Annotated in this window: 47 protein-coding genes and 1 tRNA gene (2 of these 48 running past the window's edge); 41 read left to right on the top strand and 7 right to left on the bottom strand. The window is 71.4% G+C overall.

The features are described from left to right. From ACF07V_RS20705 to ACF07V_RS20590, 24 genes are all read left to right on the top strand, one after another. Positions 1–463, top strand: the end of a protein-coding gene (locus ACF07V_RS20705; RefSeq protein ID WP_392156048.1) for an MBL fold metallo-hydrolase. Its footprint begins 743 nt before the window's first position; the window shows 463 of its 1,206 coding nt (coding positions 744–1,206); its start codon lies off the left edge, out of view; the stop codon is at positions 461–463. Between the two features lie 1,309 nt (positions 464–1,772). After that, on the top strand, positions 1,773–3,218 hold the full coding sequence (locus tag ACF07V_RS20700; RefSeq protein WP_392156047.1) for an ABC transporter substrate-binding protein: 1,446 nt from the start codon (positions 1,773–1,775) through the stop codon (positions 3,216–3,218). A 30-nt stretch (positions 3,219–3,248) separates the two neighbouring features. After that, on the top strand, positions 3,249–3,974 hold the full coding sequence (locus tag ACF07V_RS20695) for a 2OG-Fe(II) oxygenase family protein (protein WP_392156045.1): 726 nt from the start codon (positions 3,249–3,251) through the stop codon (positions 3,972–3,974). 1 nt (position 3,975) lies between these two features. Continuing rightward, on the top strand, positions 3,976–5,901 hold the full coding sequence (locus ACF07V_RS20690; protein ID WP_392156044.1) for a B12-binding domain-containing radical SAM protein: 1,926 nt from the start codon (positions 3,976–3,978) through the stop codon (positions 5,899–5,901). Continuing rightward, positions 5,894–6,961: a HesA/MoeB/ThiF family protein gene (locus tag ACF07V_RS20685; protein WP_392156042.1), complete on the top strand. Its 1,068-nt coding sequence runs from the start codon at positions 5,894–5,896 to the stop codon at positions 6,959–6,961. Before ACF07V_RS20690 ends, ACF07V_RS20685 begins: the two co-directional genes overlap by 8 nt. 43 nt (positions 6,962–7,004) lie before the next feature. After that, complete coding sequence (locus ACF07V_RS20680; protein WP_392156040.1) at positions 7,005–8,315, top strand: MFS transporter; 1,311 nt, start codon at positions 7,005–7,007, stop codon at positions 8,313–8,315. A 16-nt stretch (positions 8,316–8,331) separates the two neighbouring features. Continuing rightward, positions 8,332–9,096 carry a class I SAM-dependent methyltransferase gene (locus tag ACF07V_RS20675; protein ID WP_392156039.1) on the top strand — a complete coding sequence of 255 codons (765 nt, stop codon included), beginning with the start codon at positions 8,332–8,334 and terminating at the stop codon, positions 9,094–9,096. 96 nt (positions 9,097–9,192) lie between these two features. After that, positions 9,193–9,933, top strand: a complete 741-nt coding sequence (locus ACF07V_RS20670; RefSeq protein ID WP_392156037.1) for a 2OG-Fe(II) oxygenase — start codon at positions 9,193–9,195, stop codon at positions 9,931–9,933. Next, entirely contained in the window at positions 9,933–11,846 is a 1,914-nt protein-coding gene (locus ACF07V_RS20665) for a RiPP maturation radical SAM C-methyltransferase (protein ID WP_392156035.1), read from the top strand. Before ACF07V_RS20670 ends, ACF07V_RS20665 begins: the two co-directional genes overlap by 1 nt. Then, positions 11,843–12,457: a DUF5825 family protein gene (locus tag ACF07V_RS20660; protein WP_392156034.1), complete on the top strand. Its 615-nt coding sequence runs from the start codon at positions 11,843–11,845 to the stop codon at positions 12,455–12,457. Before ACF07V_RS20665 ends, ACF07V_RS20660 begins: the two co-directional genes overlap by 4 nt. Before the next feature lie 81 nt (positions 12,458–12,538). Next, complete coding sequence (locus tag ACF07V_RS20655; protein ID WP_392156032.1) at positions 12,539–13,222, top strand: 2OG-Fe(II) oxygenase; 684 nt, start codon at positions 12,539–12,541, stop codon at positions 13,220–13,222. A 60-nt stretch (positions 13,223–13,282) separates the two neighbouring features. Further along, positions 13,283–14,659, top strand: a complete 1,377-nt coding sequence (locus tag ACF07V_RS20650; RefSeq protein ID WP_392156030.1) for a hypothetical protein — start codon at positions 13,283–13,285, stop codon at positions 14,657–14,659. Positions 14,660–14,701: 42 nt separating this feature from the next. After that, on the top strand, positions 14,702–16,321 hold the full coding sequence (locus ACF07V_RS20645; protein WP_392156028.1) for an ABC-F family ATP-binding cassette domain-containing protein: 1,620 nt from the start codon (positions 14,702–14,704) through the stop codon (positions 16,319–16,321). A 146-nt stretch (positions 16,322–16,467) separates the two neighbouring features. Beyond that, complete coding sequence (locus ACF07V_RS20640) at positions 16,468–17,004, top strand: hypothetical protein (protein ID WP_392156027.1); 537 nt, start codon at positions 16,468–16,470, stop codon at positions 17,002–17,004. A 202-nt stretch (positions 17,005–17,206) separates the two neighbouring features. Then, positions 17,207–17,863: a DUF5701 family protein gene (locus ACF07V_RS20635; RefSeq protein WP_392156026.1), complete on the top strand. Its 657-nt coding sequence runs from the start codon at positions 17,207–17,209 to the stop codon at positions 17,861–17,863. A 142-nt stretch (positions 17,864–18,005) separates the two neighbouring features. After that, positions 18,006–18,668, top strand: coding sequence for a hydrolase (locus tag ACF07V_RS20630; RefSeq protein ID WP_392156024.1), 663 nt, complete (start codon positions 18,006–18,008; stop codon positions 18,666–18,668). Positions 18,669–18,672: 4 nt separating this feature from the next. After that, the gene (locus ACF07V_RS20625; RefSeq protein WP_392156022.1) at positions 18,673–19,194 is read left to right on the top strand and encodes a DoxX family protein; all 522 of its coding nucleotides are present in this window, start codon (positions 18,673–18,675) and stop codon (positions 19,192–19,194) included. Between the two features lie 88 nt (positions 19,195–19,282). Next, positions 19,283–19,864: a Dps family protein gene (locus ACF07V_RS20620; RefSeq protein ID WP_392156020.1), complete on the top strand. Its 582-nt coding sequence runs from the start codon at positions 19,283–19,285 to the stop codon at positions 19,862–19,864. After that, entirely contained in the window at positions 19,864–21,303 is a 1,440-nt protein-coding gene (locus tag ACF07V_RS20615) for a dihydrolipoyl dehydrogenase family protein (protein WP_392156019.1), read from the top strand. The genes ACF07V_RS20620 and ACF07V_RS20615 overlap by 1 nt, the downstream gene beginning before the upstream one ends. Before the next feature lie 287 nt (positions 21,304–21,590). Beyond that, positions 21,591–22,544, top strand: a complete 954-nt coding sequence (locus ACF07V_RS20610; protein ID WP_392156018.1) for an alpha/beta hydrolase — start codon at positions 21,591–21,593, stop codon at positions 22,542–22,544. Continuing rightward, entirely contained in the window at positions 22,541–24,427 is a 1,887-nt protein-coding gene (locus tag ACF07V_RS20605) for an amidohydrolase (protein WP_392156016.1), read from the top strand. The genes ACF07V_RS20610 and ACF07V_RS20605 overlap by 4 nt, the downstream gene beginning before the upstream one ends. Positions 24,428–24,443: 16 nt before the next feature. After that, positions 24,444–25,160, top strand: a complete 717-nt coding sequence (locus tag ACF07V_RS20600; protein WP_392156015.1) for a GPR1/FUN34/YaaH family transporter — start codon at positions 24,444–24,446, stop codon at positions 25,158–25,160. A gap of 48 nt (positions 25,161–25,208) precedes the next feature. After that, on the top strand, positions 25,209–25,523 hold the full coding sequence (locus ACF07V_RS20595) for a GNAT family N-acetyltransferase (RefSeq protein ID WP_392156013.1): 315 nt from the start codon (positions 25,209–25,211) through the stop codon (positions 25,521–25,523). Positions 25,524–25,670: 147 nt separating this feature from the next. Continuing rightward, entirely contained in the window at positions 25,671–27,929 is a 2,259-nt protein-coding gene (locus tag ACF07V_RS20590; RefSeq protein ID WP_392156011.1) for a helix-turn-helix domain-containing protein, read from the top strand. 20 nt (positions 27,930–27,949) lie between these two features. Here the strand turns inward: ACF07V_RS20590 and ACF07V_RS20585 are convergent, their stop codons facing one another. Further along, complete coding sequence (locus ACF07V_RS20585) at positions 27,950–28,945, bottom strand: alpha/beta hydrolase (RefSeq protein ID WP_392156009.1); 996 nt, start codon at positions 28,943–28,945, stop codon at positions 27,950–27,952. Next, positions 28,942–29,928: a helix-turn-helix domain-containing protein gene (locus ACF07V_RS20580; RefSeq protein ID WP_392156415.1), complete on the bottom strand. Its 987-nt coding sequence runs from the start codon at positions 29,926–29,928 to the stop codon at positions 28,942–28,944. Before ACF07V_RS20580 ends, ACF07V_RS20585 begins: the two co-directional genes overlap by 4 nt. A gap of 332 nt (positions 29,929–30,260) precedes the next feature. Between ACF07V_RS20580 and ACF07V_RS20575 the strand changes: the two genes are divergently transcribed. From ACF07V_RS20575 to ACF07V_RS20540, 8 genes are all read left to right on the top strand, one after another. Next, entirely contained in the window at positions 30,261–31,097 is an 837-nt protein-coding gene (locus ACF07V_RS20575) for an alpha/beta fold hydrolase (protein ID WP_392156007.1), read from the top strand. A gap of 225 nt (positions 31,098–31,322) precedes the next feature. Next, positions 31,323–32,150, top strand: a complete 828-nt coding sequence (locus tag ACF07V_RS20570) for a glycoside hydrolase domain-containing protein (RefSeq protein ID WP_392156006.1) — start codon at positions 31,323–31,325, stop codon at positions 32,148–32,150. Positions 32,151–32,409: 259 nt separating this feature from the next. Next, positions 32,410–34,107, top strand: a complete 1,698-nt coding sequence (locus ACF07V_RS20565; RefSeq protein ID WP_392156413.1) for a protein kinase — start codon at positions 32,410–32,412, stop codon at positions 34,105–34,107. Between the two features lie 575 nt (positions 34,108–34,682). Next, positions 34,683–36,659 carry an ATP-binding protein gene (locus ACF07V_RS20560; RefSeq protein ID WP_392156004.1) on the top strand — a complete coding sequence of 659 codons (1,977 nt, stop codon included), beginning with the start codon at positions 34,683–34,685 and terminating at the stop codon, positions 36,657–36,659. 6 nt (positions 36,660–36,665) lie between these two features. Continuing rightward, on the top strand, positions 36,666–37,100 hold the full coding sequence (locus tag ACF07V_RS20555; RefSeq protein ID WP_041132185.1) for a roadblock/LC7 domain-containing protein: 435 nt from the start codon (positions 36,666–36,668) through the stop codon (positions 37,098–37,100). A gap of 2 nt (positions 37,101–37,102) precedes the next feature. Further along, complete coding sequence (locus ACF07V_RS20550; RefSeq protein WP_382869327.1) at positions 37,103–37,474, top strand: DUF742 domain-containing protein; 372 nt, start codon at positions 37,103–37,105, stop codon at positions 37,472–37,474. After that, entirely contained in the window at positions 37,452–38,075 is a 624-nt protein-coding gene (locus ACF07V_RS20545; protein ID WP_392156002.1) for an ATP/GTP-binding protein, read from the top strand. The genes ACF07V_RS20550 and ACF07V_RS20545 overlap by 23 nt, the downstream gene beginning before the upstream one ends. After that, positions 38,072–38,644, top strand: coding sequence for a GAF domain-containing protein (locus tag ACF07V_RS20540; protein ID WP_351186414.1), 573 nt, complete (start codon positions 38,072–38,074; stop codon positions 38,642–38,644). Before ACF07V_RS20545 ends, ACF07V_RS20540 begins: the two co-directional genes overlap by 4 nt. A gap of 81 nt (positions 38,645–38,725) precedes the next feature. Here ACF07V_RS20540 and ACF07V_RS20535 read toward each other — a convergent pair whose 3' ends face one another. Beyond that, complete coding sequence (locus ACF07V_RS20535; RefSeq protein ID WP_392156000.1) at positions 38,726–39,934, bottom strand: acyl-CoA dehydrogenase family protein; 1,209 nt, start codon at positions 39,932–39,934, stop codon at positions 38,726–38,728. A 583-nt stretch (positions 39,935–40,517) separates the two neighbouring features. Between ACF07V_RS20535 and ACF07V_RS20530 the strand changes: the two genes are divergently transcribed. Further along, positions 40,518–40,591: transfer RNA gene (locus ACF07V_RS20530), tRNA-Pro, on the top strand. Positions 40,592–40,800: 209 nt separating this feature from the next. Here the strand turns inward: ACF07V_RS20530 and ACF07V_RS20525 are convergent. Then, a complete protein-coding gene (locus ACF07V_RS20525) occupies positions 40,801–41,751 on the bottom strand; it encodes a glycoside hydrolase family 16 protein (protein WP_392155998.1) in 951 nt (316 codons plus the stop codon). Positions 41,752–42,102: 351 nt separating this feature from the next. Here ACF07V_RS20525 and ACF07V_RS20520 point away from each other — a divergent pair, with 351 nt between their 5' ends. The 6 genes from ACF07V_RS20520 to pntB all read left to right on the top strand — a co-directional run bounded on the left by ACF07V_RS20520 (position 42,103) and on the right by pntB (position 51,881). After that, a complete protein-coding gene (locus tag ACF07V_RS20520) occupies positions 42,103–42,339 on the top strand; it encodes a hypothetical protein (protein ID WP_392155996.1) in 237 nt (78 codons plus the stop codon). Between the two features lie 233 nt (positions 42,340–42,572). Next, positions 42,573–44,648, top strand: coding sequence for a bifunctional polysaccharide deacetylase/glycosyltransferase family 2 protein (locus ACF07V_RS20515; RefSeq protein ID WP_392156412.1), 2,076 nt, complete (start codon positions 42,573–42,575; stop codon positions 44,646–44,648). Positions 44,649–44,650: 2 nt separating this feature from the next. Continuing rightward, on the top strand, positions 44,651–45,916 hold the full coding sequence (locus ACF07V_RS20510; RefSeq protein ID WP_392155994.1) for an acyltransferase: 1,266 nt from the start codon (positions 44,651–44,653) through the stop codon (positions 45,914–45,916). A gap of 150 nt (positions 45,917–46,066) precedes the next feature. Next, positions 46,067–48,619: a discoidin domain-containing protein gene (locus ACF07V_RS20505; RefSeq protein WP_392155993.1), complete on the top strand. Its 2,553-nt coding sequence runs from the start codon at positions 46,067–46,069 to the stop codon at positions 48,617–48,619. Between the two features lie 315 nt (positions 48,620–48,934). Then, positions 48,935–50,461, top strand: a complete 1,527-nt coding sequence (locus tag ACF07V_RS20500) for a Re/Si-specific NAD(P)(+) transhydrogenase subunit alpha (RefSeq protein ID WP_392155991.1) — start codon at positions 48,935–48,937, stop codon at positions 50,459–50,461. Position 50,462: 1 nt separating this feature from the next. Then, positions 50,463–51,881, top strand: a complete 1,419-nt coding sequence (gene pntB / locus ACF07V_RS20495) for a Re/Si-specific NAD(P)(+) transhydrogenase subunit beta (protein ID WP_392155990.1) — start codon at positions 50,463–50,465, stop codon at positions 51,879–51,881. Between the two features lie 99 nt (positions 51,882–51,980). Here pntB and ACF07V_RS20490 read toward each other — a convergent pair whose 3' ends face one another. Continuing rightward, a complete protein-coding gene (locus ACF07V_RS20490) occupies positions 51,981–54,260 on the bottom strand; it encodes an ADP-ribosyltransferase domain-containing protein (protein ID WP_392155988.1) in 2,280 nt (759 codons plus the stop codon). A gap of 132 nt (positions 54,261–54,392) precedes the next feature. On the opposite strand from ACF07V_RS20490, the gene ACF07V_RS20485 reads away from it, so the two are divergent. Next, the gene (locus ACF07V_RS20485; RefSeq protein WP_392155986.1) at positions 54,393–54,950 is read left to right on the top strand and encodes a PadR family transcriptional regulator; all 558 of its coding nucleotides are present in this window, start codon (positions 54,393–54,395) and stop codon (positions 54,948–54,950) included. 78 nt (positions 54,951–55,028) lie between these two features. Further along, the gene (locus tag ACF07V_RS20480) at positions 55,029–56,753 is read left to right on the top strand and encodes an acyl-CoA dehydrogenase family protein (RefSeq protein ID WP_392155984.1); all 1,725 of its coding nucleotides are present in this window, start codon (positions 55,029–55,031) and stop codon (positions 56,751–56,753) included. Positions 56,754–56,763: 10 nt separating this feature from the next. On the opposite strand, the gene ACF07V_RS20475 is transcribed toward ACF07V_RS20480, so the two are convergent. Together ACF07V_RS20475 and ACF07V_RS20470 are read right to left on the bottom strand one after the other, a co-directional pair. Continuing rightward, entirely contained in the window at positions 56,764–57,081 is a 318-nt protein-coding gene (locus ACF07V_RS20475; RefSeq protein WP_392155982.1) for an SCO0607 family lipoprotein, read from the bottom strand. Positions 57,082–57,225: 144 nt separating this feature from the next. Continuing rightward, a protein-coding gene (locus ACF07V_RS20470) for a serine protease (RefSeq protein WP_392155980.1) crosses the window boundary here: on the bottom strand, positions 57,226–57,671 show its 3' portion. The gene runs 421 nt beyond the window's last position; only the last 446 of its 867 coding nucleotides appear in the window; its start codon lies off the right edge, out of view; the stop codon is at positions 57,226–57,228.

Raw genomic sequence — 57,671 nt, 5'->3', positions numbered from 1 at the left:
GATCTTCCACAGCGGCGACACCGGTTACTTCTCCGGCTTCAAGGACATCGGCGCCGCCCATGGCCCCTTCGACGTCACCATGATCCAGATCGGTGCGTACTCGGAGTTCTGGACCGACATCCACATGACGCCCGCCGAGGGGGTCCAGACCCACCTCGACCTCCAGGGAGGCGCTCCGGGCGGCGTACTGCTGCCGATCCACTGGGGCACGTTCAGCCTGGCTCCGCACGCCTGGGCGGAACCGGGGGAGTGGACGCGGGACGCGGCCGAGGAGGCGGGCCAGGCGGTGGCCTTCCCGCACCCCGGCGAGCCCTTCGAACCCGCGGGGAAGCTGCCGGGGGAGTCGTGGTGGCAGGCGGTGTCCCTTCCGATCCCACGGCCGTGGCGCCGGCCCCGGAGCGTCGGGGTCGCGGCGGCCGAGGAGACGCGCAGCGACGATCTCGACCTGGCGGGCGAGGTGTGACATCCGCTGGGGAGGATCTTGGCTTCGTCCTCGTGGTGGGTGAGCCGACCCGGGTGCCGACGGGCTGACCGGGTCCACGCGGAACGTCTTTCTCCCCGGCCGGTCCGTGCCCTGCGGACCTGCGGAGCGACAGCGTGCGGCCGCCCACCGTGGGGATCCGTCGGATCCCGACAGCGTGCGGCCGCCCGCCGTGGGGATCCGTCGGATCAAGCCCGCCCTGGACGACTGCGATCGGTTCGGACTCGCGGAAGTCGAGTCGTCGACGGCGTGGCCGAACGCCTGGGCGACGGGCGCCGACCCTCGGGGGTGCGGCCGTCGTCGCCGGGGCGGTGGACTGCCGCCGATCAGGGCTGCCTCGGCCGGCGAGCCTTGAATGGCCTCGGGACCTGCCCCCCATCCCGCCGGCCGGGGCGGGCCCGACCTCGCCTGAGCCCCTCGACGAGGCGACGCTGTGGGCGCGCAAGGCCGCCACCACCAGCAGCCCGTACGGGACGCAGTACGCCGTCATCGTCGACCAGCCCGTCGTACGGCCCGACGGCTCCACCGGAAGCGAACGCGCGCTCCGCATCGGCTTCGCGGACGGCGTCAGCAAAGACGCCGCTGCCTGTACGTCGCCTGCTCAGCCCCGGCGGCCACCACGGGGACGCCCCGAACGCCCTGTTACGGCCACATCGTGGCCCGAGGTGGCGTGTCCTGTACCGGCGGTCAATACGGGCGGGCCCCGCGACAGCGGTTTTCGGCCGCCTGTCGACGAGCGTGGCCCGACAGGGCCGGCGGGCTCGAAGGTGGGGTCTTCCGGCTCGGCGGTCGCTTCGACCGGCCCCCGCACCGGCCTGCACCGCGCACTTCGGCCGTACATGCGCCTGATTCGGGCCAGTCGTGTGCGGGGTGTGGTCCGCCGAGTTCTGTGAGCGTAGCCTCAAGGGTTTTTCTCCCGGTCGCCGGATGTCGACGGAATTCCGTCCACGGCGAGGAATGTCCTGCTATCTGTGGCGTCCGATTTCCTCCACTCCCTCCCCAGACACTCGTCCGAAATTCAAGGGGTGTGTGACCATCGTCACATGGTGCTGTCTTTCGGCGCCTGATGACGTCTGCCTAAGGTGGCGCCCGCTCTGGAATTCCCATACCGAAGGAGGATGCTGTGGAGCAATCCGTGGATCTGTCCCAGGAAGTAGAAGGAACCGTGGACGAGGCGGACGAGCTCGAATTCGACCGCGAGACCCTGAGCGACTACCTCGCGATGGTTCACCGCTGTTAGTCCAGTGAATTGCCCCGGGCGGAACTCCATTCCGCCCGGGGCGGCCCCGGTGTGAAGAACGAGGTGTCCGTGCTCTCCCGCCTGAATGTTGCCCTGGATTCCATGCCGCTGGCCGGCGACTATCACTGGCCGATCGATTACGACTCCCGACTCGTTGGCGGGGCGCTCGTACGCACCCTTTTCTCGGAATCCGGGGAACCGGCGGAACCGGCCCCCGGCGCCGCCGGGAAGGCGTGGACCCTGGACGACGGCAGGACCTGGCGGGTCCGTCTCGACGAGCGCAGGCGATGGTCGGACGGCGAGCCGCTTCGCGCAGCCCACGCGGAGGCGGCGGTGGCCCGCATCCTCGCTCGCCCCGGCTCCATGGCCGCCCGACTCCTCGACCGGGACGCCGGAGCCGTCCGGGCCGTCGACGGAGCCACCCTCGACTACCGCTTCGCGCAGCCCACCTCCTTCGCCCGGGAGGTGCTCACCCTTCCCCAGTTCGCACCGTTCCGTGTGGCGGTCGACGGGAGGAAGGTGAGCCTCGGGAGCTACGAGGAGGTCGACGGCGGGGCGCACGAGATCCGCCTCGCCCGTCATGACTTCGCCGACGACACCGGGACCGGCCCGGCACCGGGACAGCTCGTCTTCACCCGGCCGGGAAGCCATGGCGACGCTCTGGACGCCTACGGGAACGGGGCTGTGGACATCACGCCCACGACCGGGTTCGGCCAGGAACAGCTCGACCGGTTCGCGGACCATCCGCGCCTGGTGGGTCGTGACGTGTCGATGTTCGGCAGTCTCGAATTCGGCACGCTCGCGACCCGGTTCTCGCAGTCCCCCGACGCCCGGCGGGCGTTGAGCCGCCTCCTGGACCGGGGCCGCCTGGTCGGACGGGTCCCGGGGCTGCTCAAGCCGTGGTCGCAGCGGGTGGACCTGTGGCGGTGCGCGTCGCCCGTCCGGGGCGGAAGCACGGCGGAGGAAGGCCGTCCGGACGACCGGGAGCTCTCCCTCCTCCGCGAGGCCGTGAAGGGCGACCGGGTGATCACCTACGCGGATTTCCCGCCCAACGGGGAAATCGTGGCCGGGATCCGGGACCAACTGGGGGAAGCGCTGGGGATCGAGGTCGCGATCCGACCCGTAGCATTCCCCGCGTACGTGCGGACCGTCGTCAGCGGCAATTACGACATGCTCTACACCTTGACGACAGCAGATTTCCCGCATATCGCCGCCCTGCTCACGCCCTGGCACTCGCGCGGTGTGGCCGGAGCTCGTACCGGGCTGTGCGACCCCGTTCTCGACCGGCTCCTCGATCGGGCACGCGCCTGCCTGGATCCGGCTGCCGCCGGGACGGAATGGGACCGGGCCGGCGAGCGGTGGCTCGACCTGATGCCCAGGATTCCGCTGGTTCAGGTGAGGGTCAACTGCGTGTATTCGGAGAAGGTCAGGGAATTGGAGATCTCGGGGGCGGGATTCTTCGACTTCGATCGAATGTCGACGAACTGTGCGGAATGACGGCGAGGGCTCGGAGTGAGGGGAAAAGGTATGCAACGGGATGTGTCGCACCCCGGCGGGACGAGAAGCTTCGACCGGCTTCCCGCCCAGGCGATCACCTCGGTCAATCCGGAACACCTCACCTCGGACGCCCTGACGGAACTGGGTGACTGGTTCCGGACCCGGCCGACGGAGCCGAAGGTCTACCGGGACTTCCTGAGGGAGGACCTGGCCCGGGCCATGGGCGAGACGATGCGCGAACTACCCGTCTGGGAGCGGTACAGCGCGGTGCAGCGCCAGAAGGACGACCCGCCCACCGCCGGACACTTCGTCGCCCGGTCGCTGCCCGACTGCCTGGTCGACGGACGCCTCCGGCCGGAACACCGGAAGGCGCTCCGCACCTTCCTCTCGTTCGCCGTCATGTCCGGAGCCCTCCAGACCTGGATCCAGGAGGGCATCGGCGTACGCCTCGACCCCACGCGATCCAGTCTGGAACTGGCGGCCTACCGGACCGGGGACCACATCGAGGAGCACCAGGACCTGCTGCCCGGCCGCATCCTCGCGGTGAACTTCTACCTCGACGAGACGTACCGGACCGGATCGGGCGGGCGCCTCGCGTACCGCAACGAGGACGGCCGGGAGTTCTTCGTCGACCCGCTGTTCAACACCTTCGCGCTCATCCCGATCCTTCCGGACTCCTACCACCGGGTCGAGCCGTACCAGGAGCCGGACATGGGGCGGTTCACCGTGAGCGTCGGCCAGCACCGGGTCGTCTGACATGGACCTCGCAGCGCACCACACTCACCCCGCCGATGTGGCCCTGCTGTTCCCGCCGCTGGTGGAGACGAGCTTCGGCAGCCTGTACCCGGCCCCCGCCGTGCTCGCCGGATACCTCGCCGACAAGGGGATCACGACCCACCAGGTCGATCTGAACGAGCTCTTCGCCGAGTACCTGCTCAGCCCGCCCGTGCTCGCCGACCTCGGCGCGGGCGTGGTTCCGGGCGTGCCGGCCGACTCGCTGAGCGCGGCAGCGGCACGGCTGTGCACGCGCTACCGCGACCGGCTCATCGACGCCGACGGGCGGCACCACTTCGGCGCCGGCTCGGAGTACGGGTACCTGCTCGAGATCCTCGCGCAGCCGTACTCGCTGGACCCCGACGAGACCGTCCTCGGCCCGCTCCGGGTCGGCAACGGCCTCGGCCGGGCCTACCGGGACTTCTACGAGTGGGCGGGTGTCGCCGACGGAATCGGCGACGAGACCCTCATGGTCGGCATCTCCGTCCCCATGGGCCCGCAGCTCTTCCCCGCCCTCGTCCTCGCCGCCCATCTCAAGTCCGTGCGGCCCCGCCTCCGATGTGTGCTCGGCGGCCCTGCCCTGAGCCTCATGGACGACGGCGACCTGGAGAGGCTGCTCCGCTCCCACTCCGCCGTCGACTGCGTCGTGCGCTTCGACGGCGAACAGCCGCTGCTCTCCCTCGCCGAAGGCCTGCGCGCCGGTGCGTGGAGCCCCGGGACGGTCCCGGGGGTCACCTGCCTGAGCCGCGGCCGGCTGATACAGGTGCCGCCGGGCGTCGGGCCGAACCTCAACACGCTGCCGCCGCCGAAGTACTCCAGGAGCGCGCTGGGCCGGCTCGCGAATCCGACCATGAGCATCACGCAGGCGCGTGGCTGCTACTGGGGGAAGTGCGACTACTGCGACTTCGTGGAGCTGTACGACGGGAGTCCGCCGTTCCGGGGGCGTCACCCGGGGAACTTCGTCGACGAGGTGGAGCACCTCGTCGCCGAGTTCGGGATCGAACGCTTCAACTTCGTGACCGAGTCGATCCCGCCCGCCTTCGCGCGGCGCATGAGCACTCTGCTCATCGAACGCGGAATCAAGATCACCTGGAACTCCTTCGCCATGGTGGACCGGCGTTTCGACCGCGACCTCCTCTTCCTCATGAAGGAGGCGGGCTGCGAGTTCCTGGTGATCGGCATGGAGACCATGGTCACCCGGGTGCTGAAGCTCGTACACAAGTCCGCCGACCGGGAGGAGAACATCCGGTTCCTCCGGGACGCGCGGGACGCGGGGATGCGACTGCAGGTCAACCTCATCCCCGACCTGCCGTCCACGACGTACGAGGAAGCCATGTCCACACTCGTGGACATGGAGGGACTGACCGACTGCGTCGACGGCATCTCGGTCTTCCCGTTCGAGGCGACCCGCTCGTCGAACGTCGGCAGGAACCCCCAGGACTTCGGGCTGCTGGCGGCAGGGGGCGGCCAGGCAGCCGGCCAGTCCCAGTACGCGCTCAACCACTTCGACAACGTCGACCCGGCGATGACCCCGGAGCAGCGCAGCGAGGTCCACCGCCGGTACCGCGAGTACGCCCACCGCGTCAACGCCCGCAGCTCCTCGGACGCTCCGGACTCGCGGGGCATCGAGCGCGACACCCTCGTACGCATCGCCCAGGAGAAGCTCGACGTGCTCGACACCGGCGACAAGCTGGTCTGCACACACATGGGTACGCGCGAGCGGGTGACCGTGCCGGTGGCGTTCTCGCGCGCCCTGGAGCCCTATCTCGACGGCTCCTGGTTCACGCGCGGGGATCTGTCGGACCGTCTCGGCGAGGAACGCTCCAGCGCCCTGATCCGCAATCTGGCGGCCTCCCGCATGCTGGTCGTCTCCGGCCCGGCAGCGGCCGGAGGGGGTTCCCGTGGCTAGCCCGACGGACGAGTACCCCGCCACGCCGGGGCGCCGCCTCCGCCTGGTGGAGAGCGTCGTCGCCGTGCCCGCTTCCGACGGCCTCCGGTTCGTCCAGGGGGCGCGAGCCCTGCATGTCAGGGGACCTGCCGCCCGCCTCGGGAAGCTGGCCGAACGGCTCCGGGCCGGACTCGACGAACGCGACCTCCACGGCGCCCGACTGGCCGGCCTGGCAGGGGAGCTGAAGTCGCTGGGGTGGCTGACCGAGCACCCGCCGCACCGCACGGAGGAACCCTCCGCGACCGAACGCCAGCAGGGATACCTGACGGTCTTCGGGCCGGACGCGCCGCTCATGCAGTCCCGCATCGAGGCGGCCCGCGTGGCCGTGCTCGGCGTCGGCGGAGTGGGCACCGTCGTCGCGCAGCACCTGGTCGGTGCCGGCGTCCGACGGCTGTGGCTGGTGGACTTCGACACGGTGGCCCTGCACAACCTCAACCGCCAATTCCTGTTCGGGCTCGGGGACGTGGGCACCCCGAAGGTCGAGGCCGCTGCCGCCGCCCTGCGCCGGCTGAACCCCCGGATCGACGTGACGGGCCTCCACCGCCGGGTCGAGGAGGCCGCGGACCTGACGGTCCTGCCCGCGGACCTCGACCTGCTCGTGGTGGCGGCCGACACCCCCCGCACCATCGTCGGCATCGCCTGGCTCTGGGCGCGGGAGTACGGTGTGCCCGTCCACATGGCAGCCGTCGGCTTGGAGAGCGGGTACTGGGGGCCGCTGCTCATTCCGGACCGGGGTCATTGCTGGTCGTGTTTCGAGCGGGGCCGTCGCGCCCGTCTGCCCGCCGGGCAGGCCGCGTTGGAGGACGCCGACCTGGCCCCCACCCCGTACTCCTTCGGTCCCTCGAACACGGTCATCTCCGCACTCCTCGCGCACGACGCCCTTGAGTACCTGGCGACGGGCCGGTGCCCGTCGGAGAACCGGCGGGGCCGACTGGCACTGGACGGGACGCCCGTGGGCTTCCTGGAGGGGCTGCCCTGTGAATGCGCCGACGGAACGGTCGGCGGTCGGACCGGCCGGTGAGAAGCACCGTCGCCGGCATGAGGAAAGTGAAGGGTACGAGCACGTGGCTGAGAACGTCTCGCTGAGGGAGACCGGGTTCTTCCGTTTGTGGACGGCGGAATCCGTCTCCCTCGCGGGTGCGCAGGTGACCGCGTTCGCGCTGCCGCTGGTGGCCGTGATCACGCTGGACGCCAGCGCCTGGGAAATGGGGCTGCTCAGCGCGGTGGGCTCCGCCGCCGCGCTGATCTTCGGGCTGTCCGCCGGAGCGTTGTCGGACCGGTACGAACGCCGGGCGGTGATGCTCGTCGCCAACATGGCGCGATCACTCGTCCTGCTCCTGATCCCGGGCCTCTACTTCCTGGACATGCTGACGCTCTACGCGATGGCGGCGGTCGCCTTCACCGTGGCGGCACTGACGCTCGTCTTCGACAGCGCGATGGCGAGCTACACCCCCCGCCTGGTCGGGAAGCACAACCTCGCCCGGGCCAACTCGTGGATGCAGGGCACCGTCTCGGTCGGCCACGTCGCGGGCCCCGGACTCGCCGGCGTCCTGGTGCAGGTCCTCGGCGCGCCGGTGACCCTGCTGATCGACAGCGCGAGCTATCTCGTCAGCAGCGTCAACCTGATCAGGATGCCGAAGGCGGCTCCCGAGCGGGAGGCCGGGGAGAAGCCGGAACCGCACCTCCATGCCGTCATGAGCGGTCTCCGCCTCCTCGCCCGCGACCGGATCCAGCGGCCGATCATCATCGGCGCCGCCCACTTCAACTTCTTCACGGCAATGTTCTTCACGCTGTACACGCTCTACACGATCAAGGTGCTCGGGTTCAGCTCGATGCTCTTCGGCGCCCTGACCATGATCGGTGGGGCCTCCGGTCTCCTCGGGGCGGCCCTGGCCCCACGTGCCGGAAAGAAGTTCGGCATGGGGACGACGCTCGTCACGGTCTTCGTCCTGCCGGGCGTCACCGGACTGCTCATCCCGGCCGCGGTCGCCGTGAACAAGCCCATGGCCGCGTTCTTCGTCGGAGTCTCCGCGTTCGTCTGGTCGTTCGCCGTGGTGATCAACCTGATCCTCAGCGAGACCATCAAGCAGGCCCTCGTACCGGACCGCTTCCTCGGCCGGGTCACCTCGGCGACGCGCTTCGTGGCCTCGGGCGTGGAGCCCTTCGGGGCACTCGTGGGCGGCGCCCTGGCGGCGAGCTCCTTCGGCATCCCGCGCACCCTCGTACTCGCCTCGGTCGGCCTGATGACCTCGGCCCTCTGGCCGTTCTTCAGCGATGTGCGCGGGCTCAAGGACATCGAGGGCCACGAGACGGCGGAAGCGGCGGACGAAGGCGGGGTCCCGGTGCCGGTGCGGGAAGACGGTGGAAGTCGATGAGCAGCGAGGGAGCGACATGCTGACGAGTGGCTACGACGGGCCGGCCGCCCGGCTCTACGACATGGTCTATTCGGGACGTGCGCGCGACTGGGCGCCCCGCATCCGGGCCTTCCACGAGGCGCACGGGACGCCGGACGGTCCCAGGACCGTCATCGACCTGTGCTGCGGCAACGGGCACCTCCTGCGCCACTTCGTGACCGAGGGGTACACCGGGATCGGCGTCGACCTCTCGGCCGACATGCTGGAGATGGCGCGCAAGAACCTCAAGGACGTGGACCACGACCGCTACGACCTGATCGAGGCGGACGTCTCCCGGGTGGCCCTGCCGGCCGGATGCGCGGGTCTGGTGGTCTCCACGGTCGACGCCCTCAACCACCTGCCCGGGCCTGCGGAGTTCCGGGACTGCGTGCGGACGGTCGCGGGCGCCCTCGCGCCCGGCGGGCACTTCGTCTTCGACCTGCTGACGCCCGCCGGTCTCGCCGACGCCAACCAGGTGGGAGCCACCGTCCTGGACGACCACGTGGTGGTGAGCCGCGGTGTGTTCCTTCCGGAACAGTCGCGGTCCCACTCCCGCGCCACGGGGTTCCTCCGCCGCAAGGACGGCCTGTACGAGCGGTTCGACCTCAACGCGACGCGCTACGCCTTCACGCCCGAGGAGGTCGAGGCGGTGCTGCGCGAGGAGGGCTTCTCCCATGTCCACCGCGCCCGGATCGAGGACCTGGGGACGCCGCTGACGGATGTCGGGCGGGACGAACGGGTGTTCTTCGTGGCCCGCCGCTGAACCCGAGCCCCCACTGGGCCCGGCCCTGCCGCCGAACCCGGGGCCCCGCCACGGTTTCCGTGGCCCCGCCCGTGCGAAACGCCTAAGGAGAGACGGATGAAGGTCGGCGCAATGAGCGAGTCATCGCTGCGCATCGTACGTCGCTTTGTCAATCCGGAGTACCTGGAGCCGGAGGTCCGCGCCGAACTGCACACCTGGCACAAGCAGGGCACGGGCGGGCCCCGTACGCTCCCCGGTTTCCTGCGCGACGACTTCGCCACGGCACTGGGGGACGCCCTCCACGCGCTGCCCTACTGGGTGCGCTACGCGTCGGTGTACGAGGGGGACGTCCGCACCCGGGAGGTGCCCGAGGAGGAGTGGGACGGGCACCCCGACAAGGCGGCCCGCCACTACCTGATACGGCCCATGCTGGCCGCCGTGGAGTCGCCGGACGTGCCGGAGGAGCACCGCACGGTGCTCCGGCAGTTCCTGGCGTTCGTCGTCACCGGACCCCACTTCCTCTCCTGGGTGGCGGGCGTCGTCGGCGACTCGCTGGAGCCGCGCACCTCGTTCGAGTTCACCCGTTACGGCACCGGGGACCACATCACACCGCACCACGACCTGATCCCGGGGCGGGCGCTCGCCGCCAACTTCTATCTGGACAACCGCTACACCGCATCCGCCGGAGGCCGCCTCTGGTTCCGTGAGGCCGACGGCCGGGACCACGTCACCGAGCCGGAGTTCAACAGCTTCACCATGATCCCGATCCGTGACGGCTGCCGGCACTGGGTGGAGCCGTACACCGGCTCCGAACCGGGCCGGTACACCGCGAACCTGCAGATCCACCGGGAGTACTGATGGAGAGTGCGGACACCATGACCAGGGGCACGGCGGTCCTCCCGAGGACCGGACTCCGGGTGCTGTTCGTGTGCATGCCGTGGGCCTCGCTCGACATGCCGTCCCTCGCGCTGAGCACGCTGGCGCCGGTCGCCGGCGACTCGGACGACGTGGCGGCGGTGGACGTCCACTACGCCAACCTCCCCTGGGCCGACTACGTCCACGAGGAGAGCGAGGGCCGCATCGGCGCCCAGGAGTACGACGACATCGCCCGCGGGGACAACCTCGCCCTGGGGGAGTGGGTGTTCTCCTCGGCGTTGTACGGCCCCGATGTCGCCGAGGAGACCGCATTCCACCGCGCGATGACCAGGCAGGGTGTCGACCTCACCCTGGCGTCCGAGATGTACCGGCTCGCGCCCCGGTTCGTGCGCGAGCTTGCGCGCACGGTGGTGGACGGCGGCTACGACGTCGTCGGGCTGACCTCCACCTTCGACCAGAACATCCCGTCGCTGGCGCTGGCCCGCGAGATCAAACGGCTGAACGCGCGCGTGGTCACCGTCCTCGGAGGCGCCAACTGCGACGGCGTGCAGGGTGCGGCGCTGCACCGGAACTTCCCCTTCCTCGACTACGTCGTGCGGGGTGAGGCCGAGCTGGTTCTGCCACGGCTGCTCCGGTCGCTCGCGGCGGACCAGGCAGAGCGGGACGAGGCCGCCCGCCGTACCGAACTCGCCAAGATCAAGGGACTCTGCTGGCGTACGTCCGAGGGGGAGTCGGTGGCCACCGCGCTCGGCCACACGATGGTCCCGATGGTCAAGGTCCCCTCGCCCGACTTCAGCGCGTACTTCGACGCCCTGGCGGCGGCCGAGGTCTCCGCCGACCTGCACCCGAAGGTCCAGGTGGAGGGAGGGCGGGGCTGCTGGTGGGGCGAGAAGCACCACTGCACCTTCTGCGGCCTCAACGGCTCCCTCATGACCCACCGGTCTAAGCCCGCCGACCGGGTGCTCGCGGAGATCAAGGACGCGGTGGAACGGCACCGCGTCCTCGACATCGTCTTCGCCGACAACATCCTCGACATGGCCTACCTCAAGTCGCTCATGCCGCCCCTGGGGGAGCTCGGCTGGGATCTGCGGATGTTCTTCGAGGTCAAGTCGAACCTCACGTACACCCAGCTGCGCGGTCTGGCCGACGCCGGCGTGACCCAGATCCAGCCCGGCATCGAGAACCTCAGCTCGCGCGTCCTGCAGCTGATGCGCAAGGGCGTCACCGCCTGGCAGAACATCCGGCTGCTGCGGGACTGCCGGACCCTGGCCATCTGGCCGGGCTGGAACCTGCTCTACGGCTTCCCCGGCGAGCGCGCGGAGGACTACGAGCCGCTCGTCGAGCAGCTCGACCACCTCGTCCACCTCTTCCCGCCGGAACGCATCATGCCGATCATGCTCACCCGCTTCAGCCCCTACTTCGACGACCCCGAACTGGGCATGGAGAACCACGGGCCCTCCCGACTCCTGAGCACCGTCTACCGGCTGCCGCAGGAGGAGCTCGACGAGCTGGTGTACGTCTTCGACAGCGCGCCCGCCGGCATAGCCCCCGACCTGGCGTCGCGCCTCGTCAAAGGCATCGACGCGTGGAAGCAGGCCCACGCCGGAGCCCGCCTGGTCGCCATGGAGGAGGGGGCGACCCTCCGCATCGTGGACGAGCGGCGCCGCGAACGCCCGCGCGAGTACACGTTGACGGAGACCTGGCAGGTGGTGGCCTACAGGGCGCTCCTGAAGGGCCGCTCCTTCAAGGCGCTCGGCGACCGCCTCAGGGACGCCGGCGTACACCCCGGCGACGCGGCGGTGCGCGAGCTGCTCGACGACTGGTACGAGGCCGGCCTGGTCTTCCGGGACGAGGACAACCACGTCGCGCTCGCGACGGGTCTGGAGTACGCATGACCGCCCCCGCCACGGGCAGCGCCGTCCGCACGGCGCAGCCGACCGCCGAGAGGCCCGCACGCCGGGGCCTGTTCGTCCCCCGGCACCCCGCCGCACGGTACTCCCGCGACGAACTGGTCACCCTGGCGCGGTCCGGCGTTCGGGGCTTCCGCCTCACCGAGCCGGTGACCCTCACCGCCGACGCCCCCGAGACCGCCGCCCGGCACCTGTGCGCGCTGCGGGACGCCGCGGCCGTCGGCCTCCGCACCATCTGGCAGGGCACCCTGCAGGGCATCCCGACGGCACAGCTTCACCACCTCGACCCGCCGCGGGGAGCGGACCGGACGCTGCTCTGGCCGGTGCCGCACGGCCCCCGGCTGACGCTGCGGCACGGGCCGGGATACCTCCAGGTCGAGGACCGCCGGGAAGGGAACACCGTACGCCGCTTCCTCATCGACTCTCCGCAGGAGGTCAGGGCCCTCAGTGAGCCCGCCCTCTCCTGCGTCGCCGAGCCGGAGCTGAGCCCGGACGACCTCGCCGCCGTGCGCTCCCTGGCCGACCGCGGACTCTTCCTGCGCATCGGCACCGTGTGGTTCGCCCTTCCCGTGCGCTTCCGGTACGCCCGCAGTTGACCCCCGAGGAGACCTCACGTGAACCCGACGCCCGAAACGATCCGTGAACCTGACACATTCATGCGCCGGTTCGCGTCATTCGTGAACCCGGAACACCTGCGGTCGGCGGACAGGCTGGCGGCCTGGATCCGGAGCGAGCCCGCCGAGCCGCTGGTGTTCCGGAACTTCCTCGTGGAGGACCGGGCCCGCGCCGTCGCGCGGGCCATGCGCGCCATCGACGTCTGGTCGCGCTGCGCCACCACGTACCACGGGACGACGGGCGCGACCGAGATCACCGAGGCCGAGTGGGCGGACCATCCCGACCGCGCGGCACGGCACTTCGTGGCCCGGCCCCTGGGCCGCGTCCTCGAACCGGGCGCGCTGGCGGACGCCTCCCGCAAGGCGGTCGAGCAGTTCTTGGCGTTCGCGGTGCTCCAGGGGCCGCTGCGCGCCTGGCTCTCCGCCGGAACCGGCATCGAACTCGACGGCCGCTCCACGGTCGAGTTCGCCTGCTACAGCGCCGGCGACGAGATCCGCCCGCACCAGGACCTGCTGCCCGGCCGGGTCATGGCCGTGAACTTCTATCTGGACGAGAACTACCGGCAGGGCACCGGCGGGCGGCTCGGGTACCGGAACGAGACGGGTGAGGAGTTCTTCGTCGATCCGCTCTTCAACACGTTCTCCCTGATCCCCGTCCGTGAGAAGTGCTGGCACTGGGTCGAGCCCTTCCAGGGCGAGGGCGTGGGGCGTTACACGGTGAGCATCGGCCAGAACCGTTCCGTCTGACCGGCAGTCCGTCCGACAACACCATCGGCCCCGTGCCGAGATCGTGGAAGGAAAGCGGTGGTGGAGCCCACTGAACTCCTCGGCGCCGTAAGGCGGTTCTACCGGGGACGCAAGGTCGTCCTGGTGGGACAGCCGTTGTCCCAGTACGCCCGGCAGATCGAGGCCCTGCGCGAGGCCGGCGCGTACAGCCCCTTCGTGGTCGCGAGCGGCCCGGGACCCGGGCCCGCCCCGGAGCCGCACGTGGACCACTTCATGGTGCGGCTGAGCACCGCGAGCCACACGGAGACCTCGCGCTCCACCGAGGAGCTGCTGGCCGATCCACCCGCCGCCCTGCGCGCAGCCCTCGACGCGTACGACCCGGACGGGACCGCGATCGTCCTGTGCGAGGCAAACATCACGACGCGTACGTTCTGCGGCCGGACGATCGCGGACGCCCAGCCGGAGGTCCTCACCAGGATCGCCGACTGGGACGAGGAGGACCTCCTCTGGGAGTCCGTGGGGGTGCGCCGGCCGCCGTCCTCCGTCGTCCGCTCCGAGGCGGGCGAACTCGCCCGGGCCCACGAGCGGCACGACCTGGGCCAGGGCACGCTCTGGCGCGCCGACCCCCGCGCCGGGATGCACGTCGCCATGGAGCAGACCCGGCTGGTCCGCGAGGGGACCGAACTCACCCGCGCGGCGCGGTGGGCGCGGGACCACGCCGATCGCATCCAGGTCTCCTCGTTCGTCACGGGAGTCCCCGTCGCCGTCAACGGCTTCGTCACGGCCGACGGGACCGCCGTCCTGCGCCCCTACGAGGAGCTGCTCTTCCGGCAGGACGAGCACCTCCGCTTCGCGGGCTGTTCCACCCACTTCGACCCCGCGCTGACGGACCGGGAGCGGCTGCGGCGGCTGACCACCGAGGTCGGTGACTACCTCTCCCGCACCTTCGGCTTCCGCGGCTCCTTCCACGTCAGCGGCCTCCTGGGCGGCGCGGGCTTCGTGCCGCACGCCCTGGTGCCGCGCGCCGGATCGGTGATGGGCCTGATGTCCCGGTTCCTTCCCTGGCTGCCTCTCGTCCAGGCGGTCCTCATCCACGGCGGGGACGCCGCGCCCCGCGCGAGCGAGCTGGAGGGAGAGCTGCTCCAGCACCTGGAGGCCCAGCGTTGCGCGGCCATCGCCATCCATACCGCGGTGCGACCGGACCCGGATGTGCGTACGCTCTGGCTGGTACGAGGCGAGACAGCCGTCAGGGCCGCCGGGGGCGGTGAGCACAGCGACGCCTGTCTGGTGCATTCGGGGACCGGCGGCGACGGTGCGCTGGTGGCGCTGATCGCGGGCCCCGCGTTCGCAGGGGTGGGCGAGAGCCTGGCCCCCCTGGTGTCGGAGGCGTTCGCACTGGCCGACGATCGCTGGGGGACCGGAATCGGCTCCCTCACCCCGGCGGGTCTGCTGCGATGACGGAACAGCGTTGCCCGGAACTGAGAGAGCGGTCGGAGACACATGGGATTCCTGGAGTTCAACGGCGTCGGGTGGGACCTTCCTGATGGTCGGGTACTCCTTCAGGACGTCAACTTCACGGTGAGCGCCGGAGAAGTGGCGGTCCTGGTCGGAGCCAACGGCGTGGGCAAGAGCACGCTCGTCGGCATCGCGGGGGGAAGCGTCGCACCGCGTCACGGCGCCGTGAACGCGCAGGGAGGCCTCGCCCTGATGCCCCAGTTCATCGGCTCGGTGCGGGACGACACCACGGTCCGCGACCTCCTGCTCGCCGCCGCGCCGGCGCGCATCAAGGAGGCCGCGGCGGCGGTGGACGCCCTCGAACTCCAGATGATGGAGCGCGACGACGAGCGGATCCAGATGCGCTACGCCGACGCCATCATGGCCTGGGGCGAGGCCGGCGGCTACGACATCGAGGTGCTGTGGGACGTCGTCACCACCGCCGCGCTCGGCGCCTCCTTCGACCGGGTCCGCTTCCGCCAGGTGAACACCCTCTCCGGTGGTGAGCAGAAGCGGCTCGTCCTGGAGGCGCTGTTCCGGGGGCGGGAGCAGGTGCTCATCCTCGACGAGCCCGACAACTACCTGGACGTGCCGGGCAAGCGCTGGCTGGAGGAGCAGCTGGCCGCGACGGACAAGGTCGTCCTCATGGTCAGCCACGACCGCGAGCTGCTGGGCAATGTGTCGACGAAGGTCGTCACCGTCGAGGGCCGCAGCGCCTGGGTCCACGGCGGCTCCTTCACCGGCTGGCGGGCCGCCCGCCAGGCCCGGCAGGACCGGCTGGCCGAGCTCCACCGCCGCTGGGACGAGGAGCACGAGCGACTGAAGGAGCTGGTGATCCGCCTGCGGGAACAGGCCAAGCTCAGCGCCGCGATGGCTCCCCGCTACCGGGCGGCACTGACCAGGCTGCGCCGGTACGAGGACGAGGGCCGGCCCCCTGAGATCCCCCGCGAGCAGCAGGTCAGGCCCCGCCTGGAGGGCGGGCGCACGGGCACCCGCGTCCTCACGTGTGAGGGGCTGGGCCTCACCGGACTCATGGACCCCTTCGACGTGGAGATCTTCTACGGGGACCGGGTGGCCGTCCTCGGATCGAACGGCTCCGGGAAGAGCCATCTGCTGAGGCTGCTGGCCGGAGACGAGGTGGCACACACCGGCCGCTGGAAACTCGGCGCCCGCGTCGTCGTCGGCTTCTTCGCCCAGACCCACCAGCATCCGGAGTGGATCGGCCGGACGCTGGTCGACATCATGGGACGCGGCGAGGGCACCCGGGACGGCCTGGACCGCGGCGCCGCGGTCGGCGTGCTCTCCCGGTACGAACTGGCCGGAGCGGCCGACCAGCGCTTCGAGACCCTGTCCGGAGGACAGCAGGCCCGGTTCCAGGTGCTGCTCCTCGAACTCGGTGGCGCCACACTCCTGCTCCTGGACGAGCCGACCGACAATCTCGACCTGGTGTCGGCGGAAGCCCTGCAGAATGCCGTGGAACAGTTCAACGGAACCGTGATGAGTGTGACGCACGACCGCTGGTTCGCCGGTTCCTTCGACCGCTTCCTCCTCTTCCGTTCGGACGGCACGGTGGTGGAGACGGACGAGGCGGTCTGGGACGAGAGCAGGGTGGCCAGGGAGCGCTAAGTAGCCGAAGGGCGGGCGAGGACGGGGCCGTGGCCGTCCGTCCCCGCGTGCGACAGAGGTAGGGCGGGCCTGGCCGGCTCCGTCCGGGGTGGTTCCTCGGCGTGGCACCCCGCCTCCCGGGGCCGGACGTCGGCATCCTTGCGGCCATGAGCGACGGCAGCGGTGGCGGCGGCGAGGTCGGAACGTACGAGGTCCAGGCCTCGGCCCGCGGGTGGCTCACGCTCCAGCTGGCGGCCCTGGGCTTCGTCGGCCTGTGCGGCGCGCTGAAGGCCGGCGGCTCCGGCACGTCCGCAGCCCCGAACGGCGTGGAGGCGCTGGCGGGCGTCCTGGTGCTGCTGGCCCTGGTCCTGGCCTGCCTGGCGGTCTACCTCGTCGGCCGCACCGCCTGGCCGCACTCCGCGGCCCCCGACGCCCCGGCACGCGCCGCCCACCGCCTGCGTACGGGCCTGGTCCTCACCTTCGCCACGGTCCTCCTGACGGCCCTCGCCGCCACCAGCTCCTGGTGGCCCACCCCCGAGGCGCCCACCACGGCCGTCGAGGTCACCACCTCGGCCGGCACCCTGTGCGGCGAACTCACCCGCGGCAGCGGTGCGCTGGCCCTGACGGTGCAGGGCCGCACCGTCGACATCCCCGTCACCGAGGTGCTGTCGGTGACCCCGGTGGCCGGCTGCGCGAGCGCGTGACGGGGGTGCAGGGCCGCACCGTCGACATCCCCGTCACGGAGGTGCTGTCGGTGACCCCGGTGGCCGGCTGCGCGAGCGCGTGACGGGCCCGGGGGACCGCACGATGTGCGTCCGCACCCCTCTTCCCGCGCGTCTTCGCGGGAACAATCCTGCGGCGGGCGTCGTTCGACTCGACGCCGATCCCCCTTGATCCAGGAGCGCCTTGACCGACGCCGTGACCGCCGCCGCCCTTGCCCCGCTGCCGTCCCTCGCCGCCCAGGCCGAGCGACTCATCGAGCTCGGAGCGCACGAGCTCGCCGGGCTGACCGCCGACCAGCTGCGTGCCTTCACCCGGGACGCCGAGGCCGCCGACGGCGACGCCCTGCTCGCCGTACACCCGGACCGGATCCCGGCGTCTGCGCTCGCGCCGCTGCTCCGTCGTGACGACAAGCCCGGGTTCGTGGTCGTCGACATGCCGGACGTCGACGACTTCCGACCGTACGGCGTCGAGCTTCCGGACGCCCCGCTCTATCTCGTCACCGGCCTCGACCGCGGCGACCACATGGCCAACTGGAGCCCCGAGGAGGCGTTGCCGGCGATCGGGCGGGAGGGGCGCAGCCCGCTCACGCTCGCCGAAGGGATCCACTGGGTGCTCCAGCAGCCGGCCGCCCTGGAGCGCAACCGCTGCTTCATGACCATCGGGTCGCGGCTGCGCAAGGCGAACGGCGCCTACGACGCCCGTACGCCGGCGATCTGGATCAGCAACGGGACGGGGCGCGACGGCCGCGAGCGGCGCAATGCCCCGAAGGTCGGCTGGTGTTGGTGGGGAAACCGGCACACATGGCTGGGCTTCGGCTCGGCCACGGGCCGCCGGTCGTAGCCTCGCGCGGGTGGTGCGCTGTCGTGCCAACCCCCGGGCACGGGGAGGAAAGTCGGCCGGTCGGGGCGGTCCTAGTTTTCGGGTGTGCCGGTTTCCGCTGATCGCGGACGGCACGGTACCGACTGCTCCGAAAGGACCCCTCATGTTCGACATCGCCAAGGTGCAGGCCGCCCCGAGCGCGGACCTCCTGACGCCGGACAACGCCGTCATGCTCTTCGTGGACCACCAGCCGCAGATGTTCTTCGGCACCGGCAGCGGCGACCGGGCCGCGATCATCAACAGCACGGTGGGTCTCGCCAAGGCGGCTCAGGCGTTCGACGTGCCGGCCGTTCTGACCACGGTGGCCGCCGAGTCGTTCTCCGGGCCCCTGCTGCCGCAGCTCGCCGAGGTGTTCCCCAAGCACGAGGTCATCGACCGCACGACCATGAACGCCTGGGAGGACGAGGCGCTCGTGGCGGCGGTCAAGGCGACCGGGCGCAAGAAGATCGTTCTCTCCGGCCTGTGGACCGAGGTCTGCCTCGTGCTGCCCGCGCTCTCCGCCCTTGAGCAGGGGTACGAGGTGTACGTGGTCTCCGACGCCTCCGGCGGCGTCAGCCCGGCCGCCCACGAGCACGCGCTCCAGCGGATGATCGCCGCCGGCGCGGTGCCGGTGACCTGGGTGCAGGTGCTCCTGGAGCTGCAGCGCGACTGGGCGCGCCAGGAGACGTACGGCGCGGTCATGGAGATCGTCAAGGCCCACGCGGGCGCGTACGGCCTGGGTGTCGTGTACGCGCAGAGCGTCATCGGCGCGCACGCGGCGGGCTGACCCCTTGGACACCGGCATTCTGATCCTGCGTCTGCTGGTGGGCCTGCTCGTCGCCGGCCACGGCGTGCAGAAGATCAGTTCGCACCTGGGCGGCAGGGGACTCGAAGGCGGTACGCAGGAGTTCCGCGCCGACGGCTTCCGGGGCGGAGCCCTCACCGCCCTGGCGGCGGGCGGCGGCCAGATCGGATCCGGTCTGCTGCTCGCCACGGGCTTCCTGACTCCGCTCGCCGCGACCGGGGCCATCGGGGTGATGACCGTCGCCCTCACCGTGAAGTGGCGGAACGGCCTCTGGGTGCAGAACGACGGCTACGAGTACCCGCTCGTCCTCATCGGCACCGCCGCCGCCCTCGCCGCCACCGGACCCGGCGCCTGGTCCCTCGACGCGGCCCTCGGGCTCACCCCGTACCCCTTGTGGTGGGCGGCCCTCGCGCTCGTCGCCGGTCTCGGCAGCGGGCTCCTCACCCGGCTCGTCCTGCACCGGCCCGCCCCAGCGGCCTCGCAGACCGCCACCCACGGCGCGCACTGACCGCACGCCGCACAGCCGGGTCCGGTCGCCCCACGCCCCGTCCGTGCGGGCGACCGGACCCTCCCGCCTTCCCGACCAGGAGTCTTCGATGGACACCACCACCACACTCCCGCACAGCGGCGGCCAGCCGCTGCTGCACCAGAAGGGCGCCGAGACCCAGGCGTTCGGCACGCTCAAGCAGCTGCCGATCGGTCTCGGCCACGACACCCGCATGTACGCGTGCCAGCGGCTGAACCGCGTACTCGCCGACACGCAGATCCTGTACTCCCTCTACAAGAAGCACCACTGGCTCATGCGCGGGGCGACCTTCTACTCGCTCCACCTGATGCTGGACAAGCACGCGGAGGCCCAACTGGCCATCGTGGACGCGCTGGCCGAGCGGATCCAGAGCCTCGGCGGCGTCGCGGTCGGAGACCCGCGCCACGTCGCGGAGCTGACCGCGATTCCCCGGCCTCCGGACGGTGTGGAGCCCGTTCCCGTCATGCTCTCCCGGCTCCTCGACGCGCACGAGCGGATCCTGATCGACGCGCGGGACGCCGCTGCCCGCATCTCGGCCGAGGGCGACGAGGGCAGCACCGACCTGCTCGTCTCCGACGTCATCCGCACCGGCGAGGCGCAGGTGTGGTTCCTGGCCGAGCACCTCGTCGACACCCCTCTGGTACGCGGCTGATGGAGGACGCGTACGGGGACACGTACGACGTGGTCGTGGTCGGCGGCGGGCCCGGCGGTGAGGTCGTCGCCGACCGGGTCGTGCGGTCGGGTCTGACCGCCGCCGTCGTCGAGGCCGACGAGGTCGGCGGCGAATGTTCCTACCGGGCGTGCGTGCCCAGCAAGGCCCTGCTGCGGCCCGGCGCGGCCCTGGAGGCGGCCCGGTCGGTCGACGGGGCACGCCAGGCGGTGACCGCGACGCTCGACCCCGAGCACGTCCTGGCCCGCCGCGACCGGTTCACCGGCCGCGGTGACGACACCGGCCAGGCCGACTGGCTGCACGGCGCCGGCATCACCCTCGTACGAGGCCACGGACGGCTCGCCGGAGAGCGCCGGGTCGAGGTGACCGGGGCCGACGGCACGGTCCGCACCCTGCGGGCCCGGCTCGCGGTCGTCCTCGGTCCCGGCACGGAACCCGCGCTGCCGCCGGTCGAAGGGCTCGACCGGATCGGTGTGTGGACCAACCGGCAGGCCACCACGGCGGATGCCGTGCCCGAGCGGCTCGTCGTCATCGGCGGGGGAGTGGTGGCCTGCGAGATGGCCACCGCGTGGCGCTCGCTCGGCTCCTCCGTCACCCTGCTCGTCCGCGGCCGGGCCCTGCTGACCGACTGGGAGCCGTGCGCCGGCGAGGAGGTCACCCGGGGGCTCACCGGCCTGGGCGTCACGATCCGCTTCGGGGTCTCGGCCACCCGGGTCGCCCGTGACCGGACCACCCGTACCGTGACCGTGGAGACCGACGACGGCGCCGCCCTCGTCTGCGACGAACTGCTGGTCGCGGTCGGCCGCCGGCCGCGTACCGCGGACCTCGGCCTGGAGACCGTCGGGCTCACGGCCGGCGACTGGCTCCCGGCCGACGACACCTGCCGCGTCACCGGCCTCGACGGGGACTGGCTCTACGCCGTCGGCGACGTGAACCACCGCGCGCCGCTGACGCACATGGCCAAGTACCAGGCCCGCGCCTGCGCGGCGGCGATCGCCGAGCGCGCCGCCGGCCGCCCCGCCGACACCGGCCGTCGGCAGGCCTGGAGCGCGGAGGCCGACCGCTTCGCCGTCCCGCAGGCCGTCTTCACCCACCCCGAGATCGCGAGCGTCGGTCTCACCGAACGCGCGGCACGCGAAGCGGGAGTCGCCGTACGCACGGTCGAGTACCGCGTCGACGACGTCGCGGGCGCCGCACTGTACGCGGACGACTACCGCGGGCACGCCAAGCTCGTGGTCGACGAGCCCCGGGGAGTCGTCGTCGGCTGCACCCTCACCGGCCCGATGGCGACCGAACTGATCCACACGGCCACCGTCGCCGTCGTCGGAGAAGTCCCCCTCGAACGACTGTGGCACGCCGTCCCCGCCTTCCCGACGGTCAGCGAGGTCTGGCTGCGCCTCCTCGAGGCCTACGGCCTCTGAGCACCCCTGCCGCCGCCGACCCGTCTCACGCCGCACCCCGCGGCCCCGTCTCACGCTGCTCCCCGCGGACCCGTCTCACGCCGCACCCCGCGGCCCCGTCTCACGCCGCACCCCGCGGCCCCGTCTCACGCCGCACCCCGCGGACCCGCCTCACGGCGCACCCCCGCCCACCCGTCCCACCTCGCGCCCCCGCCCGCCCGTCTCACCACGCACCCCCGCCCACCCGTCCCACCTCGCGCCACCCACCCGTCCCACCCCCCCATTCCCCTCCCGAGGAGTGCCCCCTCATGACGAACCGACCGACCCTCGAACCCGCCGCCCAGGCCTTCGCCGACGCCACCGCCCAGCCGCCGTACCTCTACCAGATCCCCGTCGCGGACGGCCGCAAGGCCGTGGACGGCGTCCAGAGCGGTGACGGCGTCACGCTGCCCGCCGTCGACGAGGAATGGGTCACCGTCCACGGCGGTCCCGCCGGCGACGTCCGCGTCCGGATCGTCCGCCCGCAAGGCGCCACCGGATCCCTGCCCGTCATCCTCTACATCCACGGCGCGGGCTGGGTCTTCGGCAACGCCCACACCCACGACCGGCTCGTCCGCGAACTCGCCGTCGGCACCGGGGCGGCCGTCGTCTTCCCCGAGTACGACCTCTCGCCCGAGGCCCGCTACCCCGTCGCCATCGAGCAGAACTACGGCGTCGCCCAGTGGATCGCCCGCGAGGGCCACCACAAGGACCTCGACGGCACCCGGATCGCCGTCGCGGGCGACTCCGTCGGCGGCAACATGACCGCCGCCCTCACCCTCATGGCCAAGCAGCGCGGCGACGTCCGCCTCACCCACCAGGTCCTCTTCTACCCGGTCACCGACGCGGGCTTCGACACCGACTCGTACCACGCCTTCGCCGAGGGCTACTTCCTGCGCCGCGACGCCATGAAGTGGTTCTGGGACCAGTACACGACCGAAGAGGCCGAGCGCGCGCAGATCACCGCCTCGCCGCTGCGCGCCACCACCGAGCAGCTCACCGGCCTGCCGCCCGCCCTCGTCATCACCGCCGAGGCCGACGTCCTGCGCGACGAGGGCGAGGCGTACGCGGCGAAGCTCCGCGCCGCCGGAGTCCCCGTCACCGCCCTGCGCGTCCAGGGAGTCATCCACGACTTCGTCATGCTGAACGCGCTGCGCGGGACGCAGGGCGCGGAACTCGCCCTCGGTGTCGCCACCGACGTCCTGCGCAAGGCCCTCGCATGACCGGGCCGTCGACGAGCATGCCCGTCGCGGGCCTCGTCCCCGCCCAGCGCCGGGAACCCGCGCAGGCCGACCTCCTCGTCCGCAACGCGAAGGTGTTCACCGGCGACCCCCGCCGCCCCGAGGCCCGTGCCGTCGCGATCCGCGACGGCCGGGTCGCGGCCCTCGGCGACGACCACGACCTCGCCCACCTCGTCGGGCCGGGCACGAAGGTCGTCGACGCCCTCGGCCGCCGGGTGATCCCCGGACTCAACGACTCGCACCTGCACGTCATCAGGGGCGGCCTGAACTACGTCCTGGAGCTGCGCTGGGACGGGGTGCGCAGCCTGCGCCACGCCCTCGCGATGCTGCGCGAGCAGGCCGGCCGCACCCCGAAGGGGCAGTGGATCCGGGTCGTGGGCGGCTGGACCGCCGAGCAGTTCGCCGAGCGCCGGATGCCGACCGTCGCCGAGCTGAACGCCGCCGCCCCCGACACCCCGGTCTTCGTCCTGCACCTGTACCAGTCGGCCCTGATGAACCGGGCCGCGGTGCGGGCCGCCGGATTCACCCGCGAGACCCCCGATCCTCGGGGCGGACAGATCGTCCGGGGCCGGGACGGCGAACCCAACGGAGTCCTCCTCGCCGCCCCCAGCGCGCTCGTCCTGTACTCGACCCTGGCCAAGGCACCCGCTCTCGACGAGGCAGACAAGCGGACGTCGACACGGCACTTCCTGCGCGAGCTGAACCGCTTCGGCCTGACCTCCGCGGTCGACGCGGCCGGCGGGTTCCAGAACTTCCCCGAGCACTACGCCACGGTCGTCGACCTCGCCAGGTCGGGGGAGCTGACCCTGCGGATCGCCTACCACCTCTTTCCGCAGACGGCCGGGCAGGAGCTCGCCGACCTCAAGCGCTGGACCGAGACGGTGAAGCCCGGGGACGGGGACGAGTGGCTCCGGCTGAACGGCGCGGGCGAGAACCTGACCTGGGCCGCCGCCGACTTCGAGAACTTCTCCGAGCCCCGCCCCGAGCTCGCCGCCGGGTACGAGGACGAGTTCGAGCAGGCCGTCCGGCTGCTGGTGGAGAACGGCTGGGGCTTCCGGCTCCACGCGACCTACGACGAGACGATCCGCCGCGACCTGGCCGTCTTCGAGAAGCTCGCGGCGGAAGGACTGTTCCCCGGCGGGAACCGCTGGCTCTTCGACCACGCCGAGACCGTCTCGGCCGGCAGCCTGGACCGGATCGCGGCCCTCGGCGGTGCCCTGTCCGTCCAGAACCGCATGTCCTTCCAGGGCACCGCGTTCCGCGACCGCTACGGTGCCGAGGCCGCCGCCCACGCCCCGCCGGTCCGCGCCATGCTCGACCGGGGCCTGACCGTCGCCGCGGGAACCGACGCCACCCGCGTCTCCTCGTACAACCCGTGGGTCGCCCTCCACTGGCTCGTGACCGGCAGGACCGTCGGCGGCACACGGCTCTCCCCGGCCGGGACGACGATCGACCGGGAGACCGCCCTCGACCTGTACACCCGTGGGGGAGCCCGGCTCACCGGCGAGCAGGACGTCAAGGGAAGCCTGCGGGAGGGCTGGTACGGCGACCTCGCGATCCTGTCCGACGACTTCCTGACGGTGCCCGAGGACGTCATCCCCGACATCGAGTCCGTCCTCACCGTCGTCGGCGGCCGCATCGTCCACGCGAGCGCGGAGTACGAGGGCCTCGACGAGGCCGTCCCGCCGGTCAGCCCCGCATGGAGCCCCGTGGCCCACTTCGGCGGCTACCAGAGCGGTGCCCGCCAGGCGGCGCTCGTGGCCGAGGCCGTCGCCGAGTCCGAGCAGCACCGCCTCTGGCGCGTCGCCCGTGGCTCCACTCCCGACACCCCTCCGCCGTTCCTCGACCCCTGCTTCGAGCACTGAACGAGAGACCCCCACGATGAGTACGGAATCCGCCCCCGCCGACGGACCGGAGGCCGGCCCGGGCCGCCGCTTCGAGCCCGACCTCCGGTCGATGACCCGGATCAACCTGCGCCCCATCGCCTCCCCCATGCCGCTCGGCTTCTTCACGGTGGCGATCGCCTCTGTCATGACCGGATGCCTGCAGCTCGGGGTCTTCGACACCGACGCCCGCGGCGCGGTCGCCCTGTGCGTCCTGCCCGCCTTCGCCCTCCAATTCCTCGTGAGCGTCCTGGCCTTCGGCGCCCGTGACGTGATCGCGGCGACGCTCATGGCCGTCTTCGCCGGGAGCTGGCTGGCCTACGCACTCGTCATGTACAGCGGTGCGGCCGACGGCCTGCGCGTCCTCGGCGTCTTCAACCTGGCGCTTCTCTGCTTCGGCGCGCTGATGACCGCCGTGACCCGGCCCAAGCGCGCGCTGTGGCTCGTCCTCGCGGTCTCCCTGCCCCGCTGGGCGACCACCGGTCTGTCGGGCCTCACCGGCGCCGAATGGCTCACGCGCACCTCCGGGGCCCTGGGCCTCCTGGTGGCGCTCGTCGCGATGTACGCGGCCTTCGCCCTGATGCTGGAGGACATGCGCAGCGAGGAGGTCCTGCCCATCGGGCGCAGCGGCCCCGCCCACGCCGCCGTGGAGGGCGACCTCGCGGTCCAGCTCCGGAACATCGAACGCCAGGCGGGCGTGCGCCGCACGCTCTGACGCGCCCTCACTTCCCTCCCCGTACACCGACACCGCACAGGAGCACCCATGGAACCGCAGGTGGTGGACCGCCCCGAGAAGTCCCGTTACGAGATCCTCGCCGGTGACGACGGCACCGAGACCGCGGGCTTCGCCGAGTACTTCCTCTCCGAGGACGAGATCGCCTTCATCCACACCGAGACCGACCCCCGGTTCGCCGGCCGGGGCCTCGGCGGACTGCTCGCCCGGGGAGCCCTCGACGCCGCCCGCGCACGCGGGCTGCACGTCCTGCCGTACTGCCCCTTCATCCGGGGGTGGATCCAGCGGCACCCCGAGTACGCCGACCTGGTGCCGGAGGCGCGCCGCGCACGCTTCGGCCTCTGAGACACCGGGCTGCGCGCGCCGACCCGCAACCCGTGCCGGGTCCACCCTCCGGGGTGGGCCCGGCACGGTGGTTCACGCCGCTGGCCTGCGGTTTTGTCTGAACCGGCACACCGTATTCTTTCCTCGGGGTGGGAGGAATGAGGAGTTGTGTACCGGGAGAAGCCGTTCGGTGCTGTTCTGCGTGCTCTGCGGCAGGAGCGCCGTCTGACGATGGAGGAGCTGGCGGAGGCCTCGGGGGTGAGCGTCCGGGCCATCGGCGACATGGAGCGGGGGCGCAGTCGCGTTCCGCAGCGGCGCACGGTGGTGGCGCTCGCGGAGGGCCTCGGGCTCGCGGAGGCGGAGCGGGAGGCGCTGCTCACCTCGGCGCGGTCGGCGCGTCCGACGCGCTCGGTCGCGGCGGCGGGGACGGTGGTGCCGCCGCGATCGGTGGGGGACTTCACGGGGCGCGAAGCGGAGCTGGCGAGACTGCGCGAGGCCGCGGAACGGGCCCCGGCCGGCGTGGGGATGTCGGTGTGGGTCGTCTCGGGCCCTCCCGGGTGCGGGAAGACCACGCTGGCACTGAAGGCGGCGGCGGACCTGGCGGGGGAGTTCCCCGACGGGTGTTTCGTGGTGGACCTGCACGGCGTGGACGGGCCCGTGGACACGGGCGAGGCGCTGCTGAAGCTGCTGAAGGCCCTGGGCGTGTCCGACCGCAGGCTGGCGCAGGAGGATCCCCAGGGCCGCGCTGGGCTGCTGCGGGCGCTGCTGGGCGAGCGCCGGTGCCTGGTGGTGCTGGACAACGCCCGCGACGAGGGGCAGGTCCGTGCCCTGCTGCCCGCGGGCGGGCGGAGTCTGGTGCTGGTCACCAGCCGGCGGCCCCTGACCGGTCTTGAGGACGTCGGCCGCCTGGTGCTCTGCGAGATGACGCAGGACGAGGCGGTCGGTCTGCTGCGCCGGATCCTGGGCGAGGAGCGGGCGGACGCCGAGGCCGGAGCCGTGGCGCGGGTGGCGGAGCTGTGCGGGCGGCTGCCGCTGGCCCTGCGGGTCGCGGGTAACTGGCTGACGGTCCGGTCCGGATGGACCGTCGACCACCTGGTCCGGCGCCTGGCCGACGAGGAACGCCGGCTGGGCGCGCTCGCCGCCGGCGACGTGCGGGTGGAGGCGGCCTTCGAGCTGTCCTACCGACAGCTGACCGGCCAGGCCGCGCGGCTGCTGCGGCTGCTGAGTCTGGTGCCGGGGCCGGACATGACCGCCGCCTACGGCGCTGCCCTGACGGCGACGGACGTCTTCGAGGCCGAGGACGTGATGGAGGAGCTCGTCGAGGCCGGGCTGCTGCAGGCCACCTTCACCGGCCGTCACCAACTGCACGACCTGATACGGCTGTACGCCCGCGCCCGGCTGTCCCGCGAGGAGGACCCCGGGGATCGGGAGGCGGCCGACGACCGGCTGCGCACCTGGCTCCTGGAGACGGCCGTGGTCGCGGGCCGCTGGTACAAGCCCACGTACGGGGCGCCGCCCCCCTCCTGGCGGGGCCTGGTCCCGCTGGAGACCGCCGAGGAGGCCCGTGCCTGGCTCCAGGGCGAAGCGCCCTCCTGGCTCGCCGCGCTCCGCGGCGCCGCACACCGGGGTGAGCACACCCGGGTCGTGGAGACCGCCTACGCCATGGAATGGTTCGTCAACCTGTGGGTCCACTGGGGACACTGGCCGGAGGTCTTCCGCCTGGCCGGCGAGGCCGCCACCGCGCTCGACGACCCGTACATGATGGCCTTCCACGCCAGCTGCCACTCCTGGGCCCTGAACACCTGCGACCAACGCTACGTCGAGTCCGCCGAACGGGCCGGCGAAGCGCTGGAACACGCCCGACGCGCCCAGGACGTCCACCAGCAGGCCTCGGCCCTGGTGCATGCGGCGAGCGCGTACCGGCAACTCGGCGATGCCCAGGCGGCCGCGGAGCGATCTCTCGCCGCCATCGAGCTGTCGGAAGGCGACGGTCATTACGAGGTCTGGCCCCAGGCCATGCGTCTCTACGGAAGCGCCCTGCGCCTGCTCGGCCGTCCCGAGGAATCCCTGACCCTGCACCAGCGCATCATGGTCTTCCTCGACTCGACCGACTGTCCGGTGCGCGGGCTCGTCGCCGACATCTTCCGCTCCCACACGACGCAGGCACTCGGTCTCGACTGCGCCGCGCTGGGGCGGTGGCGGGAGGCCGCCGACCACTACCGCAACGCCCAGATCCAGTCGAGTCGCATCGGCCTGGTCCACAGGGAGGCCGAACAGCTGCTGCATCTGGGAGAGGCCCTGCTCGAACTGGGGGAGACCGAGGAGGCCCGCTACTGCCTGCGCCAGGTCCTCGCCCTCGGCGACGCGGCGGACGACAAGGAGCTGAAGGCTGCGCGGAAGCTCCTGGACACGCTCCCCGCGGAGTGAGGAGCGCCCCCGCGGCGTGCTCAGCCGCGGAACCGGTGCAGGGCGACGTGCACGGTGTCGAGGACCTGGACGAGGGCGGCCCGGGCGGCGTCCGTGTCGCGGAGCGGATCGAGCACCATGAAGCCGTGGATCGTCCCGTGGTAGCGCAGGGAGACCACCGGTACGCCGGCCGCCCGGAGCTTCGTCGCGTACGCCTCGCCCTCGTCGCGCACCACGTCGGCCTCGCTGGTGACCACAAGGGCCGGGGGGAGCCCGGCGAGCTGCTCCAGGGACGCCCGCAGCGGTGACGCGGTGACCTGGCTCCGCTGCCGTACGTCGGGCAGGTACTGGTCCCAGAACCAGCGCATGGTCCCGCCGCCGAGGAAGTAGCCGTCGGCGAACTCCTCGTACGAGGGCGTGTCGCAGCCGGCGTCGGTGACCGGGCAGAGCAGCACCTGCTGCAGCAGCCGCACCCCGCCGCGCTCCTTGGCGAGCAGGGTCAGGGCCGCCACCAGGTTGCCGCCCGCCGACTCGCCCACGGCGGCCATCCGCCTGCCGTCCAGGCCGATCTCGCCGCCGCGTTCGCAGATCCACCGCGCGACCGCGTAGCACTGCTCGACGGCGACCGGATACCGCGCCTCGGGGGCGCGCTCGTACTCGACGAACACCACGGCCGCGTCCGTGCCGAGGGCGAAGGCGCGCACCAGGCGTTCATGGGTGCCGGCGTCTCCCAGGGCCCAGCCGAGACCGTGCAGGAACAGTACGACGGGGATCTCGCCGACGCTGTCGGCGGGCCTGACCACCTGCACCCGTACGTGACCGGTCGGCCCGCCGGGCAGGGCGAACCACTCCGTGGAGGTGGCTTCCCCGTCGAGAGGGCCGGGCGCGTCCTTCCCCTGGAGCCGTGCGAGTTCCCGACGGGCCTGTGCCAGGTCCGGGGCGTGCGGCGAGGGTGGGCAGGAGTGCCGGGCCACGAAGGCCCGGGTGCGGTGGTCCAGGACCGGGTGCCGAGCGGACCAAGGGACGAAGTCGGTCACACACGGTCTCCGAGGTCGGCCCCTTGCCGGTCGGCACCGTGGGCCGTGCGCAGGTCGCGCCACTCACGGGGGGAGACGCCGTAGGCGGCGCGGAAGGACCGGCTGAAGTGGGCGGGGTTCACGAAGCCCCACCTCTGGCCCACGGCGGACACGGTGGGCGCCGTCCTGCCCCGGCGGGCCAGTTCGCGGCCGCACTCCTCCAGGCGCCGTTGCCGTATGAGCCGGCCTACCGTGGTCCCCTCGCCCTCGAACAGCCGGTGCAGGTACCGGACGGAGATCCGGTGCGCCTGGGCGATGCGCTCCGGTGACAGGTCCGGATCGCCCAGGTTCCGGTTGATGAAGTCCCGGACGCGCGGCATCAGATGGCTCCGCGCGTCCGTGTCCGCACCACCCGGGTGGGCGCGCTCCGCCACCAGCGTGGCCAGCAGGTCGACGACGTTGCCGGCCAGCCGGTTCGCGAGGGCCGGCGGGTAGCCGTCGGCCGAGGAGGAGGCCAGGGTGGCCAGGAACGGGAGCAGCATCGCGCCGAAGCCGTCGCCGGTGCCGATGGCGCTGCCCGTGACCTGCCGGATGTCGCCGTCCGGCACGCCCAGCGTGCGGCGCGGAAGGTGGAAGACGTGCGTGGCGAACCGCTGCGGATAGTCGAAGGAGTACGGCCGGTTCGTGTCGTACACCACCAGGTCGCCCTCGCCCACCTCGGCCCGCCGGCCGTCCTGGACGAAGGTGGCCGTGCCGGATGTCTGGACACCGACCGCCACCAGCGCCTCGGACGACCCGGCGATCAGCGCCGGCGTGCGGCTGACCCGCTTCGCGTCGGCCTCCATGGTGGAGACCTGGAGGTATCCGACCCGGCCGCTGGTGATCCGGCCGTCGAACGGCCCGTCGCTCCGGGGGGCGACCTTCATCGGCACCAGGGTCCTGCTCACCGCATCGTTCCAGTACGCGACCTTGTCCCGGTCCGGCACGGACGCGGTCGTCAACACCAAGGTCAAAATGCTCTCCGCTCAGAGGGGCTGAATCCAGGGGGGCGACGGGCACACGGCCCGGGTTCCGGCCCCCACCGAACAGCCAAGCAGCGGGCCGCTTCCGCCTCCAGGCAGAACCACAGGCAGGAATCACGCGCAGGAATCACGGGCAGGAATCACGCGCGGAAACCACGCCCGGGCAGAACGCTGCACTCATGGGCAAGGAGTGGTGCGTGGCGCGACAAGAGGAGGAACTTCCCCGGCCGTAGCGTGACGGTGTTCCGCACCGCACGGAGGCGCGGACCGGCGACTTCGCACCACTCGCACCACTCGTATCGAGGAGACACCCCATGCCGTACATCACCGTGGGCCAGGAGAACACCACCGCCATCGACCTCTACTACGAGGACCACGGCACCGGACAGCCCGTCGTCCTCATCCACGGCTTCCCGCTCGACGGCCACTCCTGGGAGCGCCAGAGCGCCGCTCTGCTCGACGCCGGCTACCGCGTGATCACGTACGACCGCCGCGGATTCGGGCAGTCCTCGCAGCCGACGACCGGCTACGACTACGACACCTTCGCGGCCGACCTGAACACCGTGATGGAGACGCTGGACCTGAACGACGCCGTCCTCGTCGGCTTCTCGATGGGCACCGGCGAGGTCGCCCGCTACGTGTCCACGTACGGCTCCGCCCGCGTCGCCAAGGTCGCCTTCCTGGCCTCCCTGGAGCCCTGCCTCCTCAAGACCGACGACAACCCGTCGGGCGTGGCCCCGAAGGAGTTCTTCGACGGAATCGTCGCCGCCGTCAAGGCCGACCGCTACGCCTACTACACCGCCTTCTTCAACGACTTCTACAACCTCGACGAGAACCTGGGCAGCCGGATCAGCGAGGAAGCCGTCCGCAACAGCTGGAACACCGCGGCCGGCGGCGGCTTCTTCGCCGCGTCCGCCGCGCCGTCGACCTGGTACACCGACTTCCGCGCCGACATCCCCTCCGTCGACGTGCCCGCCCTGATCCTGCACGGCACGGCCGACCGCATCCTCCCCGCCGAGGGCACCGCGCGCCCCTTCCACAAGGCGCTCCCCGCCGCCGACTACGTCGAGATCGAGGGTGCCCCGCACGGCCTGCTGTGGACCCATGCGGAGGAGGTCAACACCGCCCTCCTCGCCTTCCTGGCGAAGTGACACCCCACCCGCCGGCTCACCCGAGGTGAGCGCGACGCCGCTCGGCAGCCGGGTGAACCGGCCCGGCTGCCGATCCCCGGCGTTCCCTCCGGTGCGGGTGCCCCGGGCCGTCGAGTCCCGGCCGCTGTCCGTTACAGTGCGGTCTGCTCCGAACGTACGGAGGGGAGAGCGCACTGCGGCGCGTGCCGGATGCGGCCGCGGGCCGTGCTGGTGAATGGGGTGGGTATGGCCGGTCACCGGCTGTCCAGGAAGCGTCGCTACATCGCCGTGACGGCGGGGGGCGCCGTCGCCGTCGTGGGTGCCGTCGTCGCGGCGCAGACCTCGATGGCGGCCACGGTCTGGCCCGCCCAGAAGACCTTCACCGGCCGGGCGTTCGACACCTGCGCGGCCCCCTCTCTCGCCGCGATGAGGGCGTGGAACACGGGGTTCTACGGTGCCGCCGCGGTGTACGTCGGAGGCAGGAACCGCGGCTGCTCGCAGCCGAACCTCACCGCTTCCTGGACCAAGTCGGTCAGCGCCATGGGCTGGAAGCTCATCCCGATCTACGTCGGCGCCCAGCCGCCCTGCCAGACCGGCGCCAATCCCGAGAAGCTCACGGCATCGACGGCGGCGTCCCTCGGCGTGACGGACGCCAACGACGCGGTCGCCAAGGCGTCGGCGCTCGGCATGAGGCCCGGCAGCCCGGTCTTCCTCGACATGGAGCCGTACGACGTCACCGACAAGGCGTGCAACGACGCCGTGCTGACGTACGTGCGCTCCTTCACCAGGACGCTGCGCGGCAAGACGTACCGCGGCGGCTTCTACGGCTTCACCAGCTCCAGCGCCAAGGCCGTCGCCACCGCGACCGACCGCACCGACCTGCCGGGCAACCTCTGGTACGCGCTGTGGGACAAGCAGAACACCACCACCGCCGACTGGCCCTGGGGCGCCACCCGGTACACCGGCCACAGCCGAGGCCACCAGTACCTGGTCAACAGCAAGGAGACCAGGGGCGGTTACACGATCACCGTCGACCAGGACGCCTGGGACGGCCCCGTCGCCATCATCGGCTGAGCCTACGAGACGCTTGCAGAGGCGGATCCCACGAATGTCCTGATCCCGGGCGAGATGTCGTGGTGACCACGGCTGTTGGAGGCCGCGACCGTCTCGGAGAGCCGGGGCGTGCGCACTCGCACATGAGTGAACCCCTACCCTGGTGCCCGCCACATGGCGTCTTTCGAACAGTGCGACGAACGGGATGTGACAGGTGACGGGGGCGAACGGCGCGGATCTGGTCGGCGTGGTTCTGGGCGGTCGGTACCGCGTGACCGCGATGATCGGCCGCGGTGGCATGGGCGTGGTCGCCCGGGCGGTGGACCAGTTGCTGAACCGGGAGGTGGCCGTCAAGGTCCTGCGGGCCTACACGGACGCCTCCCCGGCCGAACTGGCCGATCTGCGGGTCCGGATGCAGCGGGAGGCGCAGGCCGCCGCCCGCGTCCGGCACAGCGGCGTGGTCACGGTGCACGACGTGGTCGAGGAGCAGGGGCTGCCCGTCATCGTCATGGAGCTGGTCGAGGGGCCCTCCCTCGACGACGTGCTGGCGGAGCGCGGCTCCCTCGATCCGCGTGAAGCGGCCGCGATCGGCGCGAAGCTGATGGACGCGCTCGACGCGGCCCACCGGGCCGGCGTCCTGCACCGGGACGTCAAGCCCGGCAACGTGCTGCTCGAACCCGGCGGCCGGGTGGTGCTCACCGACTTCGGCATCGCCAGCATGGAGACCGCCGGCGACGAGGCCCTGGCCAAGCTGACCCAGAGCGGCCAGATCGTCGGCTCCCTCGACTACCTGCCGCCGGAGCGCGCTCAGGGCCAGGTGCCGGGTGCCGCGTCGGACATCTGGGCGCTCGGCATGACGCTGTACGCGGCCGTGGAGGGCGCCGCGCCGTTCCGCCGTACGTCGGTGTGGTCCACGCTGGCGGCGATCGTCGGCGAACCGCTGCCCGAGCCCCGGCGCGCCGGGCCGCTCGCCCCCGTGCTGCGGGCGCTGATGGCGAAGGACCCGCTGCAGCGGCCCGACGCCGGGCAGGCGCGCGAGATGCTGGAGGCGGTCGCCGGGGGCGGTGCGTCGGACCTCGCGGCGGCACCGGCGCCCCAGCCCGCCACCCCGCCGGGCTTCGGTCCCGCCCTGGCCGAACCGTTCTCCCCGCCGGCCCCGCAGCCCCCCGCCCCCTACATGGCACCCGGGGCGTACGCCGGCCCGCCGCCGCCTCCGGCGGGTGCCGGGCAGCAGGGCGTGATGCCCGGCGTGCCGGCCGGTGGGCACAGCCGTTCCGAGACGCGTGCGACCTCGGCACGCGCGCGGAACCGGCGCACCCGTACCATCGCCGCGGTGGCGGCGGCGACCGTCCTCGTCTGCGGCGGAGTCGCCTACGCCCTGGTGGACCTGCGGGGCGAAGAGGGCGGTGGGTCGAACACGGCGCTTCCCACGGCGAGCACCTCCGGCGACGGCGACGGCGACGTGCCCGGCGCGGGCGGCCCGACCGACGGCCCGACCTCCCCGGGGGACCTGACGTCCATCAGCCCCGGCGGGACGGCGTCCGGCACGCCTGGCGGGCAGCCGTCCGGCACGCCCTCGAAGCAGGACGGGGACCAGGGGGCGGGCACCGCGTCGGCGTCGCCGAGCGGCGGCGGCGACAAGCCGTCCGGCTCCCCGTCGGCCTCGCCGAAGGTGACGCCCAGCGCCACGGTGAAGGAGCCCACCCCGGTGTCGACGGCGTGCACCGGCTGGGCCCACTCGAACCGCAGCGACGGCTACGGCCGCGCCTCCCAGAACACCCACCTCTACACCGGGCCGTACGCGGAGTGCTCCTACGTGACCGAGGTCAACTCCGGTACGAAGCTCTACTACCACTGCTACATCACCAACGCCCATGCCAATAAGTGGATCTACGCCCGCATCGCGGGCACGGAAACCGAAGGCTGGGTGTTCGGCGACAAATCCACCCTGGACAGCGGTACGCTCGCCCGCTGCTGAGACCGAGCCGCGCGTCACCGGATGGTGACCGCGCACGAGAGGTGTGCGCCGGGCCGCCGTCGTGACCGAGGTGGGGGATCCTCCGCTCTCACCGACCGTTACCGGCCAGTTGCGGGTGAGACCTCCGGAATCGCCGCGGATCCGCCTGTCGGAGCGATGTCCCGGGAACCCGTACCGACGTGGGCCGGGGCGGATCCGAGGCCGCCCGCACCCCCGGGGGCCGGCCTGCCCGCACCTCCTCCAGGGGATTCCGGTCGGGTGTGATTTCCGCAGAGGGCGGAGGCGTGAGGACGCCTCCGCCCTCTTCCGTTCCCGCCCTTCGTAGCCCCCTCCGAGCCACGGTGTCGACTTTCGGCCGATCATTCTCGGCCTGTCGCGCGAGGGGCGATACCAGACCGGCCCGCTCTACGGGTAAGTTTGTCAACTGCGCACCGCACATGAATGGTTGACGACTACAGTGTGTGGCTGATGATCATCGGTAGGCTCATCGCACGTCTGTAGAACACCTCCCCCGTACACCCCCTGCAGAACACCCCCGCAGTACGCCGATTCCTGGGCACGTACCAAGGACACTCATGTCTCAACTTCGCGCACCCGCCTCGCGGCCCGATCGACGCGAGGGCGGGCGGCACGGCCGGCCAGGCGCCCGCTCCGCCACCGGCAACCACAGCAACCCCCCGGCGCAGACCTCCGCGCCGCTTCCCGCGGAAGCCCGCATACGCCCCCAACTTCTGCGCACCTCCGTGCTCCCCGCCGTCGCGGTGGCCCTCGGAGGGGCGGCGGCCGTCCTCTTCACCATCCGCTCCACGGGAGCCAGCCCCACCCCCGGCCTCTGGGCCGCGCTCACCGGTGCGGCAGCCCTCACCGTGGCCTCCGTGACCGCCGCCGCCCTCGGTGCCGACCGGGCGGCCAAGTCCGTCCTCGACCGCTGCAACGCCCTGCGCCGCACCAGCGCCCAGGGCCAGAGCGAACTCCGTACCATCGTGGAACAGTTGCGCAGGGGAGAAGGCCCCCCGCCCCGCCCCGCGCAGCCGACCACGCCCGCCTCCGGCAATGAATTCGACCTGCTCTCCCAGGAGCTGACGCGCTCTCACGAGGCGGCCGTCGCCGCCGTCGTGCAGGCGTCCCGGCTCTCCAGCAGCGTCGGAAACGAACAGAAGGTCGAGGTCTTCGTCAACCTCGCCCGACGCCTGCAGTCCCTGGTCCACCGCGAGATCCAGCTCCTCGACGAGCTGGAGAACGAGGTCGAGGACCCCGAGCTGCTCAAGGGCCTGTTCCACGTCGACCACCTGGCCACCCGCATCCGCCGTCACGCCGAGAACCTCGCCGTGCTCGGCGGCGCCATCTCCCGCCGCCAGTGGTCGAACCCGGTCACCATGACCGAGGTGCTGCGCTCCTCCATCGCCGAGGTCGAGCAGTACCCGCGCGTGAAGCTCGTCCCCCCGATCGACGGTACGCTCCGGGGCCATGCCGTGGCCGACGTCATCCACCTCCTCGCCGAACTCGTCGAGAACGCGACGCTGTTCTCCGCGCCGCACACCACCGTGCTGCTGCGCGCCCAGTACGTCACGGCCGGTCTCGCGATCGAGGTCGAGGACCGCGGACTCGGCATGCCCGTCACCGAGCAGAACAAGATGAACGCCCTGCTCGCCGATCCCGACCAGGTCAACGTCGCGCACCTGCTCCAGGACGGCCGCATCGGCCTCTTCGTCGTCTCGGCGCTCGCCCGCCGCCACGGCATCGCCGTACGGCTCCAGTCCAACATCTACGGCGGCGTCCAGGCCGTCCTCGTGCTCCCGCAGGGCCTCCTCGGCTCCGACCCCGAGGGCCTCGCCCAGCACGAGCGCCAGACCGCAGCGACCGCCGGCTCCGCGGCGATCCCGCCCGGCCAGGTGCAGATCCAGCCCCAGAGCGCGCCCGCCGCCACCGCCCCGACGGTGACCCCGGCGCAGCCGCCCAGCCACACCCCGGCGCAGGCTCCCGGCCACGTCCCGGCCCAGGCTCCGGCCCCCGTGCCGAGCCACGTACCGGCCCCGGTCGCGGCGCACGCACCGGGCCACGTCTCCGGCCACCCGCAGACACCCGCGCAGGCCGCACCGGGCGGCACGGCCCCCACCACCCCCGTACCGCAGTCCGTACCCTCGCCCTCCCCGGAGCGGGCCGCCGCCCGCCACGAGGAGCCCCCCATGCCCGGCTCGCACCCGTACCTCCGTACGAGCGCGCAGTCGAGCGGGTACGGAGACCCCGGTCCCGCCCCCGCGATACCGGCCCAGTCGGCCGGATCCGAGCACATGGGCCCGCCGGACCACCTGCTGTCGCCGCTCCCCCCGGCCCCCCCTGCCGAGGACGACGGCCGGCCCCTGCTCCCCAAGAGGCGCGCACAGGAGCACATCGTCCCGCAGCTCCGGGACGAGCCCGTGACCCGCAAGACCGAGGAGCACGCCCTGCACGACCCGGGTCTGATGGCCGCGTTCCAGCGCGGCATCGGCCTCGCCGAATCCCAGCCCGCCCCCCATGAATCGCTGCGTCCCGGCGACGCGCACAAGGAGTAGATCACCATGGCGAGCAATGTGCCGACCGGCCATTCCTCGGACCTCGACTGGCTTCTCAGCGGCCTGGTCCAGCGGGTCCCCTACACCCGCAACGCCGTCCTGCTCTCCTCCGACGGTCTCGTGAAATCCGTGCACGGTCTCGACCCCGACGCCGCCGACCACATGGCGGCCCTCGCCTCCGGGCTCTACTCGCTCGGCCGCAGCGCGGGCGCCCGGTTCGGCGACGGCGGTGAGGTCCGGCAGGTGGTCGTGGAGCTCGACTCCACCCTCCTGTTCGTCTCCACCGCGGGCTCCGGCACCTGCCTGGCCGTCCTCGCCGGGCGCGAGGCGGACGCCGCGGTCCTCGGCTACGAGATGGCGATGCTCGTCAAGAGCGTCCGGCCCTACCTGGTCACCCCCGCCCGGCAGGCCGCCGGCGCGGTGGGCGGTCTCGGGCAGTAGACGTGACGTCCCATCAGGAAGGGCCCTGGCTCGACGACGCGGCCGGGCGGCTGATCCGCCCGTACACCGTGAGCGGCGGCCGGACCAAACCCACCACCGCACTGGACCTGCTGTCCATGGTGATGGCGACCGGATCGACCCCCCAGACGCACATGGGTCCCGAGCACAGCCTGGCCCTCGGGCTGTGCGACGGGCCCACCTCGGTGGCCGAGATCGCGGCGCACTTACGGCTCCCGGCCGTCGTCACCAAGGTCCTGCTCTCCGACCTCGTGGACTGCGGGGCGCTGACCGCCCGCGCGCCCCGCTTCCACGCCAATCCCACCGACCGTTCCTTGCTGGAGGCAGTGCTCGATGGCCTACGACAACGGCTCTGAGCGCCACGACAGTTTCGCGACCGACCCCTTCCCCACCGCGCTCAAGATCCTGGTGGCGGGCGGATTCGGCGTGGGCAAGACGACCCTCGTGGGCGCGGTCAGCGAGATCGAACCGCTGAGCACCGAGGAGCTGCTCACCTCGGTCAGCGCGGCCACCGACAGCCTGGAGGGCGTGGAGTCCAAGACGACGACCACCGTCGCCATGGACTTCGGCCGCATCACGCTCGACGACCAGCACGTCCTGTACCTCTTCGGCACCCCGGGCCAGGAGCGCTTCTGGTTCATGTGGGACGAGCTCTCCGAGGGCGCGCTCGGCGCGGTCGTCCTGGCCGACACCCGCAGGCTCCAGGAGTGCTTCTCCGCCGTGGACTTCTTCGAACGGCGGGGGATCCAGTTCATCGTGGCGGTCAACGAGTTCGACGGCGCCTACCGCTACGAACCGGATGAGGTACGGGCCGCCCTCGACCTCAAGCCGGAGGTGCCGGTCGTCCTCTGCGACGCCCGGATCTCCAGCTCCGGCATCCGCACCCTGCTGACCCTCGTCCAGCATCTGCTCACCACCATCCCGGACACCGTGCCGAGCTACGGAGCAACGCCATGACCTACGACCCGACCGGTCACCTCCTGCTGACCCCCATCGACAAGGACGCGCCCGCCCGCGTGCAGCGGCTGCGCGAACTCGGTCTCGGGGAGCGACCGGACCCGGCGTTCGACGACTTCGCCCACCGGCTCGCCGAGGTGACCGGCGCCCCGTTCTCGATGGTGAACTTCATCGACGAGAACCGGCAGTTCTTCGCGGGTCTGCACACCCCCGAGGGCACCCACTCCGGCAGCGACCTGGGCGCGGCCGCCGCGGGCGGTGGCGGCGTCGGCCGCTTCATGGCCCGTGACCACGGCTACTGCCCGCACGTGGTGGTGCGGCGCAAGGCGCTCGTCCTCGAGGACGTCTGCGACTACCCGCGCTTCGCGGGGAACCCGGTCGTGGACGAGATCGGCATCCGCTCCTACATGGGGGCGCCGCTGATAGACCGTACCGGTGTCGCGCTCGGCACCATCTGCGTGGTCGACACCGATGTCCGTCCGTGGGGGCGGGCCGGTCTGGAGACGATCAAGGCGATGGCGGCGGAGCTCGTGGAGCAGATCCACCGTCGTGAGGACGGCATGTTCTGACCGTCGTTCCCTCGCGTACACCCGGGAGCCCCGGTACGGCAGCGGCCGTACCGGGGCTCCCGGCCCGTGGGGGTGAGGTGATCAGACGTGCGCCGGCTCCCGCTCCGGCGTGCGGACCAGCTCGGACAGCCGCTCCGACCAGCTGCCCTTGTCCTGGCCGAGCGCGACCTCGGCCAGCCGCAGGAGCTGGATGTCGGAGGTGCCGGCGGGGGCGAAGATGTGGTGCGCGTCCCGGAGGTAGCGCTCGATGGCCCGGTCCGTGAAGAGGCCGGCGGCGGCGTGGATCTCCATGGCGTTGCGACCGGAGTCGATGGCCGACTCGACGTTGACGAGCTTGGCGTTCATCAGCTCGGTGTCGCAGGAGAGGCCCTGGTCGAGCAGGTGCACGGCGTGGTAAGCGGCCAGCCGGGCGGTCATCAGCCGGGACTGCATCTGCCCGAGCTTCAGCTTGACCGTGGGCAGGTCGTGGAGCGGCTTGCCGTAGCGGATGCGCTCGGAGGCGAAGCGGGTGGTCTCCTCCAGGATCGCCTGGTGGATGCCGAGCGAGACGGCGGTGAGGTTGGCCCGGCCGTACAGCACGCTGGAGGAGTACGCGACGGCGAGGCCGTCGCCCTCGTCGCCGAGGCGGTTGGAGGCGGGCACCCGGCAGTCCTCGAAGATCAGCTCGCCGAAGCTGAAGCCGTGGAGGCCCATGGCCGGCTGCTGGGGACCGGTCCGGAAACCCGGGCGATCGGATTCGACCAGGAAGGCGGTGAGTCCCTTCGATCCAGGACCGGTCCTGACCACGACACCGTGCAGATCGCCGACGTGGCTGTTGCCGACGTAGACCTTGCTGCCGTTGAGGATGTAGTCGTCGCCGTCGCGGACCGCGCTGGCGCTCATGCCGAGGACGTGACCGCCGGACTCGGGCTCGGTGACCGCGATGGTCGGCAGGCAGGCACCGGCGGCGATCTCCGGGAGCCAGGTCTTGCGCTGCTCGTCGCTGCCGAAGTGGACGATCTTGGCGGTGCCCAGCTGGGAGGCCTGGACCATGGCGCCCATGGCGCCGCTGACCCGGGAGAGCTCCTCGATGATGATCGTCTTGGCCAGGTGGCCGGCGCCCATTCCGCCGTACTCCTGGCTGATTGTCGCTCCCAGCCAGCCCTGCTCGGCGATCTTGCGGGACAGCTCGTGGTGGACCGTCCGGGACTCCTCCATCTCGGCTATCCGCGGCCGGACCTCACGCTCTGCGAAGTCCCGGACCGTTTCCCTGAGCTCATGATGCAGTCGGCTGCTGAAGTAGCTGTCCATCCGAGTCCTCACCTGCGAAACGCCTGCCCGGCGGGGTTGTCCGAACAGGTGGTGCATCGGCAGTGGTCCCGTCCCGAACAGGCCGACCTCTTCATGGTGTTGATCTTTCCGGAACGGATCAATATCGCCACGAAGTTTGTCCGAAACAGGAGCGGTTGACGATTGGTTCTGACTGTGTTTCGTGTGGTCTTGGCCGTCTCGGCCGGATCTCGGGTTCGATCCGCATGGTCATCTTTTTGCCACATGCCGATGGCAACGAGGTCGTTGGCATATGGCGACGAGACCGTGCGTATCGCCACATGGGCCCCTTCCTCCCCAGAAGACCGGCATTCCCGAACCCGTCCGTCCCCCTTCCTGTCCGGGTCGCACCGGTCCCCGACCTCGCGGACCCCCCTTCCGGGCCCACCGGAGCGGGCGCGCGGGCGTACTCCAGGGCGCGGAGGCGCGTCACGGAGAGTGAACACGCGCACCCGGCGTACCTCCGCACGCGGGCGCGCAGGAAACGCGTGCGTGACCACCGGGGAAAGTGCGGTATTGTTCTCATGCGCGTTCGGCCAGGGGAAACCCCAGGTCAGACGGGTAACGGGACGTGGCGCAGCTTGGTAGCGCACTTGACTGGGGGTCAAGGGGTCGCAGGTTCAAATCCTGTCGTCCCGACTCGAAAGAGTCGCAGGTCAAAGGGCCGTTTCAGAGCAATCTGGAACGGCCCTTTGACTGTTTTTGGGCGCATTTGGGGGCCGGCGCACGTGAGCGCCCGGAGCGCTCCCTGACCGGGTCAGGGAGCGCTCCGGGCGTCGTGGCCGTCGGTGCCGCTCAGTCCTGCTGTGTCGCGGCGAGTTCGCGCTCGGAGTCCGCCCGCGGCGGGGTCAGGCCTTCGGGACGGTGTTGATGTAGTCGGCGCCGGTGCGGTGGAAGCCGTCCACCGTCTTCTGGACGTCCGCCCGGGAGACGGCCTCGTCGGCCTTGTAGTAGACCCAGTCGACCTTCATGTCCCAGATGCGCGGGCCACCGGTGAAGGGGAGGTCGATGAGCCAGTTGCTGAAGTGGATGTCCATCTGCTCGCGCGGGACGTACTTGCCGGAGCTGGTGAAGAGCTCCTCGCCGTCCAGGGAGTAGGTGACCTTTCCGTCCATGGCGGTGATCATCATGGTGTGCCAGCCCTCGAGGCGCCGCTCGAGGGTGTGGTGGACCCGGTCCGGCGGGTCGGCCTTGTACCAGCTGACGTTGTCGAGCTGCGGACCCACCGAACCCCAGCCGCCGTTCGGCAGGTACTCGAAGTCGAGTTCGCTGTAGTTCTCCGAGGAGTCCGAGGGGGAGATCGGGAAGAAGGTCTGGACGACGTGGTCGCCGTCGCGTCCCTTCGTGGGCTCGTCGCTGAGATGGACCCGGGCGGCGAAGGTTCCCCTGAAGAAGTTCCGGCTCGTGGTCTGCACCTCGACCTGTGTGGTGCCCTGCTCGCTGCCGTCGGTGGAGGAGCGCAGTCGTAGGACCTTGCCCCCCTCGGCCGAAGGGTCGGAGGGGAAGGCGGCGCCGTCGGCGCTCCAGGTGTCCTTGATCCCGGGGCCGCCTGCGCCGGTACGGATCTCCCAGCCGTGCGCGGCGAGGGAAGGGTCGTCGGCGCCGGTGTAGTTGAAGTTGTCGAAGAGGGTTCCCGGCGGTCCGGTGGGCGTCGGCGAGGCGTCCCGCGTGGGCCCGGCGGCGTCGGTACCCCCGCCGGTCGCGGCGTCGGCGGAACACGAGGCGAGTACGCACAGGAGAGCGGGCAGCGTGAGCGCCGTCCACGCTCGGCGACGAGAGGTGCGGCGGGGCTGGCTCACACAGGCTCCTTGGGGCGTAGAGGCGGTGACTGGACACGCCCGTTGCATGCGGATCGCTCGCTGACCGCATGAATCGAGCGGTCATCCTAGCGAAGGATTCAAGCCATCCCGCCTCGTGTTCGCGATCCGGCCACCCAAGGGCCGGGAGGCGCCCGTTGAGATACCGATCCGGTTACAGCATCCGATCGGACTGTGCCAAATACGCACATCGCACACCAATCGATCCGGGTCATGCGCTACCGTCCGCTCTACGCTTCAGCGGTCTCCACACCCTGCACAAAAAGGCCACAAGTGATGCGCAAAATTGCCACACCCCCTGGGCGTGGATCGTTCCACTCGGCGCAGCCCGGCGTGGCCGAATCGCGTCAGGAGGAGCCTGCTCCGGCACCGGTGTTCGTCGACCAGTCGGGTCTGCGCAGCCGCCTGCTGCGGCGCTTCGGCTGGCCGGTCTCCGTGGTCGGCGCGATCCTGGCGGCCGCCATGGGCGGCAGCCTGATCGGTATGCAGTCGGACGCCCCGGCGATGGGGATACCGCCGAAACCCTCGTACTTGCCCGCCAAGGGCCCCTTCTCGCCCTCCTGGCCCTAGAGGGCGCGGTCTGCGAGACCCCGTCCGAGACGTTCGGCCATCACGCCGGACATCGCGACATTCCGCCACATTCCGCGACCGTCGTGCCGCCCGGAGCAACGCCTGCGGGCCGGCCGAGCGTGCCTGATCGTCCGCACCACCCATCTCCAGGAGCGCCCTTGTCCCGCCATCAGCGTCGTCGGCAGTCCCTGCTGAGGCCGCGCCGACTGGCTGCGCCACCGCTGCGCTTCTTCATGCCGCTGTCCCTGCTGGCCTGTTTGCTCGCTCTCCTCGTCCTGCGCGGCCTCGCCACCAACGAGGCGTTCCACGACACCCGGATCGCGACCTCGGTCGACAAGACGACCGTGCCGGAGAACCTGCTCAAGGGCGGCCCGATCATCGACGCGCGCGGCACCAAGAACGAGCGCCCGGTGAGTTACCGGATCCCCGACCACACCGTGGTCCTGAGCTTCGACGACGGCCCCTCGCCGGAGTGGACCCCGAAGATCCTGGACGTGCTCGACGCCCACAACGTCCGCGCCGACTTCTTCGTGACCGGCGCGATGACCACGCGCCACCCGGAGCTGATCCGGCAGATCGTCGCGGGCGGCCACGAGATCGGCGTGCACACCTTCACCCATCCCGATCTGGCGTACCAGTCCCACGCCCGGATCAGCTGGGAGCTGGCGCAGACGCAACTGGCGCTGGCCGGCGTCGCGGGCGTCCACAGCGCGCTGTTCCGCCCGCCGTACTCCTCCGACGCCTCGGCGCTCGACGACTGGAACTACCCGGTGATCAAGTACGTGGGTTCCCACGGCTACCTCACCGCGTTCATCGACCGCGACACCGACGACTGGAAGCGTCCCGGCGTCGACGAGATCGTCAAGGCGGCGATGCCCCGCAAGCCCGGCGCGGGCGAGCTGATCCTGCTGCACGACGCGGGCGGCGACCGCACCGAGACCCTTGCCGCGCTCGAGCAGATCATCGTGAAGCTGCAGGGCGAGGGGTACCGCTTCGCCACCATCTCCGAGGCGCTTGGCGCCACCAACGGCACCGTGCCGGTGCACGGCTACCAGCTGTGGGCGGGCAAGTGCTTCATCTGGGCCAGCGAGGCCGCCGTGCTCACCCTGCCGGTGCTGGTCGCGCTGCTGGCCGTCGTCGGCATCCTCAACTTCGGCCGGTTCGCGCTGATGCTCGTCCTCGCGCCGCTCCATGCCCGGCGCTCCCGGCGGCGGGACGCGTGGGGACCACCCGTCACCGAGCCGGTCACCGTTCTCGTCCCGGCCTACAACGAGCGCGAGTGCATCGCGAACACCCTCAACTCCCTGATCGCCAGTGACCATCCGATCGAAGTGATCGTCATCGACGACGGCTCCACGGACGGCACCGCGGACATCGTCGAGGGGATGAACCTGCCGTTCGTCCGGCTGATCCGCAAGGTCAACGGCGGCAAGTCCAGCGCGCTCAACACCGGCATAGCGGCCGCGTCGCACGACATCATCGTGATGATGGACGGCGACACCGTCTTCGAGCCGTCCACCGTGCGCGAGCTGGTCCAGCCCTTCGGCGACCGGGGGATCGGCGCGGTCGCGGGCAACGCCAAGGTCGGCAACCGCGACAGCCTGATCGGCGCCTGGCAGCACATCGAGTACGTCCTCGGCCACAACCTGGACCGCCGGATGTACGACATGCTCAACGTCATCCCGACCATCCCCGGCGCGGTCGGCGCCTTCCGCAAGGAGGCCCTGCAGCGGGTCGGCGGGATGAGCGACGACACCCTCGCCGAGGACACCGACATCACCATGGCTGTGCTGTGCGACGGCTGGCGGATCGTCTACGCCGAGCGCGCCCGCGCCTGGACCGAGGCCCCCGCCAGCATCCAGCAGCTCTGGTCCCAGCGGTACCGCTGGAGCTACGGCAGCATGCAGGCGATGTGGAAGCACCGGCGCGCCGTGACCTCCCGGGGTCCGGCCGGGCGCTTCGGCCGGATCGGGCTGCCCCTCGTCGTGCTGTTCGGCGTGGTCGCCCCGCTGCTCGCGCCGCTGGCCGACATGTTCCTGCTGTACGGCGTGCTGTTCGCGGACGCCCCGATCACCCTCGCCAGCTGGGGCGGCTTCATCCTGCTCCAGACCGTGCTGTCCTGGTACGCCTTCCGGCTCGACGGCGAGAAGCCCCTGCATCTGATCAGCCTGCCGATCCAGCAACTGGTCTACCGGCAGCTGATGTACATCGTCCTGTTGCAGTCCACGATCACGGCGCTGACCGGTGGCCGACTGCGCTGGCAGAAGCTCCGGCGCACCGGCGAGGTCGCCGCACCGGTGGAGGCCTGACCATGACCACATCCTTCGAGTTCGGGGGAGCCCAGGACACCGTCCGGCTGAGGATCCCCGCCGCGCTGCGCCGAGAGTCCCAGCCGGAGCAGGAGCCGGAGCCGTCGACACCGTCCCCCCGCAAGGGCGGCCGGGACCGCTACCTCGACCTGCTGCGCGCGCTGGCGCTGGTCCGTGTGGTGATCTACCACAACTTCGGCTGGGTCTGGCTGCCCATCGTCTTCCCGTCGATGGGTGTGATGTTCGCGCTGGCCGGGTCGCTGATGGCACGCTCGCTCAGCCGTCCCGCCCTGGGCGTCATCCGGGGCCGTCTGCGTCGGCTGCTGCCGCCGATGTGGCTGTTCGGCGCGGTCATGCTCACCCTCGAGATCGTCGACGGCTGGGGGCCCGCGGCCGAGGGGCATCCCAACTGGTGGTGGGGCAAGCTGCTGTTCTGGTTCGTGCCGCTGAGCACTCCGCCGTACGCCGAATCACTGAACGGTTTCGACCACCTCGTGGGGCAGGGCTGGGCCGTGCAGGTCATCGTCCCGCTCTGGTACCTCCGTGCGTACCTCTGGTACGTCCTGCTCTCGCCGTTGATGCTGTGGGCGCTGCGGCGGATGCCGGTGGTGACGCTGTCCGCGCCGCTCGCGCTGTCGATCGTCATGAACACGTTCTTCATCGACCAGGAGTTCGTCTACAGCCGCGTCTGGGAGACCGTCAGCGACTTCGCCACGTTCGGCTCCTGCTGGATCCTCGGCATGGCTCACCAGGAGGGCCTGCTCAAGAAGATCCCGCAGTACGTCGTGCCGTCCGTCGCGCCGCTGATCATGGTGGCCGGCTGGTGGTACCTGCAGACCCGACCGGTCGACCCGACCGTGCCCACCGACATCGAGAGCTGGCCGATCGCCCAGGCCCTGTGGTCCTTCGGCTTCGTCGCCATCCTGCTCCACGTCAGTCCCTCCTGGGAACAGTGGCCCCGACCGCTGGAACGCTGGAACGGCCTGATCAGCCTGCTGAACTCACGCGCTGTCAGCGTCTACCTCTGGCACGAGGCCGCGTTGGTGGCCGCCATCCCGCTGATCGACCCCCTCTGGTCCGTCGGCTTCTTCTACGAACACTTCCAGTGGCTGCTGACCAGCCAGTGGTTCCCGCTGATGGTGGCGATCCCACTGATCGGTCTGCTGGTGCTGACCTTCGGCTGGGTCGAGGACGTGGCCGCGAAGCGCTCTCCGCGGCTCTTCCCGTACCCGCGCCGTGTGCGGGGCAGGCGCCGGGCCGTCGCCTGATGGTCCTCTGGAGGCAGGCGTGCGAGGCTTCTTCGGCCCTGCGCGCGTGTGCCGGGTTCGTACCAACTCCTCTGTTTCGCGGTCGAGTTGAACCGCTCTGCCCTATGTTCGAAGGGCCCGCAGCGGTTCACGGTCGCCCAGGAGGTCCGATTGCAGCCCAGACGCATGCGCGCCCTTGCCGGAGCATTCCGACGCTCCCCCCTGCTCATCGCCCTCGCCCTCGGCTCGCTGCTCGTCGCGCTCACCCCCTTGCTCGGAGTGGCGAGTACGGGGCCCGCCGGCCGCGGTCCGACACCCCGGCCGACGCCGGGGGCCGCTGACCAGCAGTCGGCGCTGCAGTCGCCCCACCACGGCGTGGCCCCGGCCAACGCCATGGAGCCGGCGGCTCCCGTGCTCAGCCGGACCGGATGGACCGCCACCGCGAGCGACGAGGAGACCACCAGGGAGAACGGCCGTGCGGTCAACGTCCTCGACGGGAGCACGTCCACCATCTGGCACAGCAGGTATTCCGGGACGACGGCCCCGCTGCCGCACAGCATCACCCTCGACATGCACCGCACGGCGGTGGTCTCGGCACTCATCTACACCCCCCGCGCCATCGGGATCAACGGGCGCATCGGCGAGTACCGCATCCATGTGAGCGCCGACGGCCAGAACTGGGGCAGTCCGGTCGCCACCGGCACGCTCGCCGACGACGGCAGCGCCAAGACCCTCGGATTCGCCCCGCAGGGCGCGCGGTTCGTCCGGCTCACCGCCGTCACCGAGGCCGGCAACCGCGGCCCGTGGACCTCCGCCGCAGAGCTCAACCTCCTCGGCGACCCCGGAACCCCGGCGGCCACCGTCGACCTGCCCCGCACCGGATGGACGGCCAGGGCGAGCGACGAGGAGACCGTCAAGGAGAACGGCCGCGCGGCGAACGTCCTCGACGGCGACGCCACCACCATCTGGCACAGCAGGTACTACGGGACCCCGGTCCCGCTGCCGCACAGCATCACCATCGACATGCACCGCACGGCGACCGTCTCCGCCCTGGTCTACCAGCCCCGCAAGTACGGCATCAACGGGCGCGCGGGCGCGTACACCGTCACCACCAGCACCGACGGCATCACCTTCGGCACGCCGGTCGCGACCGGCACCTGGCGCGACGACGACACCATCAAGACCGCCACCTTCACCCGCGCGAGCAGCGCCCGCTACATACGCCTGACCGTGACCCGCGAGGCGGGCGACCGCGGGCCCTGGACCTCCGCCGCGGAGATACGTCTGAGCGGACCGGCCAACCCGGCCGCCCACGGCTCCTGGGGCCGGATCACCGGTTTCCCCCTGGTGCCGGTGGCCACCGCCGTCCTGCCGGGCGACAAGCTCCTGGCCTGGTCGGCGTACGCGGTCGACCGCTTCGGCGGCAGCAACGGCTACACCCAGACCGCGATCCTGGACCTCAAGACGGGCCAGGTCACCCAGCGCCGCATCGACAACACCGGCCACGACATGTTCTGCCCGGGCATAGCGATGCTCGCCGACGGCCGGGTCCTGGTCACCGGCGGCAGCAACGCGGAGAAGGCGAGCATCTACGACCCGGCCACCGATGCCTGGTCCGCCACCACCGACATGAACATCGCGCGCGGCTACCAGGCCATGACCCTGCTCTCCACCGGCGAGGCCTTCGTCCTCGGTGGATCCTGGAGCGGAGCCGCGGGCGACAAGTCCGGCGAGGTCTGGTCCCCGGACACCGGCACCTGGCGCAAGCTCCCCGGCGTCCCCGCCGTCCCGGCGATGACCGCCGACCCCCGCGGCGCCTACCGCGCCGACAACCACATGTGGCTGTACGCCACCTCGGGCGGCAAGGTGCTCCAGCTGGGCCCGAGCAAGCAGATGAACTGGATCACGACCGGCGGGAACGGGACGATCACCTCGGCCGGCACCCGGGCCGACAGCCAGGACGCCATGACCGGCAACGCCGTCGCGTACGACATCGGCAAGCTGCTCACCCTGGGCGGCTCGCCCGCGTACGAGAACACGCCCGCCACCCGGCGCGCGTACACCGTGGGCGTCAACGGCGATCAGGTCCTGACCGCGCGCACCGGCGACATGGGCCACGCCCGCGCCTTCGGCAACAGCGTCGTCCTGCCCGACGGCAAGGTCGCCGTGTTCGGTGGGCAGGCGATCCCCGGGGCGTTCAGCGACGCCGCGTCCGTGCTGACCCCCGAACTGTGGGACCCGGCGACCGGACGCTTCACCCCGCTCGCCAGCATGGCGATCCCGCGCAACTACCACAGCGTGGCGAACCTGCTGCCCGACGGGCGGGTCTTCTCCGGCGGCGGTGGCCTGTGCGGCACCTGCGCCACCAACCACGCCGACGGGGCCGTGTTCACACCGCCGTACCTGCTCAACGCGGACGGCTCGCCCAAGCCGCGCCCCGTCATCACCGGCGGCGTGCCGCCCCGGGCCGCCGCCGGCACCTCGCTCACCGTGAGCACCGAGAAGCCGGTGGCCTCCTTCGTCCTGATGCGGGCCGCGGCCGCGACCCACTCCACCGACAACGACCAGCGGCGGGTCCCGCTGGCCTCCACGGCCGGGGCGCCCGGCACGTACACGGTGTCCATCCCGGCCGACAAGGGCGTGGTCCTGCCGGGCACCTACATGCTCTTCGCCCTGGACGCCCAAGGGGTGCCGAGCGTCGGCCGGTTCATCACCGTCTCCTGACGGCACGGCACGGCACGGCACGGCACGGCAAGACAGCGGCGTCCGTCCCCGGCCCGGAGCACCGGCCGGGGACGGACGCCGCCCCCGTGGGCGCCACGCCGCGCTGCGACGGCCCGACCGGGCATTCGCACCTCTGTTCTCATGTGCGGCGGCGCCACTCCCGGACGTCCTGTCGAGGTGGTGTGGGATGGATCACGGCTGGCAGGCTTCCGGTGGAGGCGGTAGTGGCCCGATTCTGGGCGGGTCCAGAAGTCGAATCGGAGTCGGGTTCGTAGACAGGCCGTCGACGCCAACGCCAGCGAACGGAGCACACTCGTGATTGTCGGAGTCCTCAAGGAGGCGCGGGCAGGTGAGCGCCGCGTCTCGGCCACACCGGCCACGATCGAGCCGATCCGCAAACTGGGGTACGACGTGGTCGTCGACTCCGGCGCGGGTGCCGCGGCGGGCTTCACCGACAGCGCCTACGAGGCCGCAGGGGCGCGCATCGGCGACGCGACGGCCGCGGACGTGGTGCTGGGGGTCAACGCCCCGACCCCCGAGCAGTTGGACCGCGTGCGGGCGGAGGCGACCGTGATCGCGTTGTTCGCCCCGGCGTTCGACCCCGCGATGGTCGAGGAGCTGGGCCGCCGGCCGTTCACGGCGCTGTCCATGGACGCCGTGCCGCGCATCAGCCGGGCGCAGTCCATGGACGTGCTGTCCTCGATGGCGAACATCGCCGGCTACCGGGCCGTGGTCGAGGCGGCGCACGTGTTCGGCCGCTTCTTCACCGGTCAGGTGACGGCCGCGGGCAAGGTGCCGCCGGCGAAGGTGCTCGTCGCGGGCGCCGGCGTCGCCGGTCTGGCCGCGATCGGCGCGGCCGGGTCGCTCGGCGCGATCGTACGGGCGACCGACCCGCGGCCCGAGGTGGCCGACCAGGTCCGGTCGCTGGGCGGCGAGTACCTGTCGATCGAGTCCCCGGAGGTCGAGGTCTCGAAGACGGGCTACGCCAAGGAGATGGGCGACGACTACAAGGCGCGCGAGGCCGAGCTCTACAGCGCGCAGTGCCGTGAGGCCGACATCGTCATCACCACCGCGCTGATCCCCGGGCGTCCCGCGCCGACGCTGATCACCGCGGAGATGGTGGCGGGCATGAAGCCGGGCTCCGTGATCGTCGACATGGCGGCGGCCAACGGCGGCAACGTGGTGGGCACCGTGAAGGGCGAGACGGTCCTCACGGAGAACGGCGTGACGATCATCGGCTACACCGACCTGGCGGGCCGGCTGCCGGCGCAGGCCTCGCAGCTGTACGGCACGAACCTGGTGAACCTGCTGAAGCTGATGACGCCGGGCAAGGACGCGGAGCTCGTCCTCGACTGGGACGACCCGGTGCAGCGCTCGATCACCGTCGTACGCGCGGGCGAGTCCGCCTGGCCGCCCCCGCCGGTCCAGGTCTCGGCGGCCCCCGCCCCCGCTGCCGGGACGGTCGAGGCGAAGCCGTCGCCGAAGAAGGAGCCGATGACGGCGCAGCGGAAGTTCGGCGGGGTGACCCTCGGCGCGCTGGTGCTGTTCCTCGCCGCCGCGTTCGCGCCGGCGGCGCTGCTGCCCCATGTGACGGTCTTCGTGCTCGCGATCGTGATCGGCTTCTACGTGATCGGCCATGTGCACCACGCCCTGCACACACCGCTGATGTCGGTGACGAACGCGATCTCCGGGATCATCGTCGTCGGCGCGCTCCTGCAGATCGGGCACGCGAGCACGGCGGTCACGGTGCTGTCGTCCGTCGCGATCCTTCTGGCCAGTATCAACGTCTTCGGCGGCTTCGCGGTGACGCGTCGCATGCTCGCCATGTTCAACCGGAGCTGACATGTCTGCGACCATTGCCGCACAGGCGGCCTACCTCGTTGCCGCGCTGTTGTTCATCCTCGCGCTGGCAGGACTCTCCAAGCACGAGTCCGCCCGGCTCGGCAACGCGTTCGGCATGCTCGGCATGGGCGTCGCGCTCGTCGCGACGGTCGTGCTCGCCATCGACGGCGACATCAGCACCGCGGGCCTCGGGCTGATGGCCGTGGCCATGCTGATCGGCGCGCTGATCGGGCTGCAGCGCGCCCGGGGCGTCGAGATGACCGGCATGCCCGAACTGATCGCGCTGCTGCACTCCTTCGTCGGGCTGGCCGCCGTGCTGGTCAGCTGGAACGGCTTCCTGAACGTCGAGCACGACCCAGACGGCCACGAGGCCGAGGCCCTGGACGCGCTCGGCACACTGGGCATCCACCACGCCGAGGTGTTCATCGGCCTGTTCATCGGCGCGGTGACCTTCACCGGCTCGATCGTGGCGTACCTGAAGCTCTCGGCGAAGATCAGCTCCAAGCCGCTGATGCTGCCGGGCAAGAACGTGCTGAACCTCGGCTCGCTGGGCCTGTTCGTCGCCCTCACGGTGTGGTTCGTGATCGCGCCGGAGCTGTGGCTGCTGATCGTCGTGACGGTCCTGGCGCTGGCCCTGGGCTGGCACCTGGTCGCCTCGATCGGCGGCGGTGACATGCCGGTCGTGGTGTCGATGCTCAACAGCTACTCCGGCTGGGCCGCGGCGGCCTCCGGCTTCCTGCTCGGCAACGACCTGCTGATCATCACCGGCGCGCTCGTCGGCTCCTCCGGTGCCTACCTGTCCTACATCATGTGCCGGGCGATGAACCGCTCCTTCCTCTCCGTGATCGCCGGCGGCTTCGGCATCGAGGCGCCCTCCGGAACGGACGTCGACTACGGCGAGCACCAGGAGATCACCGCCCAGGCCGCCGCCGAACTGCTGGGCGCGGCCCGGTCCGTGGTCATCACCCCCGGCTACGGCATGGCCGTGGCGCAGGCGCAGTACCCGGTCGCGGAGCTCACCGCGAAGCTGCGGGCGAAGGGCGTCGACGTACGGTTCGGCATCCACCCGGTCGCCGGCCGCCTGCCCGGCCACATGAACGTGCTGCTCGCCGAGGCCAAGGTGCCGTACGACATCGTCCTCGAGATGGACGAGATCAACGACGACTTCGCCGACACGGACGTCGTCCTCGTGATCGGCGCCAACGACACGGTCAACCCGGCCGGGGCCGAGGACCCCAGCAGCCCGATCGCCGGAATGCCGGTCCTCACCGTCTGGGAGGCCAACCAGGTCATCGTGTTCAAGCGCTCGATGGCCTCCGGCTACGCGGGCGTGCAGAACCCGCTGTTCTTCCGCGAGAACACCGCGATGCTCTTCGGCGACGCGAAGGCCAGGGTCGAGGACATCGTCGGCGCCCTCTGACCCCCGGCCCGCGCCCCGCCGGATCCCCTCCTGAGCCGACCGCGGCCCAGGAGGGGATCCGTCACAGCTCGTCCGGCGTCCCGACCGGGCGGCCCCGGACTAGGACACCAGTCCCTGGCCCTCCAGTTCCGTCAGGCGGACCGTGCACAGGCCGCCGCGTTCGGTCTTCACGTCCGTCACCTTCAGCTGGGTGCCCGGGGTGAGGATGTACTCCTCCTCGCCCGTGAACGCCGAGAAGCGGCGGATCCCCACCGCGCGCGCCGGTGTCACCTCGAAGAGGGTGCGGCGGCCGCGGCTGCCGAGGAAGGCGCGGGCCACGCTCGGCTCGGAGGTGCAGGACGAGACGCCCCACCAGGTCACCGTGCGCCCCAGCGGGTACTGGGAGCGCAGGTCCAGGGCCACGCCGCGCCACAGGGGCCGCGTCTGCGCCGGCAGCTCGGCCACGGCCGAGAACAGCAGGCGCAGGTACGGCAGGTACGGGGTCAGCCTCTCCCGGTCCGGGGACCTCAGTACCGCGTTGATCTCGCGGTAGAACGCCGACTCGCACGTGTACAGGTACAGCGCGGAGATCGCGTCGGCCGACAGGCCCCCCGAGGCCTCCGGTTGTGCCGTCCTCGTCTCCGCGAACCGGGTCGACCGATCGACGTACCCGTCCAGATTCGCCAGCACCCGCGTCACCGGCTCGACGGCCTTCCGGAAGTCCATCAGCGGCGTGTCGAACACTCCGGTGATCGGCGGCAGGACGAGCCCCTCGTCCTTGACGCTCGTGAGCCGCTCCAGATAGAGCTGGTGCAGCTCCATCGTCGACGCGATGAACGCGCCCATGCGCTCGGAGCCGGCGGCGTCGGTCGTGTGCTGGTTCCAGCCCTTGCTCGGCAGCCAGTCGACCGGCTCCGCCCCCACCGCCGCCAAGGCGTCGTTCACCTGGGCGAAGTGGTCACCTTCGCAGAAGATGTCCCCCTGGGCCGCCGGGTTCGCGTGGTCCAGGTGCCGGACCTCGACCCCGGGGTACTTCTTCTCCAGCCGCTGGACGACCCTCTTCAGGCTCCTGGCGTGCGCGCCCCACCAGGCGAACACCACCCCGCGGTCCTCCTCCCCGGCGTCCTGCTTCGCCCGGAGGATCTCCTCGACGATCTGCTCGGCCACGGGCCGCCAGAAGGACGTGTGCTGATCGGTCGGCACAGCCCCGTCCGCACTGGCCGTCAGCGAGGCGTTCAACAGGAGCACGCCCTGGGTGAGCATCGCCTGGAACCACTCCGGCGGCTGGACCGTGTCCTCCTTCTTCAGCAGCGCCCGGACGTCCGCGATCGGCGTCTTCTTGACGATGCCGTACTTCCACATCGCGGCCGCCTTGATGATGCAGCGAATGCTGACCACCCGGCCGAACTGACTGTCCTTCCAGTCGTGGAAGGTGTTGTCGAACATCGCGATGCCCGTCGCGCTCTCCGCCCGCGGATACGGGTTCTGCCCGAAGGCGACCACCTTCCACTTGTGCGGCGGATGCGGCTTCAGCGCCTGGAACGTCAGCTCCCGCACCGGAACCACCTCCGGGCTCCGCTTCGGGCCGATGAAGGCCCCGGCCCCCGGCAGCGCCTCGATCACCGGGCCGAGCAGCGGCAGCCACGGCTCACCACCGCCCTTGAACAGCTCGGCCAGCCCCAAGGGGTCGTCCGAGGGCGCCGGAGAGGGCGTAGGGGAGGGCGTAGGGGAGGGCGCGGGGGAGGGCGTCCGGGGCGGAGTCTTGATCCGCACCCGCTGCGCCGGGCCCGCGGCCTCGATGTCCTCCAGCTGACCCAGTACCGCCGCCCGCAGCTCCTCGTAGTCCGCGAATCCGTGGTCGTGGAACAGCGTGTAGCCCGTCCACATCAGATTCGCGCACACCTGCGCGGGCACCTGACCCGTCCGCGCGCCCATCCCGACGAGTGCCACCGACCGGATGCTGCCGGGCTTCGCCAGGTTCTGCAGGTGGACCGCCTGGAACGCGGCCGCGCACGCCAGCGCCACGTTCATCGTGTCGCTGACGTTCTGCGAGGACTGCCGCATGGTCGGCGTCGAGATCAGATACCTCGGAACGGCGGCCCCGGACGGAACGCACACCGCGCTGCCCACCGGCAGGCTCCCGCCGAACCGCTCACGGATCGCCCGCTGCACCCGCACCTGGACGCCGGCGCCGAGGTGCCGCTTGACGACGGCGTCGACACCCCCGTCCATCCGGCCCCGGGCGTTGGTGGGGGACACCCACGCGTCGACGTCCTCGTCCACCAGGGATCCCCGCCGGATCTCGACCTCCGGCGTGTCCGCGAACGCGGACTTCCAGGCCGTCACCACCTCGTCGTTGACGTCGACGAGAACGACCTTCAACGCACGCTCGACACCCACGAATTCCCCCTCCTCGTGCCCTCTTCCGAACGTTCTCGAAGCTATCGCCCACCACTGACAACGCCCGTGAGCCGTGTCTCATCGCTCCGGTCCGCCTTGCTATGCAACTCGTTGCATAGCAAGATCGGGCGCATGGCGCTCGACCACGCGATCCTCGTCTCCCTGCTCGAGAAGCCCGGATCCGGCTACGAGCTGGCCCGGCGCTTCGAGCGGTCCATCGGGTACTTCTGGACCGCCACCCACCAGCAGATCTACCGCGTGCTCAAGCGCATGGAGAGCGACGGCTGGGTGGACGTCCGGGACGTGCCGCAGCAGGGCCGCCCGGACAAGAAGGAGTACTCCGTCGCCGGGCCCGGCCGGGACGCGCTCTCCGCGTGGCTGGCCGCACCGATCGAGCCCGAGAGCGTGCGGCACGACCTCGCCGTGAAGATCCGCGGTGCCGCCTTCGACGATCCGGCCGCACTCGTCGGCGAGGTCGAGCGGCACCGGCAGGCGCACACCGACCGCCTGGAGCACTACCTCGCGGGCGAGGCCCGGGACTTCCCGCCGTCCGGCACCGACGGTCCGCTCGACGCCGAGCGGGAGCTGCAGCACGCGGTGCTCCGCGGCGGCATCGCCTACGAGCGGATGATGATCGCCTGGCTCGACGACGTCCTCGCCACGCTCGCCCGGTTCGAAACCGGGCGCTGAACCGACCTCCCGTACCACCACACCCGTATCACCACCACACCCTCATCACCCTCGTCCCGAGCCGGAAAGGCGGACGTCATGGCCGACCCGCTGCTGTTCAACCCGCACACCTACGACCCCGCCCACTTCGACCCGGAGACCCGCCGGCTGCTGCGCGCCACCGTCGACTGGTTCGAGGCGCGCGGCAAGCGTCGGATCATCGAGGACTACCGGACCCGGGCCTGGCTCGGTGACTTCCTCGCCTTCGCCGCGGAGGAGGGGCTCTTCGCGACCTTCCTGACGCCGTCCTCCGCCGCCGGTGAGGACGAGGGCGACAAGCGCTGGGACACCGCCCGCATCGCCGCCCTCAACGAGATCCTCGGCTTCTACGGCCTGGACTACTGGTACGCCTGGCAGGTCACCATCCTCGGCCTCGGCCCGGTCTGGCAGAGCGACAACGCCGCCGCCCGCGCCCGCGCCGCCGAACTCCTCTCCCAGGGGGAGGTGTTCGCCTTCGGTCTCTCCGAGAAGTCCCACGGCGCCGACATCTACTCCACCGACATGCTCCTGGAGTCCGACGGCGCGGGCGGCTTCCGTGCCACCGGCTCCAAGTACTACATCGGCAACGGCAACGCCGCCGGGCTCGTCTCCGTCTTCGGCCGCCGCACCGACGTCGAAGGCCCCGACGGCTACGTCTTCTTCGCCGCCGACAGCCGCCACCCGGCGTACCACCTCGTCAAGAACGTCGTCGACTCCTCGAAGTACGTCAGCGAGTTCCGCCTGGAGGACTACCCGGTCGCGGCCGAGGACGTGCTGCACACCGGCCGCGCCGCCTTCGACGCCGCCCTCAACACCGTCAACGTCGGCAAGTTCAACCTGTGCACCGCCTCGATCGGCATCTGCGAGCACGCGATGTACGAGGCCGTCACGCACGCGCAGAACCGCATCCTGTACGGCCGGCCGGTCACCGTCTTCCCGCACGTGCGGCGCGAGTTGACCGACGCGTACGTCCGGCTCGTCGGCATGAAGCTGTTCAGCGACCGCGCCGTCGACTACTTCCGCACCGCGGGACCCGACGACCGCCGCTACCTCCTCTTCAACCCGATGACGAAGATGAAGGTGACCACGGAGGGCGAGAAGGTCATCGACCTGATGTGGGACGTCATCGCCGCCAAGGGCTTCGAGAAGGACAACTACTTCGCCGAGGCCGCCGTGGAGATCCGCGGTCTGCCGAAGCTGGAGGGAACGGTCCACGTCAACCTGGCGCTGATCCTGAAGTTCATGCGCAACCACCTCCTCGACCCGGTCGCGTTCGAGCCCGTCCCGACCCGTCTGGACGCGGCCGACGACACGTTCCTCTTCCGTCAGGGGCCGGCCCGCGGTCTCGGCGCGGTCCGTTTCCACGACTGGCGCCCGGCCTACGACACGTACGCGCACGTGCCCAACGTCGGCCGTCTCCGCGAACAGGCCGACGCGCTCTGCGAGTTCGTGCTCAAGGCGGCCCCCGACGAGGAGCAGAGCCGCGACCTGGACCTCCTCCTCGCCGTCGGTCAGCTCTTCGCGCTCGTCGTCCACGGCCAGCTCGTCCTGGAGCAGGCCGCCCTGACCGGTCTCGACGAGGACGTCCTCGACGAGCTGTTCGCCGTCCTCGTCCGCGACTTCTCCGCGCACGCGGTCGAGCTGCACGGCAAGGACTCCGCGACGGAGCAGCAGCAGCTCTGGGCGCTCGGCGCCGTCCGCCGCCCCGTCGTCGACGAGGCGCGGTCGGGGAGGGTCTGGCAGCGCGTCGAGGCGCTGTCGGGGGCGTACGAGATGACGCCCTGAAACGATCCGCTCATTCCCCGGGCCGTCGAGGTGCCGGCGCGCCCGTCGTCCGGCCCTCGGCGTCCACGATGACCGTGCTCCAGTGGCGGTCCCAGGGGTCGCCGACGTACTCGGGCACCTGGCCCTCGGGGTAGCGGACCCAGCCCTCCGGCGGCTCCTGGCCGTCGGCCACGCAGTCCTGGCCGTCGGTGTTGCCGACCGCCTTGACCGGGTAGCGGCCGGAGCCGCAGACGCGCTCCTGACTCGTGCAGCCCGTCAGGAGGAGGGCCGCGGTCAGGCCCGCGACGACGAGGACGGGAAGGGGGCGGCGGTTCTGCTGGGTGGTCACGTGCACTGGCCTCTCTCGCTGGTGCACCCAGTCTCGGCGAGAGCGGCAACCTCGTGATGAGTACGCGTACTCACCTGGTGGTGAGTCGTGCGCCCGCTCCGCGGGCCGACCGGTTACGGCCGGTCCGCGGAGCGGGCGGGGGCGTTACGGCTTGGGCAGGACGCAGCCGGCGCGGTTCAGGTCGATCACGTTCCCGGGACCGATGCAGGGAACGATCGTGTACGTCTCCTGGGCGTAGTTGATGCCCTGGCGGACGGTCACGGTGCCGTTCTCGTCGACCTCGCACGGGTTGTTCACGGTGCAGCTCTCACCGTTCTCGTTGCCCGTGTTGTTGACGGCGACGACCTTGCCGGTGGCCGTGTCGATCACCGGCGAGCCGGAGGTGCCGCCGATGGTGTTGCACGAGGAGGTGTAGCGGACCGAGTCCTTCCAGGTCCAACCGCCCTCCTTCAGGCGGTAGACGAAGCCGTCGATGCTGCAGTTGTAGATCCGCTTCCAGTACCCGGAGACCACGCTGATCGACGAACCCTGGGTCGGGTGGGCGTCGTTGAGGGTGAGGGCGCTGATGCCGTACGTGCTCTGTATCTGCG

It is taken from the genome of Streptomyces sp. NPDC015661 (genome assembly GCF_043077765.1).
GTDB lineage: Bacteria > Actinomycetota > Actinomycetes > Streptomycetales > Streptomycetaceae > Streptomyces.
This window is presented reverse-complemented; position numbering and strand designations above follow the sequence as displayed.

Excerpts from the sequence above, each read along its gene's own strand:
- ACF07V_RS20695 (WP_392156045.1), top strand. The coding sequence starts at position 3,249 with ATGCAACGGGATGTGTCGCACCCCGGCGGGACGAGAAGCTTCGACCGG.
- ACF07V_RS20690 (WP_392156044.1), top strand. The coding sequence starts at position 3,976 with ATGGACCTCGCAGCGCACCACACTCACCCCGCCGATGTGGCCCTGCTG.
- ACF07V_RS20675 (WP_392156039.1), top strand. The coding sequence starts at position 8,332 with ATGCTGACGAGTGGCTACGACGGGCCGGCCGCCCGGCTCTACGACATG.
- ACF07V_RS20670 (WP_392156037.1), top strand. The coding sequence starts at position 9,193 with ATGAAGGTCGGCGCAATGAGCGAGTCATCGCTGCGCATCGTACGTCGC.
- ACF07V_RS20665 (WP_392156035.1), top strand. The coding sequence starts at position 9,933 with ATGGAGAGTGCGGACACCATGACCAGGGGCACGGCGGTCCTCCCGAGG.
- ACF07V_RS20660 (WP_392156034.1), top strand. The coding sequence starts at position 11,843 with ATGACCGCCCCCGCCACGGGCAGCGCCGTCCGCACGGCGCAGCCGACC.
- ACF07V_RS20645 (WP_392156028.1), top strand. The coding sequence starts at position 14,702 with ATGGGATTCCTGGAGTTCAACGGCGTCGGGTGGGACCTTCCTGATGGT.
- ACF07V_RS20640 (WP_392156027.1), top strand. The coding sequence starts at position 16,468 with ATGAGCGACGGCAGCGGTGGCGGCGGCGAGGTCGGAACGTACGAGGTC.
- ACF07V_RS20630 (WP_392156024.1), top strand. The coding sequence starts at position 18,006 with ATGTTCGACATCGCCAAGGTGCAGGCCGCCCCGAGCGCGGACCTCCTG.
- ACF07V_RS20620 (WP_392156020.1), top strand. The coding sequence starts at position 19,283 with ATGGACACCACCACCACACTCCCGCACAGCGGCGGCCAGCCGCTGCTG.
- ACF07V_RS20615 (WP_392156019.1), top strand. The coding sequence starts at position 19,864 with ATGGAGGACGCGTACGGGGACACGTACGACGTGGTCGTGGTCGGCGGC.
- ACF07V_RS20610 (WP_392156018.1), top strand. The coding sequence starts at position 21,591 with ATGACGAACCGACCGACCCTCGAACCCGCCGCCCAGGCCTTCGCCGAC.
- ACF07V_RS20605 (WP_392156016.1), top strand. The coding sequence starts at position 22,541 with ATGACCGGGCCGTCGACGAGCATGCCCGTCGCGGGCCTCGTCCCCGCC.
- ACF07V_RS20600 (WP_392156015.1), top strand. The coding sequence starts at position 24,444 with ATGAGTACGGAATCCGCCCCCGCCGACGGACCGGAGGCCGGCCCGGGC.
- ACF07V_RS20595 (WP_392156013.1), top strand. The coding sequence starts at position 25,209 with ATGGAACCGCAGGTGGTGGACCGCCCCGAGAAGTCCCGTTACGAGATC.
- ACF07V_RS20575 (WP_392156007.1), top strand. The coding sequence starts at position 30,261 with ATGCCGTACATCACCGTGGGCCAGGAGAACACCACCGCCATCGACCTC.
- ACF07V_RS20570 (WP_392156006.1), top strand. The coding sequence starts at position 31,323 with ATGGCCGGTCACCGGCTGTCCAGGAAGCGTCGCTACATCGCCGTGACG.
- ACF07V_RS20565 (WP_392156413.1), top strand. The coding sequence starts at position 32,410 with ATGATCGGCCGCGGTGGCATGGGCGTGGTCGCCCGGGCGGTGGACCAG.
- ACF07V_RS20560 (WP_392156004.1), top strand. The coding sequence starts at position 34,683 with ATGTCTCAACTTCGCGCACCCGCCTCGCGGCCCGATCGACGCGAGGGC.
- ACF07V_RS20555 (WP_041132185.1), top strand. The coding sequence starts at position 36,666 with ATGGCGAGCAATGTGCCGACCGGCCATTCCTCGGACCTCGACTGGCTT.
- ACF07V_RS20545 (WP_392156002.1), top strand. The coding sequence starts at position 37,452 with ATGGCCTACGACAACGGCTCTGAGCGCCACGACAGTTTCGCGACCGAC.
- ACF07V_RS20540 (WP_351186414.1), top strand. The coding sequence starts at position 38,072 with ATGACCTACGACCCGACCGGTCACCTCCTGCTGACCCCCATCGACAAG.
- ACF07V_RS20535 (WP_392156000.1), bottom strand. The coding sequence starts at position 39,934 with ATGGACAGCTACTTCAGCAGCCGACTGCATCATGAGCTCAGGGAAACG.
- ACF07V_RS20515 (WP_392156412.1), top strand. The coding sequence starts at position 42,573 with ATGCCGCTGTCCCTGCTGGCCTGTTTGCTCGCTCTCCTCGTCCTGCGC.
- ACF07V_RS20510 (WP_392155994.1), top strand. The coding sequence starts at position 44,651 with ATGACCACATCCTTCGAGTTCGGGGGAGCCCAGGACACCGTCCGGCTG.
- pntB (WP_392155990.1), top strand. The coding sequence starts at position 50,463 with ATGTCTGCGACCATTGCCGCACAGGCGGCCTACCTCGTTGCCGCGCTG.
- ACF07V_RS20485 (WP_392155986.1), top strand. The coding sequence starts at position 54,393 with ATGGCGCTCGACCACGCGATCCTCGTCTCCCTGCTCGAGAAGCCCGGA.
- ACF07V_RS20480 (WP_392155984.1), top strand. The coding sequence starts at position 55,029 with ATGGCCGACCCGCTGCTGTTCAACCCGCACACCTACGACCCCGCCCAC.